The organism is Shewanella sp. 6_MG-2023, from assembly GCF_030547195.1.
In the GTDB taxonomy this organism is placed as follows: domain Bacteria; phylum Pseudomonadota; class Gammaproteobacteria; order Enterobacterales; family Shewanellaceae; genus Shewanella.
This window is the reverse complement of the sequence record NZ_JAUOQU010000034.1, coordinates 1-51,356: the sequence shown is the minus strand read 5'-3', so window position 1 is coordinate 51,356 and position 51,356 is coordinate 1. Positions and strand designations below refer to the sequence as shown.

36 protein-coding genes, 2 tRNA genes and 2 pseudogenes are annotated in these 51,356 nt (G+C 40.9%); 29 read left to right on the top strand and 11 right to left on the bottom strand.

What is annotated here, in order from left to right:
- A tRNA-Asn gene (locus Q4533_RS17015) sits at nt 1–73 on the bottom strand.
- Between the two features lie 1,424 nt (nt 74–1,497).
- On the opposite strand from Q4533_RS17015, the gene uvrB reads away from it, so the two are divergent.
- Entirely contained in the window at nt 1,498–3,537 is a 2,040-nt protein-coding gene (gene uvrB / locus Q4533_RS17010; protein WP_102531716.1) for an excinuclease ABC subunit UvrB, read from the top strand.
- Nucleotides 3,538–3,704: 167 nt separating this feature from the next.
- On the opposite strand, the gene asnS is transcribed toward uvrB, so the two are convergent.
- Nucleotides 3,705–5,105, bottom strand: a complete 1,401-nt coding sequence (gene asnS, locus Q4533_RS17005) for an asparagine--tRNA ligase (RefSeq protein WP_102438161.1) — start codon at nt 5,103–5,105, stop codon at nt 3,705–3,707.
- Between the two features lie 538 nt (nt 5,106–5,643).
- Nucleotides 5,644–6,237 (bottom strand): CoA pyrophosphatase, encoded by a 594-nt coding sequence (locus Q4533_RS17000; protein ID WP_102438159.1) that lies wholly within the window; start codon nt 6,235–6,237, stop codon nt 5,644–5,646.
- Nucleotides 6,238–6,641: 404 nt separating this feature from the next.
- Between Q4533_RS17000 and malQ the strand changes: the two genes are divergently transcribed.
- The 6 genes from malQ (at nt 6,642) to Q4533_RS16970 (ending at nt 18,943) form a co-directional block, all read left to right on the top strand.
- Nucleotides 6,642–8,828, top strand: a complete 2,187-nt coding sequence (gene malQ, locus Q4533_RS16995; protein ID WP_102531717.1) for a 4-alpha-glucanotransferase — start codon at nt 6,642–6,644, stop codon at nt 8,826–8,828.
- Between the two features lie 54 nt (nt 8,829–8,882).
- Nucleotides 8,883–11,120, top strand: coding sequence for a 1,4-alpha-glucan branching protein GlgB (gene glgB / locus Q4533_RS16990; RefSeq protein WP_102476854.1), 2,238 nt, complete (start codon nt 8,883–8,885; stop codon nt 11,118–11,120).
- A 2-nt stretch (nt 11,121–11,122) separates the two neighbouring features.
- Complete coding sequence (gene glgX, locus Q4533_RS16985) at nt 11,123–13,255, top strand: glycogen debranching protein GlgX (protein ID WP_303503464.1); 2,133 nt, start codon at nt 11,123–11,125, stop codon at nt 13,253–13,255.
- Entirely contained in the window at nt 13,242–15,755 is a 2,514-nt protein-coding gene (locus Q4533_RS16980; protein WP_303446199.1) for a glycogen/starch/alpha-glucan phosphorylase, read from the top strand. Before glgX ends, Q4533_RS16980 begins: the two co-directional genes overlap by 14 nt.
- A gap of 55 nt (nt 15,756–15,810) precedes the next feature.
- A complete protein-coding gene (glgC, locus tag Q4533_RS16975) occupies nt 15,811–17,073 on the top strand; it encodes a glucose-1-phosphate adenylyltransferase (RefSeq protein ID WP_102438149.1) in 1,263 nt (420 codons plus the stop codon).
- A 145-nt stretch (nt 17,074–17,218) separates the two neighbouring features.
- Entirely contained in the window at nt 17,219–18,943 is a 1,725-nt protein-coding gene (locus Q4533_RS16970; RefSeq protein ID WP_303503462.1) for a glycogen synthase, read from the top strand.
- 164 nt (nt 18,944–19,107) lie between these two features.
- Here Q4533_RS16970 and pabB read toward each other — a convergent pair whose 3' ends face one another.
- Entirely contained in the window at nt 19,108–20,523 is a 1,416-nt protein-coding gene (pabB, locus tag Q4533_RS16965; RefSeq protein ID WP_303503459.1) for an aminodeoxychorismate synthase component I, read from the bottom strand.
- A 157-nt stretch (nt 20,524–20,680) separates the two neighbouring features.
- Here pabB and Q4533_RS16960 point away from each other — a divergent pair, with 157 nt between their 5' ends.
- The 10 genes from Q4533_RS16960 to Q4533_RS16915 all read left to right on the top strand — a co-directional run bounded on the left by Q4533_RS16960 (nt 20,681) and on the right by Q4533_RS16915 (nt 31,024).
- Nucleotides 20,681–22,222, top strand: coding sequence for a fumarate hydratase (locus tag Q4533_RS16960; RefSeq protein ID WP_102438146.1), 1,542 nt, complete (start codon nt 20,681–20,683; stop codon nt 22,220–22,222).
- A gap of 285 nt (nt 22,223–22,507) precedes the next feature.
- Nucleotides 22,508–24,568 carry a S9 family peptidase gene (locus tag Q4533_RS16955; RefSeq protein WP_303503454.1) on the top strand — a complete coding sequence of 687 codons (2,061 nt, stop codon included), beginning with the start codon at nt 22,508–22,510 and terminating at the stop codon, nt 24,566–24,568.
- 612 nt (nt 24,569–25,180) lie between these two features.
- Nucleotides 25,181–25,813, top strand: coding sequence for a YchE family NAAT transporter (locus Q4533_RS16950; protein ID WP_102438165.1), 633 nt, complete (start codon nt 25,181–25,183; stop codon nt 25,811–25,813).
- Nucleotides 25,814–26,049: 236 nt separating this feature from the next.
- Nucleotides 26,050–26,137, top strand: a tRNA-Ser gene (locus Q4533_RS16945).
- A 419-nt stretch (nt 26,138–26,556) separates the two neighbouring features.
- Nucleotides 26,557–26,730 (top strand): hypothetical protein, encoded by a 174-nt coding sequence (locus Q4533_RS16940; protein WP_303446195.1) that lies wholly within the window; start codon nt 26,557–26,559, stop codon nt 26,728–26,730.
- 47 nt (nt 26,731–26,777) lie between these two features.
- Nucleotides 26,778–27,179, top strand: coding sequence for a DUF3465 domain-containing protein (locus Q4533_RS16935; RefSeq protein WP_303503470.1), 402 nt, complete (start codon nt 26,778–26,780; stop codon nt 27,177–27,179).
- Between the two features lie 95 nt (nt 27,180–27,274).
- Nucleotides 27,275–27,844, top strand: coding sequence for a hypothetical protein (locus tag Q4533_RS16930; RefSeq protein WP_303503452.1), 570 nt, complete (start codon nt 27,275–27,277; stop codon nt 27,842–27,844).
- Between the two features lie 94 nt (nt 27,845–27,938).
- Nucleotides 27,939–28,160, top strand: a complete 222-nt coding sequence (locus Q4533_RS16925; RefSeq protein ID WP_102530920.1) for a hypothetical protein — start codon at nt 27,939–27,941, stop codon at nt 28,158–28,160.
- Between the two features lie 50 nt (nt 28,161–28,210).
- On the top strand, nt 28,211–29,062 hold the full coding sequence (locus Q4533_RS16920) for a CPBP family intramembrane glutamic endopeptidase (protein WP_303503448.1): 852 nt from the start codon (nt 28,211–28,213) through the stop codon (nt 29,060–29,062).
- 375 nt (nt 29,063–29,437) lie between these two features.
- Entirely contained in the window at nt 29,438–31,024 is a 1,587-nt protein-coding gene (locus Q4533_RS16915) for a BCCT family transporter (protein ID WP_102436208.1), read from the top strand.
- Between the two features lie 70 nt (nt 31,025–31,094).
- Here the strand turns inward: Q4533_RS16915 and Q4533_RS16910 are convergent, their stop codons facing one another.
- Nucleotides 31,095–31,811 (bottom strand): 3'-5' exonuclease, encoded by a 717-nt coding sequence (locus Q4533_RS16910; protein WP_102436210.1) that lies wholly within the window; start codon nt 31,809–31,811, stop codon nt 31,095–31,097.
- Nucleotides 31,812–31,814: 3 nt separating this feature from the next.
- A complete protein-coding gene (locus tag Q4533_RS16905) occupies nt 31,815–33,698 on the bottom strand; it encodes a DUF294 nucleotidyltransferase-like domain-containing protein (protein ID WP_303503443.1) in 1,884 nt (627 codons plus the stop codon).
- Between the two features lie 267 nt (nt 33,699–33,965).
- On the opposite strand from Q4533_RS16905, the pseudogene Q4533_RS16900 reads away from it, so the two are divergent.
- From Q4533_RS16900 to Q4533_RS16870, 7 genes and pseudogenes are all read left to right on the top strand, one after another.
- Nucleotides 33,966–34,963 (top strand): annotated as a pseudogene (locus Q4533_RS16900) (transposase).
- A 427-nt stretch (nt 34,964–35,390) separates the two neighbouring features.
- Nucleotides 35,391–35,738 (top strand): hypothetical protein, encoded by a 348-nt coding sequence (locus tag Q4533_RS16895; RefSeq protein WP_102436214.1) that lies wholly within the window; start codon nt 35,391–35,393, stop codon nt 35,736–35,738.
- Nucleotides 35,739–35,791: 53 nt separating this feature from the next.
- A pseudogene (locus tag Q4533_RS16890) lies at nt 35,792–36,121 on the top strand (DUF885 family protein); the annotation flags it as partial.
- Between the two features lie 205 nt (nt 36,122–36,326).
- Nucleotides 36,327–37,091, top strand: a complete 765-nt coding sequence (locus tag Q4533_RS16885) for a response regulator transcription factor (protein WP_102519906.1) — start codon at nt 36,327–36,329, stop codon at nt 37,089–37,091.
- Between the two features lie 209 nt (nt 37,092–37,300).
- Nucleotides 37,301–38,431 carry a M14-type cytosolic carboxypeptidase gene (locus Q4533_RS16880; RefSeq protein ID WP_102436220.1) on the top strand — a complete coding sequence of 377 codons (1,131 nt, stop codon included), beginning with the start codon at nt 37,301–37,303 and terminating at the stop codon, nt 38,429–38,431.
- 8 nt (nt 38,432–38,439) lie between these two features.
- A complete protein-coding gene (locus Q4533_RS16875) occupies nt 38,440–38,757 on the top strand; it encodes a zinc ribbon domain-containing protein (protein ID WP_076536453.1) in 318 nt (105 codons plus the stop codon).
- A complete protein-coding gene (locus tag Q4533_RS16870) occupies nt 38,754–39,035 on the top strand; it encodes a YeaC family protein (protein WP_102436222.1) in 282 nt (93 codons plus the stop codon). The genes Q4533_RS16875 and Q4533_RS16870 overlap by 4 nt, the downstream gene beginning before the upstream one ends.
- Nucleotides 39,036–39,141: 106 nt before the next feature.
- Here the strand turns inward: Q4533_RS16870 and ansA are convergent, their stop codons facing one another.
- Nucleotides 39,142–40,152 carry an asparaginase gene (ansA, locus tag Q4533_RS16865; RefSeq protein WP_102435808.1) on the bottom strand — a complete coding sequence of 337 codons (1,011 nt, stop codon included), beginning with the start codon at nt 40,150–40,152 and terminating at the stop codon, nt 39,142–39,144.
- 162 nt (nt 40,153–40,314) lie between these two features.
- Nucleotides 40,315–42,156, bottom strand: a complete 1,842-nt coding sequence (gene sppA / locus Q4533_RS16860; RefSeq protein WP_102476845.1) for a signal peptide peptidase SppA — start codon at nt 42,154–42,156, stop codon at nt 40,315–40,317.
- A 163-nt stretch (nt 42,157–42,319) separates the two neighbouring features.
- On the opposite strand from sppA, the gene Q4533_RS16855 reads away from it, so the two are divergent.
- Entirely contained in the window at nt 42,320–44,335 is a 2,016-nt protein-coding gene (locus tag Q4533_RS16855) for an FAD-dependent oxidoreductase (RefSeq protein ID WP_303503438.1), read from the top strand.
- 148 nt (nt 44,336–44,483) lie between these two features.
- Nucleotides 44,484–45,149, top strand: a complete 666-nt coding sequence (locus Q4533_RS16850; protein ID WP_102439803.1) for an SDR family oxidoreductase — start codon at nt 44,484–44,486, stop codon at nt 45,147–45,149.
- 117 nt (nt 45,150–45,266) lie between these two features.
- Here Q4533_RS16850 and Q4533_RS16845 read toward each other — a convergent pair whose 3' ends face one another.
- Both Q4533_RS16845 and Q4533_RS16840 read right to left on the bottom strand, forming a co-directional pair.
- Nucleotides 45,267–47,126 carry an SLC13 family permease gene (locus Q4533_RS16845; RefSeq protein ID WP_303412682.1) on the bottom strand — a complete coding sequence of 620 codons (1,860 nt, stop codon included), beginning with the start codon at nt 47,124–47,126 and terminating at the stop codon, nt 45,267–45,269.
- A gap of 61 nt (nt 47,127–47,187) precedes the next feature.
- On the bottom strand, nt 47,188–47,370 hold the full coding sequence (locus tag Q4533_RS16840) for a hypothetical protein (RefSeq protein WP_102439805.1): 183 nt from the start codon (nt 47,368–47,370) through the stop codon (nt 47,188–47,190).
- 522 nt (nt 47,371–47,892) lie between these two features.
- On the opposite strand from Q4533_RS16840, the gene Q4533_RS16835 reads away from it, so the two are divergent.
- From Q4533_RS16835 to Q4533_RS16825, 3 genes are all read left to right on the top strand, one after another.
- Complete coding sequence (locus Q4533_RS16835) at nt 47,893–48,732, top strand: hypothetical protein (protein WP_303503436.1); 840 nt, start codon at nt 47,893–47,895, stop codon at nt 48,730–48,732.
- 2 nt (nt 48,733–48,734) lie between these two features.
- On the top strand, nt 48,735–49,742 hold the full coding sequence (locus tag Q4533_RS16830; protein ID WP_303412687.1) for a kelch-like protein: 1,008 nt from the start codon (nt 48,735–48,737) through the stop codon (nt 49,740–49,742).
- Between the two features lie 210 nt (nt 49,743–49,952).
- A complete protein-coding gene (locus Q4533_RS16825; protein WP_303503432.1) occupies nt 49,953–50,240 on the top strand; it encodes a hypothetical protein in 288 nt (95 codons plus the stop codon).
- A gap of 247 nt (nt 50,241–50,487) precedes the next feature.
- On the opposite strand, the gene Q4533_RS16820 is transcribed toward Q4533_RS16825, so the two are convergent.
- Nucleotides 50,488–51,356: transposase (locus Q4533_RS16820; protein ID WP_303503430.1), on the bottom strand; the 869-nt coding region annotated here is incomplete at its 5' end.

Genomic DNA, 51,356 nt, shown 5'->3' with positions numbered 1-51,356 from the left:
CTCCCCGGACTGGACTCGAACCAGTGACATACGGATTAACAGTCCGCCGTTCTACCAACTGAACTACAGGGGAATCGTCTTTAGCAATGTATTGCTGAGAACGGAGCGCATAGTAAAACGCCCTGATCAATCCGTCAACTCGAGATATAAAAAAAAGTGAAAAATTGATGTTAACTGCTCACCTAATACACATTGAGGCTTATAAATGGCCGTTATGGGTGTTTTTTAGTTAACTTATTTTTTGATTAAAACAGCTTTTAGAAATAAATGCTTGGTATTTCTAAAGCTTATATTTTCATATCGGCGCTAAAACAAGCTGATTTAAATGTTCAATACGCCTAATGTCACTTTTAGATTACTTTTTAGTGCTCAAGTGAATCTGCAAATAAGCCTGCCTGGTCAATTTAAGCTTTATGGTCATTACCACTTGTCGCAACTAAAGGACAGTTAAACGCTTCTATATAAGCTAAGTTCAAGCAAGCTGAGTAAAATAAAGACGTATCCCACTGCTTGGTCAAGCGGCTAATATAAGATGCTCGCTGTACATTTATAGGGCGACTTGAGTTATAGCGTTTGCTGGCTTGATATCTCTAGTCATAACTGCCATCAAATTGATCCATCAGCTAGCGCTATTCGTAACGCTATTAATTGGATTTAAAATTGATTGAAGCTTTGCTTATGTCACAACGCAGGTATCAGCGCTTATTCACCATTCTTAACAACACCGAATAGGGAATACCAATAAAGGTTGCGCAGCAGTTTGTTTCACTCTTGGCAGAATAGTTAAAAATGGAGTAAGTATACTAGTAGTAATGGGTGATATGCAGCTTGAGTGTACTGAGCTAACGTCTTGATTAAAGTAAGTCAGGATATAGACTCAAGCAGGTATTTTAAGCTAAATGCTTGATGTTAATCACATGCTATTTAATTTGCTAAAACCTAATAATCTAAACAGTGCAATTGTTATGTAAATTTTTTCTAGTTCGTAAGTCTAACTTTCAAATGTAATTTTATTTCATGATAGTTTTTTTACGATTTTATTAAACCGCACCTATTGCAATAGCCCATCAGTATTGGGTTAGAGTGACTTATCCACTAAATCTGTGGATAAGCCTGTGTGTTACTCTTGAAATATGCCCTCAAGCCCTTATAAACATTGGTAGTGACTTAAAATCTACCAATATTCAGCATAAATAAAATTCTGTTTAATTTCATAGTGATAAGAAATGCAATGCTTTTATTCTAATGAATGTTGTTTAGCGAGCCTTAATGTAAACAAGCTTAAGTTAATGTTGTGTATTAAATGGTGCATTCATGAAGGGATTTAGGCACTTTGTTCACCTAATGCAGCCTAAAACTCCGTTTGTAGCAATATTTCATATTTCTAAGCTTGAAATGTAATAAATTACTGCTAAGTGTTGTTTTCTATAAATCTCATTCGCAAAGATGGATGGCTTCAGTATAAAATGCACCTTCAACAAAGAAGGATATATCCTAGTGTCAGAATCGGTTTTTAATCTTGTATCAGACTATACACCTGCTGGTGATCAGCCCACGGCAATCAAGCAATTAGTTGATGGCTTAGATGCAGGCGTGGCTAAGCAGACCTTATTAGGGGTTACGGGCTCTGGTAAAACCTTTACGGTAGCCAATATTATTCAAACCTTAGGACGCCCAACGATTATCATGGCGCCAAACAAAACCCTTGCAGCGCAGTTATACGGCGAAATGAAAGAGTTTTTTCCTAATAATGCCGTAGAGTATTTTGTTTCTTATTATGATTATTATCAGCCAGAAGCCTATGTTCCGGCGTCAAATACCTTTATTGAAAAAGATGCCTCGGTCAATGCGCATATTGAACAAATGCGGCTCTCTGCAACCAAAGCCTTATTAGAACGCAAAGACGTGGTGCTGATAGCCTCAGTGTCGGCAATTTATGGTTTAGGTGACCCCGAACTTTATATGAAAATGCTATTGCATCTTCGTCAGGGTGATCTGATGGGACAAAGAGACATCATTACCCGCTTAGGTGAATTGCAATACACTCGCAATGATATTGATTTACAGCGTGGTACTTTCAGGGTTCGCGGTGAAGTGATTGATGTCTTTCCTGCTGAATCAGAGCGTGATGCAATACGAATTGAATTATTTGATGATGAAATTGAGCAGCTCAGTGAATTTGATCCATTAACAGGGCAGGTTACTAAGCGCTTAGCAAGAACCACAGTCTATCCTAAAAGTCACTATGTCACTCCTCGTGAAACGATTATCGAAGCAACGGAACATATTAAGGAAGAGTTAAGAGAACGCCGTCAGGAGCTTTTGGATAACAATAAGCTAATAGAAGCGCAGCGGATCTCCGAACGGGTGCAATACGATATTGAAATGATGGTCGAACTGGGTTATTGCTCTGGTATTGAAAACTATTCACGCTATCTATCAGGTCGTACAGAAGGCGATGGGCCGCCTACCTTATTAGATTATCTACCAGCAAATGGCCTGCTGATTATCGATGAATCACACGTTACTGTGCCACAAATTGGCGCTATGTATAAAGGTGATAGAAGTCGTAAAACAACCCTAGTTGAATATGGCTTTAGACTACCGTCAGCGTTAGATAACCGGCCGCTTAAGTTTGAAGAGTTTGAGCAATTAATGCCTCAAACCATTTTTGTCTCTGCCACGCCCAGTGATTATGAGTTTGAACAAAGTGATGGCGAAATTGCAGAGCAGGTGGTTAGGCCGACAGGTTTATTAGACCCTGAATTAGAAGTGCGCCCAGTGGCGATACAAGTAGATGATTTGTTATCTGAAATTCCAAAGCGTGTCGCGGCCAATGAAAGGGTTTTAGTCACAACCTTAACCAAACGGATGTCAGAAGATCTTACAGAATACCTCGATGAACATGGGGTGAAAGTACGCTATTTACATTCAGACATCGATACCGTTGAGCGAGTCGAAGTTATTCGTGACTTAAGGCTTGGCGTTTTCGATGTATTGGTGGGGATTAACTTACTTCGTGAAGGACTCGATATGCCTGAGGTGTCTTTAGTGTGTATTCTTGATGCTGATAAAGAAGGCTTTTTGCGCTCTGAGCGCTCTTTAATCCAAACCATTGGCCGCGCTGCACGTAATGTTAACGGTAAAGTGATCTTATATGCTGACAAAATTACCAACTCTATGGCAAAAGCCATGGAAGAAACCGAACGTCGCCGCACCAAACAACATGAGCATAACCTGAAATTAGGCCAAGTACCTAAAGGGGTAGTTAAGAAAATCACCGATGTGATGGACTTAGGCGATCCTCACCGTGGTAACAGTAAACATCAATATACCGCCTTCGGTAAAGTTGCAGAGAAATCGCCTGAATATGGCGATAAAGACACTAAGGTGCTAAGTGTTGCAGAGTTAGCCAAGCAGATTGATGTACTTGAAAAGCAGATGCATCAACATGCGCGAGACCTTGAATTTGAACAAGCTGCAGCCTTAAGAGATGAAGTAAAACAATTGCGAGATAAAATCATTATTAACAGTTAACGATTAAAATATCAGTTCTTAAAAAACCTATTAAGTAATGGCTTAAAGTGATAATTACTTTGCTGAGAGCCTTTTTTATTGAATGAAATTCAAAGGTATTTTGCCATATTTAAGCCATAAAAAAACGCGCTAATTAAGCGCGTTTTTATTGAGTGAGCCAGTTAGATTTAGAAGTTGGCTGACTTAGGTGAACGTGGGAATGGGATCACGTCTCGGATATTGCTTACGCCAGTAACATAAGATACTAGACGCTCAAAGCCTAAACCAAAACCTGCGTGTGGCACAGTGCCATAACGACGTAGATCACGGTACCACCAGTAATCTTCTTGGTCTAAGTTCATCTCAGCAAGACGAGCATCAAGAACGTCTAAACGTTCTTCACGTTGTGCGCCGCCAATAATTTCACCAATACCTGGTGCTAATACGTCCATTGCTGCTACAGTTTTACCGTCATCATTAAGACGCATGTAGAACGCTTTGATGTCTTTAGGGTAGTTTTTAACAACAACAGGCGCTTTAAAATGCTCTTCAGCAAGGTAGCGTTCATGCTCTGAATGTAAGTCGATACCCCATTCAACATCAAACTCAAACTTCTTATCACAAGCTTTAAGAATCTCAATGGCATCAGTGTAATCGATTTGGGCGAAGTCACTGGTCACGAATGCTTCTAAACGCTCAATGGCAGTTTTCTCTACTCGTTGAGCAAAGAATTCTAAATCATCACGACGTTCTTCAAGAACGGCTCTGAAACAGAATTTCAGCATGTCTTCAGCAAGTTTGGCCGCATCATCTAAATCAGCAAAAGCCACTTCAGGTTCAACCATCCAAAATTCAGCTAAATGACGGCTAGTATTTGAGTTTTCAGCGCGGAAAGTCGGGCCAAAGGTATACACTTTTGATAATGCACAAGCGTAAGTTTCAGCATTTAACTGACCTGATACGGTTAAGAATGATTCTTTACCGAAAAAGTCTTCGCTGTAATCAACCGTGCCTTGATCGTTACGGGGTAGATTTTCTAAATCTAACGTCGAAACGCGGAACATTTCACCCGCGCCTTCAGTATCAGAAGCAGTGATAAGTGGTGTAGAAACCCAGATATAACCTTGTTCATTGTAAAAGCGATGGATAGCTTGAGATAAACAGTTACGAACACGGGCCACTGCGCCAATAATGTTAGTGCGTGGGCGAAGATGAGCTAATTCGCGTAAATGCTCAATTGAGTGACGCTTAGCAGCCATAGGGTAAGTATCAGGGTCTTCAACTAAACCTGCAACTTCAACCTTGGTTACTTGCATTTCAAATGCTTGGCCTTTACCCGGAGATTCAACAACTTCACCAGTCATGATCACAGAGCAACCAGCAGTAAGCTTTAGCACTTCATTGGTATAATTTTCTAAATTATTCGGTACAACACCTTGAATAGGATCAAAACATGAACCGTCATAAACGGCTAGAAATGAAATACCAGCTTTAGAATCGCGGCGTGAGCGAACCCAACCACGTACCGTAACTTGCGAACCGATCGCAAAGTCACCTTTAAATACAGAAGCGACAGATGTAATGCTCATTGTTGCTTAGTTCTCCAATGAATCAATGATATAAATAGGGGCTTTATATTACCTTGAAATGGGCTTTTCACAAGGGTAAAAGCCGCTTGCAGGCAGATATTTTCACAAGTTTTAACAAACCCAGCAGAATCTGCTTAAAAATATTGCGGCAATATTACTTTTTTATCTGAAAATTCAGTTATAAGCGTATGACAAAGTGATGTATTTAAAACCTGCGAAACTTAACTAGCGGTGATATGTAGATGACCAAGGCTAATACAAGTCTTACTTAGGCTGCTATCAGTGGCTGGCGCTTAGCCGTTTTCCAGTTTGGGGATTTTAGTGAGACTTATGCTAATAGAAGCCGCTGTTATAGCGATTTAAATTATAGCTAGTTCCAATATAGCGAGCTCAAAAGGATTGAGAACCGATTATTCTGAGAGCCTGCTTTAACTGTAACACTTGAATATGTCACAGGTAGCGGGTTTGTAATTCGCTAGCTTATTTGAATGGTTGGTATCATCTCGTTTGTAGGGAAACTAAACTTAAGTTTCTTTTATTAACCATTAAAAACGTTAGCTGAATTGTTTAAATGACAACAGAGTAAATTAATGATTGCCGCTGTTACTCCCCAAATGAATTTACCTTGATAGGGCATATAATGGACATCATAAAAGCTGCCATGACGTTGATACTGAATACTGTGTCGATTTTTAGGGTTTAAAAAGTGTTTAAGTGGCACCCAAAAAGCCTCGGCGACTTCTCCTGGATCTAGCGCTATCTCAAAAGGTTGTTTAACAATGCCGATAACTGGGGTTATTTCAAATCCGGTAAAGGTTGTATGGGGCGGAAATGTACCGATCACATCAACATTTTCAGGTAATAAGGCAATCTCTTCTTCAGCCTCTCTAAGGGCAGTAAAAATCATACTGCTATCTTGTTTATCTACTTTACCGCCAGGGAAACTAAATTGACCTGGGTGGGCGCGTAAATGTAATGCTCTTTTGGTTAGCAACAGTTGAAGCTCGCCATCTACTTCGAGTAAAGGCACTAATACCGCGGCTTTTCTAGAGCGAAGCTCTTTTGGTGGGGAAACAATATGGTTTGTTAATGTTTGCAATGAAAAGTGAATATTGAACTGCGTAGTATTCATCAAACGTCCCAGATAATCATATTGGTTTTATAAAAATAAAATGGCGCAAGTCTTCCCTTTAAATTAGCACAATAACCGTAAGTTTGACGGTTTTAAGCTGTTTATAAGCAAAGTTTTATGGCTGTTATTTTACTTTATAGGCCTTGCAGTAAAATTGGGTTTGGTTTTTTTGCACGTTTGCTGTGCGTTAATGCACCAAAGTGATTGTTTTTAATTACGCTTTTAATTTCGTTTTAAACAAGTTTGTAAATTTAATTTACAATCAGTTGGTTTTAAGATCTTGAAATTTAATCTTTTTATTCTGTAACCTGATTGAAATTAAACTGTCGTTAAACTGTGATGTTGTGCTGGCATGGTAACTGCTGGGTTATTAATCAGTTAAGACATTCGCGAGGGCGACAAATATGGGACTAGGGAAGTTACTGTATTTGCAAGGCGTAGGCGCTGAGTTTATAGATTGCTTTGGCAACAATGTACAGATCCAGCCTCTAGATAGAAATGGAATTTTACAATCCATGTGTGTTAATGATGCATCAACTAAAGGTGCATCAACGAGTGACACGCTAAATAATATTGCTGCTAATCGTTCTTTTGTTAGCTCGACTTTAAGCGATGAATTTATTCAGCAACGGATTTTTGAATTAGATGCCGCGCCATGGTTACAGCCTCTGCATGGGTTTCAATGGAGCTATGTGGATGACCCTATTGTTGAGTTTCATTTACCTGAGCATTTTACTGGCAGCATAAAAGTTGAGATTGAAATTGAACATGGTGATAAATTTCATTTTCCAATCAGCCTCGGCCAAATGCGGGTTGTGGGTGATTATGGCATTGATGGTATCAGTTATCTTAAATATCAGTATCAATTAAATGATGACATTAATGCCCCGCTAGGCCTTGGTTACCACGGTATCAGTGCCACTGTTGAATCTGCAAGCTCCAGTGAAACATATACCGGTCAATTAATGATTGCGCCGCGCAGCGCCTATGTTCATGCTGACAGTAAAACAGCCAAATGGGGGCTTAGCACCCAACTTTATAGCCTTACTAGCCAAAGCCAGTGGGGGATTGGTGACTTTAATGATTTACAAAAGCTCATCGAGTTAGCTGCTGCAAAAGGCGCAGATTTTATTTTACTAAACCCATTACACGCTCTGGATTTACCAGAAAGTGCCAGCCCTTATAGCCCATCAGATAGACGTCGACTTAATCCGTTATACATTCACATCGAGTCAGTGGCTGAATACGCTGCCATTGAAGGGGTTATAACTTCTAAGCTTTGGCGAAATAAACAATATCAATTAGCTCAGTCTAGATTGCTTGATTACTGCGAGATACATGAAACTAAATTTTCTATTTATCAAATGCTGTTTAACGCGTTTATTAAAGAGCATAAAAACAACCACAGTAAACGCTATCTAGACTTTGCCTGTTTTAAGCAACAGCAGGGTGAAGGTTTAAGCCAATATGTCACCCACCAGCAACAGCGAAATTCGTGTTTTACAGATGCAGAATTTCTGTGTTATTTACAATTTATCGCTTATGAGCAATTACTTCAGTGTCAGGCAAAAGCCAAAACTGCAGGCATGTCCTTAGGGCTAATTCGTGATATGGCAGTCGGTGCCTCGCCTACGGGGGCTGAAGTCTGTGCAAATATCGATAATTTTTGTACCAATGCCAATATTGGTGCACCGCCAGATCCTTTTGCCCCTCAAGGGCAAAACTGGGGTTTAACGCCTTTTGACCCTATCAAATTAGCCCAGCATAAATTTGAGCATTTCATTGATTTGATCCGCTCGAATATGGTGTCTTGTGGCGGTTTACGAATCGATCATGTCATGGGCTTATTACGCTTATGGTGGTGGCCTAAGCAGGAAGGTTTAGGCAATGGGGCATATGTGTATTACCCATTGGATACTTTATTAGCCATTTTGTGCCTAGAAAGTCAGCGAGCCCAATGTGTGTTAATTGGCGAAGACCTTGGCATAGTGCCGCCAGAAATTGTCGCCAACCTAGCTAAAGCAAAAATATTTTCAAACGAACTATTTTACTTTGCTAAACATCATGACGGCTTTATGAACCCCGCCTTTTATAAGTCTCACAGTTTGATGATGCTAGCAAACCATGATGTGCCGACATTAACGGCGTGGTGGACTGCGGCAGATATTGAATTACGGCATCAGTTAAATCTGTATGACAACGAGCAACAACTTGATGAGGCGAAATCGCTAAGGCTGATAGAGAAACAACAACTACTGGATTTACTTAGTCAGCATCATCTTATCAAAGCCAATATTGTGATGGGTGAAGTTGATTTTGAGCAATTAATGCTTGCTTGGCTCCAGTTATCGGCATCGGGTAATTCAGCCCTATATAGCATTCAAATTGACGATCTGATCGATGAAGTCAAACCGATAAACATTCCCGGTACTTGGAAACAATACCCCAATTGGTGTCGACGCTTAAGTCGCACTTTAGAACAAATTTCAGCAGATTCAACAGTCAATAACAGGCTCGATGCCATCAATAAAACCAGACGTAGCAAATATATAGATGACAGCGGCAAGCCTGAATGGGCTGTTTACGGCTAATGCGAATAACGAACAGCGTAATCATTAATTCAAACATTTATGGAGCAATGCAAAATGACTAATAATGCCCCTTATTTTAATCATGGAACCGATACCGCATTACTGAGTGGTAATTTTACTGATGTATTTTCATTACTGGGTATGCATAAAGCCGACAATGGCAAATCTTTGATCGTTAGATGCTTCGTCAAAGGTGCAATAGAAGTTGAAGTGATCAGTCTAAAAGATGGTAAAAAAGTCGCTTCATTAACCCAAGTTGATGAGCAGGGTTTATTTGCTGGCACTATGGGACGACGGGTTAAGCCATTTTTATATAGCTTAAAAGTGACTTATCCAATGAGTATTGAAACCATAATCGATCCCTACCAGTTTGGCAGCTTGCTGGATGATGATGACATCTACTTATTTGCTGAAGGAAAGCAGCAAAAAAGCTACCAATTTCTAGGTGCGAACTGGAAGACTATCGCAGGTGTAGAAGGTGTTCATTTTTGTGTCTGGGCGCCGAATGCTCAAAAAGTTGCCGTAGTAGGTGATTTTAATCATTGGGATGGCAGAGCCCATATCATGCGCTTTCATCCTAGTAATGGCATTTGGGAAATATTTATTCCCAATGCTGATGCAGGCCAATTTTATAAATTTAGTGTCACTACACAAGATGGCGCTTTAACTGAAAAAGCCGACCCTTATGCGATTCAAATGCAAGCAGCGCCGGGTAATTCATCGGTTGTTCCACACAAAACTGATTATAAATGGCAAGACAAAAAATGGCTTAAGCAGCGCGCAAAACAGCAACTACATCAATTGCCTATGTCTGTTTATGAAGTTCATCTCGCTTCATGGAAGCGTAAAGGTGAGTGGGGCGATAGTTACCTCAGTTATCAAGACTTAGCTGATGAATTGATTCCATATCTTAAAGAAATGGGCTTTACCCACCTGCAACTGATGCCAATCAGTGAATACCCATTTGATGGCTCTTGGGGTTATCAACCTGTTGGTTTATATGCAGCAACTTACCGCTTTGGTGATCCCGTTGGCTTAAAAGCCTTTATAGATGAATGTCATCAACATGATATTGGGGTTTTATTAGACTGGGTGCCGGCTCATTTCCCTAAAGACCCTCATGGACTGGCTAAGTTTGACGGCAGTTGTTTGTATGAACATCAAGATCCACGTCAAGGGGAGCATCCTGACTGGGACACTTTAATATTTAATTACGGCCGCGGCGAAGTACAAAGCTTTTTACTCAGTAATGCCTGTTATTGGCTTGAAGAGTTTCACTTCGATGGGCTAAGGCTCGATGCCGTGTCTTCCATGCTATATCTCGATTACAGCCGAGAATCTGGTCAATGGCTGCCTAATGAGTATGGCGGACGCGAAAACATTCAAGCCATTGAATTTTTGAAATTGCTCAATGAGCGAATCTATGCCGCCTACCCAGGTGTCACTATGGTGGCAGAAGAATCAACCGCTTGGGGCGGAGTGACAGACACCACTGAAAATGGTGGCTTAGGCTTTGGTTTTAAGTGGAATATGGGCTGGATGAATGACTGCTTGAGTTACCTTAGTCGCGATCCCATTTACCGTAAACATCACCACCATGAAATGACCTTTAGCTTAGTGTATGCCTATACCGAGCAATTTATTTTGTCCTTAAGTCACGATGAAGTGGTGCACGGTAAAGGCTCGTTACTGCATAAAATTCCCGGTGATGATTGGCAAAAGTTTGCCACCTTAAGAAGCTTTTTAGGCTTTATGTGGGGCCATCCAGGTAAAAAACTGCTGTTTATGGGCACAGAGTTTGCCCAACGTGATGAGTGGAATCATAACCAAAGCCTAGATTGGCATTTACTGCAATACGCGCCGCACCAAGGCATGCAAGATTGGGTTAGAGATCTCAATAGCTTATACAGTGAAAGCCCAGCCTTATATGAACTGGACCATCAGCCATCAGGTTTTCAATGGCTGGATTGTGATAATGGTGATGCCAGTATCTTTAGTTTTATTCGCTATGCCAAAGACAGTGGGCAGCATTTAATATTTGTGGTCAATATGACCCCGCAAGTGCATTACGACTTTAGGGTCGGTTTACCTTCTGAAAATGATTATATCGAAGTGCTCAATAGTGATAGCCCGTGTTATGGCGGTAGCGCGGTAAGCAATGACACCATTATTAATACCGATGTTGACTGGCAAGGCATGGCACGCAGTGGTCTGGTGACTGTACCGCCATTGGCGACGATTGTGCTCAGTGTTAAGGCCGCCCGCACCAGTTTAGAATCTGAAGAGGATTAACTATGGAATCGGTTAACCCTTTGCTTACAGGAAAGCCTTACCCCTTGGGCGCCAGCGTTGATGATAATGGCGTGAACTTTGCGCTATTTTCAGCTAACGCCACCCAAGTGGTGCTATGTCTTTTTGACGAGTTTGGGCTTAACGAACAACAATTTCCGTTAACCCAAAAAACCAGACAAATTTGGCATGGTTACTTGCCACAAGCGAAAGCGGGTACCTTATATGGTTATCGGGTTTATGGACCCTATCAACCCTTACTTGGGCACCGCTTTAATCATCATAAACTATTGCTAGACCCTTACGCCAAGCAGCTGTTTGGTGAACTTGAAGCTAACGATGCAACTTATGGCTATCAAATTGATAGCCCTGATTCTGATTTATCTTTTTGCAGCAAAGATAACGCCAAATACATGCCTAAATGCTGTGTAGTAGATGACAGAGCGCTACGAAACAGACCGGTTAAAAGGCTTAATATTCCTTTAGAACAAACCATCATTTATGAAACCCATGTAAAAGGTTTTAGTGTGTTAAATCCTGAAGTAAATGATGATATTAAAGGCACTTATGCTGGCCTTGCTGCCCCCAGCAGTATCCAATATTTAACCCAGTTAGGGGTTAACTGTGTTGAACTACTGCCAGTGCAAAGCTTTTTCAATGAGCCATTTTTAATCGAAAAGAACCTCAGTAATTACTGGGGCTACAACAGCATTGGATTTTTTGCACCCAACGCAGCTTATATGAGTGGCGAGAGTATTACTGAGTTTCGCGACATGGTTGATAGCCTGCACGATGCGGGTATCGAAGTGATCTTAGATGTGGTTTATAACCATACTGCAGAAGGCAGTCGTTTGGGACCCACCTTAAGCTTTCGCGGCATCGACAACGCCAACTATTATCGATTGGTGTCTAACGAACAGCGTTTGTATATCAATGATACTGGTTGCGGTAACACCTTTAATTCAAACCACCCGCAAGTGTTGCAATTGATTATGGACTCATTGCGATATTGGGTTGAAGTCATGGGAGTTGATGGTTTTAGATTTGATTTAGCCAGTTGCTTAGGCCGTGAAACCTATGGTTTTGATCCAGGATGCGGTTTTTTTGATGCCTTATCGCAAGATCCCGTGTTGTGTCAGGTGAAACTGATTGCCGAGCCTTGGGATATTGGTCCCGGTGGTTATCAACTGGGTAATTATCCTATCGCATTTAGTGAATGGAACGATCGCTACCGAGATACCATGCGCCGTTTTTGGCGCGGCGATCATGGGATGCTCCCTGAATTTGCCAGACGCTTTCATGGCTCAGACGATTTTTTTGAACACCATGGCCGCAGTCCATCGGCAAGTATCAATTTTATTACCAGTCATGATGGTTACACCTTAAAAGACTTAGTCAGCTTTAACCAACGGCATAACTTGGCTAATGGTGAAGGTAACCGCGACGGCCATCATGAAAACCTCAGTGCCAATTACGGCGAAGAAGGCGAAACCAGCAAGGTAGTTATCAATCAAACTCGTCAACGCCAGCAGCGAAACTTTCTTGCCACACTTTTGCTGTCCCAAGGGGTACCCATGATGCTGAGTGGCGACGAAATGGGTCACAGTCAGCACGGTAATAACAACGCCTATTGTCAAGATAACAAGATCAGTTGGATAGACTGGCAAGCCATTGATTGGTCATTAGTCGAATTTACCTCGCAATTAATTAACTTACGTCAGCGTTTCCCGATTTTATGCCATCGAGACTTTATTCATGTGCCTGATAATAAACGCGATAGCGGCTTTGTTTGGTATGGCCGTGATGGTGAACCTATGTCAAAACGTCAATGGAGTGAACAAAGTTGTCGTAGTTTGGCCGTGGCGATAACTTCCGGTGAATCAGCGCTACAACAACCCCACGCACTATTACTGATACTCAATGCTGATGTTGAAAGTCAGACATTTACCTTACCGAGCTTAAATTGTTATGACCCTTGGCAATGTTTGCTGTCAACCCAAAACCTTAATAACGACAATTTAGCGCAAAGTGAATTGATTAAAGAAAGTAAGGCAGTACTTCAAAGTCGAAGCCTGATGTTATTTCATGCCAATTTTCAACTAGTTCAAGATAAGGAATTAATCGATGACAGTCACTAAAAGGAAAACCCGCGAGAAAAAAACGGCCACAAAAGCGGCTAAATCGACACTCAAAAATGAGCCAATAAGTAATGACCATCTAGATTGCGATCCTTGTGACAGTTTAGATGCCACCTTTAAGCGACAACTTCAAGGGGTGTTAAGCCGTGATGAAAATGCCACCAATGATATGTATGGCGCGTTAGCGTCAGCGGTTAAAGCAAATTTACTGCAACAATGGCGAGAAACACGCTTAAAAGATAACCAATATCAGCAAAAACAAGTGGCTTATTTATCGCTGGAGTTTTTGATGGGCCGTACCTTGGGTAATGCTTTACTCAGTTTAGATTTAACAACAGAGACTCGTGAGGCGCTAAATAGCTACGCAGTAGATTTAGAAACCTTACAAGAAGCCGAGCTTGATGCCGGTTTAGGTAACGGCGGTTTAGGCCGCTTAGCCGCATGCTTTTTAGATAGTTGCGCCAGTTTAGACCTAGCGGTTGTTGGTTATGGTATTCGCTATGAATACGGCATGTTTAAGCAAAAAGTGGTTGATGGATATCAAATAGAGCAACCGGATCGCTGGTTAAGAGAAGGCAATCCATGGGAAGTGAGATTAGCCAATCACACCATTAGTGTGCCATTTTTTGGCCATACTGAATCCTATGTCGATCTACAAGGTCATCGTCATTATGTGTGGATTGATACTCAAGATGTCAACGCAGTGCCACACGATATGCCAGTACCCGGCTATAAAAACGGTCGGATTAATACGTTAAGGCTGTGGAAAGCTGAAGCCACTGATGATTTTGATTTAGCAGAATTTAATGATGGTGATTATACCGAGGCCGTGGCCCGTAAAAATATGGCCGAGCAAATTACCATGGTGCTGTACCCCAATGACGCCAGTGAAAATGGTAAAGAGCTGCGTTTAAGGCAGCAGTATTTTTTATCTTCGGCCAGTTTACAGGACATTTTACTGCGCTATGTGGCGGTTCATGGCAGCGATTTTAGTCGCTTTAGTGAGCTTAATGCCATGCAACTTAATGATACTCACCCCAGTATTTCAGTACCTGAATTAATGCGTTTGCTCATGGATACCTATGGCTTGGATTGGGATCAAGCATGGGATATTACCTCAAGCAGCGTGGCATACACTAATCACACCTTGCTACCAGAAGCGCTAGAGCGCTGGCCTGTGCGCATGCTAAAGCACATGTTGCCACGCATTTTGGACATTATTTATGAAATTAATGCCCGTTACCTCGAAGCCGTTGCTCACCATTGGCCAGGTGATAATGACAAATTAGCGGCGATGTCGATTATCGAAGAAGGCCACGAACCCCATGTGAGAATGGCATACCTTGCAATTGTGGCTAGCTTTTCGGTTAATGGCGTCGCAGGTCTGCATACCCAATTATTAAAGTCTGGTTTGTTTAATGATTTTTATCAGCTATGGCCACACAAATTCAATAATAAAACCAACGGTGTGACGCCAAGGCGCTGGCTGGCCCATTGTAATCCGCGCTTGGCACAGCTAATTACTCGCCGTTTAGGTGATAGTTGGGTGACCGATTTAACCCAGCTAACAGCCCTTAATGCCTTTACCGATGACCAAGCCTTTTTGAAGCAGTGGCAGACCGTCAAATTTGATAACAAGGTAGATTTAGCCAAATTAGTGGCAGCTGAGTGTGAGGTTGAGTTTGACCCTAAGATGATGTTTGACGTACAGGTTAAGCGCATTCATGAATACAAACGCCAGTTACTGAATATATTGCATGTTATTCATTTATATCAACGCATTGTGGCGGGTGATACCCAAGGGATGCAGCCCCGTTGTGTGCTGATTGGCGGCAAAGCGGCGCCTGGTTATGCCATGGCCAAGCAAATCATCAAACTCGCCAATAATGTGGCCCATATGGTGAACTCAGATCCTGTGGTAACGCCATATTTACGTTTTGCTTTTTTGCCAAACTATAATGTCAGCGCCATGGAAAAAATTTGCCCGGCCACAGATTTATCTGAGCAAATCTCCACTGCTGGTAAAGAAGCATCGGGCACCGGCAATATGAAATTTATGATGAATGGCGCTCTCACCATAGGCACCCTCGATGGTGCAAACGTTGAAATGCTTGAAGAAGTGGGTGATGACAACTTCTTCTTATTTGGTCTTAATGCTGACGAGGTTAGTCAGCTTAAATCTCACTACAACCCCCATCAATATATTCAACAGTCACCCGCACTCAAACATGTGTTAGAGATGCTTAAAAGTGGCCATTTCAATTTAGTGGAACCGGGTATTTTTGACAGCATTATTGCTGCCATTGAAGACCCATATGATCAATGGATGATCGCCGCCGATTTTGATGCATATCGCGTAGCACAAGAAAACGTCGCTGCTGCCTATGCCAATCAAGAACACTGGACTCAAATGAGTATTAGAAATACTGCATCCAGCGGACGTTTTTCTAGTGACAACACTATTAGTGCGTATCGTGACGACATTTGGTTTGCCAAATAATCACGCCATTATATTTTCAGCAAGTTGCTGAGTTTAAAGTTAGGAGTCTTAATATATGTCAAATGCTCGTTATATTAGTAATCTTACCCGTGATACCTATGCATTAATTCTAGCTGGTGGTCGAGGCTCTCGCTTACATGAGTTAACCGATTGGCGTGCTAAACCGGCGTTATATTTCGGAGGTAAGTTCCGCATTATTGATTTTCCATTATCAAACTGCATTAACTCAGGGATCCGCCGTGTTGGGGTAGTCACCCAATACAAATCTCACTCGTTAATTCGCCATGTTAGCCGTGGTTGGGGCCACTTTAAGAAAGAGCTGGGCGAGTCAGTGGAAATCTTGCCAGCATCACAGCAAACCTCAGGCAACTGGTATGAAGGCACTGCTGATGCGGTATTTCAAAATATCGATATTATTCGTCATGAGTTACCTAAATACGTGATGGTGTTATCTGGGGACCACGTTTATCGAATGGATTATGCCGGTTTACTGGCCGCTCATGCGGAATCTGGCGCTGATATGACAGTGTGCTGTTTAGAAACGCCCATTCCTGAAGCTGCTAATGCGTTTGGGGTAATGGAAGTGGATGAAGATATGCGGGTGGTCGGCTTTGAAGAAAAACCTGCCGTGCCTAAATCTATCCCAGGTAATGAAGAGTTTTGTTTAGCATCGATGGGCAATTATGTGTTTAACACTAAGTTTTTATTCGATCAGTTAAAGAAAGATGCCAATAACGAAAACTCAGACCGAGATTTTGGTAAAGATATTATTCCGTCCATTATCGAGCACGCCAATATATTTGCTTTCCCGTTCACCAGTGCAGTACCTGATGAGCCAGCATACTGGCGTGATGTGGGCACCTTGGATTCATTTTTTCAAGCCAATATGGAGTTATTGTCACCCACACCAGCACTGAATTTATATGATGCTAAATGGCCAATTTGGACTTATCAGGAGCAACTTCCACCCGCTAAATTTGTTTTCGATGATGATGATCGCCGTGGTATGGCGGTAGATTCAATCGTTTCTGGTGGTTGTATTATTTCAGGTGCTAAGGTCAAGCGTAGTGTGCTGTTTGATGAAGTGCGGGTGTGTTCATACTCATTAGTGAAAGACTCGGTGTTGTTACCTGATGTAGTGGTACTTAAAAATTGCCGTATTCAAAATGCCATTATTGATCGCGGTTGTATCATTCCTGAAGGTATGGAAATTGGCTTTAATCGTGCCCAAGATATTGCCCGTGGATTTAGGGTGTCAGAAAAAGGCATAACCCTAGTTACTAGAAAAATGCTCGGTTTACCTACGGGTTATGAGTAATTGATTTAGTCGACTTATTCAATTTAGTCGGCTTTTCAATTTAGTTGAGCTGCAGGTTTACCCTTTGGTTAAACTTGGCGGCTCAACATTTTACATCATGTAACACCGAATAAAAAACCTAATAGCATTTAAAAGGTATTCACTAGTGAAAAAAGTATTAATGATCGCAGCTGAGAACGACGCGATATCTGGCGCGAAAGTCGGTGGTATGGCTGATGTTATTCGCGACTTGCCTCCAGCATTAGCAAGCGAAGATATTATTGTGGATGTGGCTATGCCTAATTATGGCTATATTGCACAAACTTATAATGCTAATAACATCGGCACTGTAGCGGTAAAATTTGGTGCTAATATTGAAATCGTCAGCGTGGCGCTGATGCCAAGACCCAGAACCAGTGTTGACGGCAATACATACCTTAACAGCCAAGTATACTTATTTGAGCATCATTTATTTAATAGCGAGGGTAATCAAGTTTATTGTGCAGGCAGTAATGATAGGCCCTTTGCTGATGACGCCACTAAGTTTGCCTTATTTAATTTAGCGGTAGCCCAAGCTTATATTGATGGTTTAATCCCCGAAGTTGATGTGATGCATATGCATGACTGGCACGCCGGAATGCTGGTGATGTTACGGGCATTTGACCCACAATATGCCATGTTAAAGCAATGCCAATGTGTATTCTCAATTCATAATTTAGCCCTGCAGGGCATAAGACCAATACGTGATGATGTCTCATCATTTGCTGCATGGTTTCCTGAGCTAACGCACCTTTTAACAGATGAGCAAAAAGCTCATTTAAGCGATCCACGATATCCTAACTGTGTAAACCCAATGAAAATGGGTATTGAGCTCAGTGACAAGGTACATTTAGTGTCGCCGACCTATGCTCATGAGGTGTTAATGGCATCCGATCATCAAAATGGTTTTTTTGGTGGTGAAGGCTTAGAAGCGTCCATGTTAGATAAACATAATCGTGGTGACATTGTAGGAATACTCAATGGCTGCGTTTATGAGAATGATAACAGTGGTGTTAATGATAGTGGTGTTAATGATAGTGGTGTTAATGATAGTGATGTTAATAGTGCTGAAAGTGAATTGACCACTGCAAAACCTGATAAGAAAACCGCTAACAAATCGATTAATCAGCTATTAGTGAAATCACAAGATACAGTCATTAAATGGTTAGGTAAAACAGACTCTGCTCGCAGTGTCGATCAAATAACTTTAGCGCGTTTACAACAATGGCAAATGCAACAAATCAACCAAGCGAGCTCGATTGATTTCTTAATGACATCAGTAGGGCGGTTAACAGATCAAAAGGTGTTGCTGTTACGTCAACCCTATCCCGTTGAGGCAAACAGTACTGGCCAAAGCCTATTAGACGCTATGCTGATTGAGTTAAAACGATTAAAACCCCAAGGGGTGTTTATGCTACTGGGGAGTGGCTATCATGTCATAGCCAAAGAGTTTCAACAGGTCGCGTCAAGGCACAGTAACTTTGTGTTTATTAATGGCTATGATCAGCAATTATCCGATGAACTTTATCAGTTAGGTGATTTGTTTGTCATGCCAAGTAGCTTTGAGCCTTGTGGTATCAGCCAATTATTAGCCATGAAGCAAGGTCAGGTGTGTATTGCCCATGGGGTAGGTGGTTTACGCGATACCATTAAAGATCAGCAAACCGGTTGGTTATTTGAAGGTCATAATTTAGCTCACCAAGCGGAGCAATTTATTCAGGTGTTAATTAACGCCTTAAGCTTGAGTAATGAGCAACCTGAGCAATATCGTCAAATGGAGATTGCTGCCAGTCAAGAACGCTTTAGCTGGCAACAGGTGGCTAAGCAATATCGCCAGCAGTTATACAGTTGAATACCTTTTTACTACTAAGTTAAAGGTTAAGTAAAGCGGCAGTGTGATGATTGTGAGATTTAACTCAACCCTTAGCTTAGTTAAGTTTTAGCTGAGTTAACTTTCGTAAGCTTCAGCTTAACCCTTAACAGAGCTATTACTATGGTTGAATTAATATGCTTGTTTTAGAGCTTTTCTAATATAGGCAGAATCTTACTGACCTTATCAAAGCATTCTTGATACTCAGCATCGGCATTAGAATCTGCCACTACACCGCCACCGGCCCAGCAATAAATCTTATCTTCTTCAGTCAGCAAGGTTCTAATGGTAATGCTGGTATCCATAGTGCCATCTTGACTGATATAACCAATACTGCCGCAATAAATACTGCGTCTTGATGGCTCTAATTCTTCGATAATTTGCATGGCTCTAATTTTGGGCGCGCCAGTGATAGAACCACCCGGAAAGGCTGCCTTGATAATATCGATGGCAGACAAATTAGCCGCGAGGGTAGCTTCAATGGTGCTGACTAAATGATGCACCGCAGGGAAGCTCTCAATATCAAATAACTTGGGCACATTAACTGTGCTCGCAGTGGCGACTTTACTGATGTCATTACGCAGCAAATCCACAATCATCACGTTTTCAGCGCGATCTTTTACTGAGTGCTGTAACTGCTGGGCTTTTTGTTTATCAATTTCTGCATCTGCTGAGCGAGGCAAGGTGCCCTTAATAGGCTTAGTAGAAATCTTATCACCAGAAAGTTGAATAAATCGCTCTGGCGAAATTGACATTATGCAGTGATTTTCCAATCTCAAGAAGGCTGAAAAAGGGGCTTTATTGGCTGCAGATAACGCGCAATAAGCTTGCCACTCATTGCCATGATAGTTAGCTGAAAACCGCTGAGTTAAATTTATTTGATAGCAATCGCCAGAATGCAAATATTGTTGCACCCTATTAAATTTTTCTTGGTATTGCAGGCTTGTAGTTTGATTCTCCCAAGGGGAGGTTAGTTTGAATTTTGGCTGCGTGGATTTGTTTTTGGTTATTTTTTTAGTTGCGACCTCAATTTTATTCAATGCAGTATCAAGGGCAATTTGGCCTTGATAATGTAAACCAAACCAGCATTGCTGTTGATAGCAATAGATTAAGCAAAAGTCATAAAAACCCACGCTCATTTCAGGCAAGTGAATATCTTGCATAGCGCTGTCTGGCAGTTTTTCTATCACTCTACCCAAGTCATAACTAAAGCTACCTAATGCGCCGCCGCTAAAAGGAAACTTGCATGGCTGTTTTGTCGGGTAAAGTGTTTGCTGCAGCTGAGCTAGATTATCAAAAACAGCTTGCTGACTATCAAAGCTCGCTAGTAACGGGCTTAACGCTTCATCGACAATAGTGAGTTTACTGAGGTTATTTTGATATGTTAAACAAGCAATTGGACTAATAGCAATAATGTCATATTTAGCATCAGTATGGGCTGCGTTGGCCGAATCTAACAGCATAGCCCAAGGCTTGTGGCAGAAATGTTCAAACAAGGTGTGCGTACTAATATTCCAATCCAATTGCTGAATTGCCAGCGATTGCTTGCCCCGAGAATGCATGTTGTAACCTATTTAAAATGTGATGTAGCCCAAAAACGTTGGAAAGAGTATCATATTGTCCCTGAAAGGATTAATAGCTAATTGAAGGCAATTTTAAAATTGCATTCATATAAAAATAAAACAAGTTATGCCGCAATGGCTGCTGGAGCGCCCCTATATGTCTACAAACTCATCTGCTAATGTCGTGATCAAGCAAGCTGACTTTATTGAAAGCATTGCTGATTCTCTGCAGTATATTTCGTACTACCATCCTAAAGATTTCGTTGATGCAATGGCTAAGGCCTACGATCGTGAAGAAAGCGAGGCTGCAAAAGATGCCATCGCACAGATTTTGATTAACTCACGTATGTCAGCAGAAGGTAAACGTCCTTTATGCCAAGACACAGGTATTGTGACCAGTTTTGTCAAAATTGGTATGGCAGTACAGTGGGACAAAACCGATATGACGGTTCAGGAAATGGTAGATGAAGGTGTACGCCAAGCTTACCTGAATCCCGATAACCCTTTACGTGCATCAATCGTTGCCGATCCTGCAGGTACCCGCAAAAACACTCGCGATAACACGCCATCTGTAGTTCATATTGATATGGTGCCAGGTAATCATATTGAAGTCATGATCGCAGCAAAAGGCGGCGGATCAGAAAACAAATCAAAAATGGTGATGTTAAACCCGTCAGATGATATTGCTGCGTGGGTTGAAAAAACCTTACCGACTATGGGCGCAGGTTGGTGTCCGCCAGGTATGTTAGGCATAGGTATTGGTGGCACAGCTGAAAAAGCCGCGGTACTTGCCAAAGAGTCGTTAATGGACCCGGTTGATATCCATGAGCTAATGGAGCGCGGCGCTGAAACCACTGAAGAGAAGCTTCGTTTAGATATCTTTGAACGTGCCAACAATACGGGTATTGGCGCGCAAGGCTTAGGCGGCTTGACCACGGTACTTGATATTAAAATTAAATCAGTGCCGACTCACGCAGCGTCAAAACCTGTGGTAATGATCCCTAACTGCGCAGCAACACGTCACGTGCATTTCCATTTAGATGGCACTGGCCCTGCTGACTTAGTGCCGCCATCATTAGCTGATTGGCCTGAAATTACCCGTGAAGCAGGTGAGAATACTCATCGTGTTAATTTAGACACAGTCACTCAAGCTGAAATCGAAACCTGGAAAAGCGGCGATACCTTATTACTTAACGGTAAAATGCTAACAGGTCGTGATGCGGCTCATAAGCGCATTCAAACCTTGATTGAATCAGGTGAAGGTTTACCTGATGGCGTCGACTTTACTGGTAAATTTATTTACTACGTAGGGCCTGTTGATCCAGTAGGCGATGAAGTTGTGGGCCCTGCAGGCCCAACAACCGCAACCCGTATGGATAAGTTCACTGATCTTATGTTAGATAAAACGGGCTTAATGGGCATGATTGGTAAGTCTGAACGTGGGCCACAAACCGTTGAATCAATCAAAAAACACAAAGCCGTTTATTTAATGGCTGTCGGCGGCGCTGCTTACTTAGTATCTAAAGCGATTAAGAAATCTCGTGTGGTGGCTTTTGAAGACTTAGGTATGGAAGCTATCTATGAATTTGATGTTCAAGATATGCCGGTTACCGTGGCTGTGGATACTCAAGGCGTTAATGCCCATGAAACAGGTCCGGCAATTTGGAAAGTTAATATTGCTAATGCCAAAACCAAATAAGCGTTAATTTTAATTTCACGTTATGGTTTTTGTGGTTAATTTCGTCAAATAGCGCAAATAATCTCGCTCAGGTTTGGATTGTGTCAAAATCCTATTGCCTGAGCGTTTTTGTTTGGGTAGTGTGCTATCAGTACTTATTATTGGTATTTTTGAAACAGTGTACTTTCAGTCTGTAAACTGTTTGATAACAGCATTTCATCGATTAATCATTTTGCTGTGATGTAGCACTAAAAAATAACACAGACATTGGTAACACAACAAAAATTAAAAAGAGAACTTCATCAAATGAAAAAATCGTCAATTTTACTCGCTATTGCAACTGCAGGCTTTGCCTTGTCAGTACAAGCAGCAGAGCCTGCTAAAACCCCCTTTAATGTTCAACAACTTGTAAAGTTGAATAAGCTTCATTCTGCCGCTGTATCAAATGATGGCAGCAAGTTAGTGTATGCCGTTAAGTTAATTGACGAGCAGGGCGACAGCAGCTCTGATTTATACTTACTGGATCTGAGTGATAAAAATGCTAAGCCAGTTCAAATTACCTCACATAAAGGCACTGAACATGACGTAACTTTTAGTGTTGATGGTAAATCAATTTACTTCTTAGCAGCTCGTAACGGTTCTAGTCAGTTATTTAACTTAGCCTTAACTGGTGGCGAAGCGATGCAAGTGACTGACTTACCATTGGATATCAATGGCTATAAGTTATCAAATGACGGCAAACAAGTTGTCATGAACATGCGCGTATTTCCTGACTGTAAAGACTTAGCTTGTACGGTTGATCGTATTGAGGCTGAAGAAAACAAAAAGACCACGGGTCGTGAATACAAACAACTCATGGTTCGCCATTGGGATACATGGGAAGATCACGCTCGTAACCATTTGTTTGTCGGTCAGCTAAATGGCAAGCCAGTAACAGATGTTGTTGATGTTACCCAAGGTTTAGATACTGAAACCCCGCCAAAGCCTTTTTCAGGCATGGAAGAGGTGACCTTTACCGCAGATGGTAAACACATTGTTTATAGCGCCAAAGCCCCAAGCAAAGATCAAGCATGGACGACCAACTATGATCTATGGAAAGTGTCTGTTGCTGGTGGCACGGCTGAAAACCTAACGCCAGATAATAAAGCATGGGATGCACAACCGACTTATTCTAAAGATGGTCGTCAACTGGCTTATCTTGCGATGAGTAAGCCTGGATTTGAAGCTGACCGTTACCGCATTATGTTGCGTGACACAGTTACTGGCGCAGAAAAAGAAGTGGCACCGTTATGGGATCGCAGCACAAGCTCACTGACCTTCAGTGATGATGGCCGCACGCTTTATGTCACGGCGCAAGATGTAGGTCAAGTGACCATCTTTGAAGTTAACACTCAGTTTGGTGATGTCCGTCCGATATACAATGATGGCAGTAACAACCTTGTCGCAGTGACAGAGTCAGGGCTTATTTTCAGCAACAAATCATTAGTTGAGCCGGGCGACTTATATAAAATTAGCCTTGAAGGTGAAAACCTCACCCGTTTAACCAATGTTAATGAAGACAAATTAGCTGAAATTCAATTTGGTGAGTTCCAGCAATTTAACTTCAAAGGTTGGAATAACGAGACAGTACACGGTTACTGGATTAAACCTGCTAATTATGAAGCCGGTAAGAAATACCCAATCGCATACTTAGTTCACGGTGGCCCGCAAGGTTCATTTGGTAACTCATTCAGTGGTCGCTGGAATGCACAACTTTGGGCTGGCGCAGGTTATGGTGTGGTTATGGTCGACTTCCATGGCTCAACCGGTTATGGACAAGCCTTTACTGATTCAATCACCCAAGATTGGGGTGGTAAACCGCTTGAAGACTTGCAAAAAGGCCTAGCAGCGGTTGGTCAGCAACAAAAATGGCTAGATACCGATAATGCCTGTGCATTAGGTGGCTCATATGGCGGCTACATGATGAACTGGATCCAAGGTAACTGGAGCGATGGCTTTAAGTGTCTTGTAAACCACGCTGGTTTATTTGATATGCGTAGCATGTACCACGTAACAGAAGAGCTTTGGTTTCCTGAGTATGAATTTGGTGGTACATACACTGAAAATAAAGAACTATATGAGAAGTTCAATCCAGTAAACTATGTTGAAAACTGGAACACACCAATGTTAGTGATCCACGGTGAGAAAGACTACCGCGTGCCTTATGGGCAAGGACTAGCGGCATTTACATACATGCAGCGCAATAACATTCCATCAGAGCTATTAATGTTCCCTGATGAGAACCATTGGATCTTAAATCAAGATAACCTACAGCAGTGGTACAAAAACGTACTAGGTTGGATGGATCGCTGGACTGAAAACAAATAGTTTTACGGTTAGGCGAACAAAAAAGAGATGCTATTTAGCATCTCTTTTTTTATGGGCTGAAAAATTAATTACTCTGAAATGGGTAATTTTTCAGCTAGATAGTTTCGAGGCTTGTTTTATCGACTATATTGAGTTCTGTAGATGGGCACTTTTGAGCCGTTTTAGTAATACATACAAGGTAAGTTAATCTTCTGCGTGAACCCGTCATTTTTCGATGACCATTTTTATGACAGATCCTAGTACGTTTACTCATAGTGTTTACCCATAGTGATTTCAATCTACTTACTGTCGTTAATAACGCCGATTAAGTAACTAACATTCAATAATGAGGTTTATTGTAACAGTACAAAGCTTGATGATGAATTTTTATAGCGCTTTTTTACTCGATTATGTCATTAAATTTCATTTATGTCGTAAGTGGTGTTTGTAGACATTGAATTTTGTTAATTGGCTCCGAAAAGCTATTGTCGTAAAAGTAAATTAAGGTCAGATTAGGTTTATTATTAACTAGCTCATATTTGTAAGAAAATACATTTGTAAAATGCATAAAAAGCAGTAGAGTTGCGCGATTATTTTTTTGACCACAAAACCATTGATATAGAGGGTAAGCTCGTGGATTTAATGCTTTACGTTAAGTTTTTCTTAGGATTGATAGCAATTATCAACCCTGTGGGCTTATTGCCTGTGTTTGTGACCTTAACCAGTCACCAAACTGAGGTAGAACGTAACCATACAGGTAAAGTGGCAAACTTTGCCGTGGTGATTATTTTGTTAACCACGATTTTTATTGGAGAGCATATTTTAAATATGTTCAGTATCTCTTTATCAGCCTTTAGAATTGCCGGTGGCAGTTTGATTGCCATCATCGCGATGTCTATGCTGCAGGGTAAATTGAGCCAAGTGAAACGTAACCAAGAAGAAGACCGTGAAGCATCAGGCATGGAGTCGGTTGCTGTGGTACCACTGGCATTGCCATTAATGGCTGGTCCTGGCGCCATTAGTTCAGTTATTGTATTTTCTTCTACTAATAACTCTTTGGTGGACATGATAGGTATGTCCATTACGGTGATTATTTTTGGTTTAATGAGTTTTGGTTTGTTCAGAATGGCACCGATTATTTTTAAGTTGCTGGGTACAACAGGCATTAACGTCATCACGCGTTTAATGGGGCTGCTAATGCTTTCAATTGGTATTGAAGTGATAGCTGCCGGTATTAAAGGTTTATTCCCAACGCTAATGAGTTAATAACGTGCTTTATTTAATCAATCGAGCAACGGAATTGCTCGATTTGAACAGCAAACGTCCAAGAGTTTGTAAAACATCGATTTCTGCTTGACCTCAAATACGCATTTGCGTAAAGTACCGCTCGTTCTACAACATAAGGTTTTTCATAATTACCTTATATTCAATAGTGTTAGCTTATAGCAGTATAGATAAATAGAACCGTGCCACTCACACGTTAAAATGATTGCAACAAATTAGGTGACGTGTCCGAGTGGCTGAAGGAGCACGCCTGGAAAGTGTGTAAAGGGCAACCTTTCGAGAGTTCGAATCTCTCCGTCACCGCCAAATTCCTCCAAGCTATTTTTATTTAAATCCCCAAGTTATTATTTAAACTTCTAAGTTATTTATTAAACCCTCAAGTAATTCTTTAATTTCAAAAATTGATTTGTTTTAGCAAACTCAGTATCAAAACCTAGGATTTTTATTAATGCTTAGTATTTTTATACTGACATCAGCAATTAATCGTCACTTTAAAATTATTCCTCATCATGACTTTGTCAGTCTTAACACTGTTTTATCATCTACATTTAGTGTCGTCGATATGAATTTGATAAGTCACAGCGTGGCTTATTCGAGTATTATGCCTTTCAAATCTGCTACTTATTTATTGTATTAGTTCAATGGTTTAGTTAAAATAATTTAGCGCTTCATACGAGATTTAACAGCGCTTAATGGATTTAGCCATTTTATTAAAGGGATAATATATGTTCGCACAATTTTTTATCGTTATTGTAGGCTTAGCCAGTTTGGTTGGAGGAATACAAGGTGGTGATTACTTATGGGCTTTTTGTGGGCTGATTATGTTTACAACTTCGGCTGTAACACTCTATTGCCTTAAAACGGGTAAGGTATTTGGCGACGATAAAAACACCCAATAAATGATTCACTTGAACGATTAAAGCAAATACTTTTAAGGATAATAATGATGAAATGGCTATTTATTTGTCTATTTACTTGCCTATTGGCGCTGACAAGTGTGTTACCCGTCGGGGCAAATGATACTGTCATTCAGCGCGCTTATGAGTCTAAAAGCGGCGATGTTCAAGTTAACGGCAGTGGTCGTGTGGTTCATATTCTTGCTGATGATAATCAAGGCTCAAGGCATCAAAAATTCATTCTAAAACTCAATAGTGGCTTAACCTTGCTGGTAGCCCACAATATTGATTTAGCCCCGAGAGTTTCAAATTTGCGTGTTGGTGACCTTGTTGAGTTTTATGGTGAATATGAATGGAGCAAAAAAGGCGGGGTGATCCATTGGACCCATGCAGATCCTGCAGGGCGACACGCCGAAGGCTGGTTAAAGCATGATGGTACACTTTATAAGTGATTTTTCTATTTAAAACTCGATAAACCAGATGGTTAGCTACTTTTTACTATCAAATTTATTGGCATTTTAATATGATTAGATAGTTAGGCATTATTATGCCTTTTTTACGTTATAAATTATCAAAAGGACTGATAATGCTTAAATATATTTTTATAATAATTGTTGGATTTGCTTGCTATAAAACATTTTTTTCTACAGATACTAAATCCGAACCTTCGTGGAGTGAGGTTTATTCTGATGAGCATAAGTTTCAAGTTCAGTTTCCGCATCAGCCTAAAGAAGAATTTAAACAGGTAAATTTACCTGGATTAGGGAAAATAGAGCTAACTAGTTACATTATAAGAAGTCCTGAATTAACTTGTACAGTTATCATCTCTGATTATAAAGGACAAGCAGAAGTATTAGGAAGTGTCTATGACGTCATTGATGTCGCTAGAAGGGACTTGCTTAAAGGCTTTGGTGGCAGCATCACAAAAGAAGACTACATCTACAATCAAAATGTCAGCGGTTACGAGTTTTATATGCTAACAAATAACAATAAACTACTTCAGTCTAGAGTTTATAAGTACGAAAACAAAGCCTATAACCTTACATGCCAATATAAAGAGAATGAGGTTAATAGAAATAAAGTAAACCAATTAATGCAATCATTTACTTTTATTTAAATTATTCTTTAGTTTTTCATTAGTTGTAATATGGACTAACTATCTCTCAGATTCACATTACCACTGAAAAAGGGATTAAGTTCAAGGAAGAAGTATGAATGATACAATAGTATTGCCAGCCATATTAAAGCATATCTTAATCAAAGGTGTTTTGCTTTGGGGGATCTCAACTGCGATTTTATTCCAGTTGATTATGCACTTAACAGGAGAAGAACACTTTTTTGATGGCATAGTGCTATCTTTAATTACTTTTCCTATTGGTGGTATTTTTTATGGTTATTTAACTTGGCGATTGCAGCATAAATCAAAAAAATAGCTTTATATATTATAACGGCCATATAGGTCGTTCATTTAGTGGAGTAAAGCTTGAACATTACTAGAGATAGCGTACTAACGCTGGCGACATTTTTCTCACTGGTTATCGTATTTTATGTTGTAGGCTACTGGTTAATTTTTAGGATGGGTCAAGCAACACCGCTAATGCTCTCTGTTGGCGCTGCCACTATCTTAACGTGTATTATTCGTAAGCGGAGCCTTTCAGGTCTTGGTTGGTACTGGGGGCAGTGGAAATACCAATGGCTAAGTTATCTTGTTCCTTTTGCCATCGCGTTAATGGCATACCTGTTGGTTTGGTTATTAGGTGTCGCAGACTTTTATGATGCTGATTTCTTGTTTACACAAAAACAAAAGTACAATTTAGTTCATTGGAACGACGCCAGTATATTTTTATTTCATTTTATATTAGTTGCGACAATCAGTTTTTTTGTGTCTTTACCTTCGATATTAGGCGAGGAGATTGGCTGGCGTGGTCTACTTGTGCCTGAGCTGTCTAAGTTTATGTCTTTCACTGGTGTTGCCCTCGTGAGTGGATTGGTTTGGTCCGTATGGCATTGGCCACTGATCATCAAAGGCTTATATGGAAATGATGTCACTCCTTTATATTATCAGCTCATCATTTTCAGTGTTTTTATCATTTCAACTGGGATGATAATGACTTATCTGCGGTTGAAAACAGGTAGTTTGTGGACTGGGGTGATATACCACATGAGTTCAAATATTTTTATTCAAAAAGTATTTACACCGATTACGCTGCAAAAAGCCGATTCGAGTTGGTATATGGATGAATTTGGTGTCATTACTGCGCTGGTAGCAGCTTGTGCTGCGTTTTATTTTTGGCGCAAAGGCAGGGTTGAATTCAATGACTTGAAAACGCTTTAAATTAAAAATGACAAATGCTATCTACGCATTTTAAACATTTATCTCTAGTCGATATTTAAGCGCTTACTCATAGTCAATTTTTGAATCGCTGATATGGCTTAACAATAAGCCATATCACTGGTTGATAAAACAGCCCAATCACTTCAAAAAAGCAGAATTTCAAATGCTTGGCCATTTATGCGCTAAAGTTAACTAGACTTTAAACTTAGTTGCTAATCCGACTAAACCTTAGCAGACATTTTAGCCAGAACGTTTAACTCATAGTGTGTCAGGTCACATCAAGGGCAGCTTTTGCCAGAATAGACAGCAAGTTGCCGCTAAATAAAGTAAAATAACCTTTCATGTACTAATGAAGTTTGTTCTAAATGAGGATTAATGAATAGCAATAACGATAAATATAGTATAGACAATACCGATTACACAGTCGGACAAGATAACATTCAAAAGTGGGGCTTTGACGTCCACAACCCTGTTTTTGGGATCAGCGCCTCCTTAATTGGACTCTTCTTAATCGCCATTCTCTTGGTTGAACCAGAAACATCAAAATCTGTATTAGATGGCATAAAATGGAAAATTATAGGTACTTTTGATGGCCTATTTATGTGGTCTGCCAATCTGTTTGTGTTGTTTTGTTTGGCAATGATCATTTCGCCATTTGGTAAAATTCGCTTAGGTGGTGATGAAGCCAAGGCCGATTACTCAATGTTGTCATGGATAGCCATGCTATTTGCCGCGGGAATGGGCATTGGTTTAATGTTTTGGGGGGTAGCAGAGCCTGTAGCTTATTTCACTGGCTGGTATGAAACACCACTTAATGTCGAGCCAAACACACCTGAAGCTGCGAAGTTAGCACTGGGTGCCACCATGTTCCATTGGGGCTTACATCCATGGGCCATTTACGGTGTAGTATCACTATCACTTGCTTTTTTCGCTTATAATAAAGGCTTACCGCTTTCAATGCGTTCAGTTTTTTACCCAATATTGGGCGATAGAACTTGGGGTTGGCCAGGCCACGTTGTTGACATTTTAGCGGTACTTGCCACTTTATTTGGTCTGGCGACATCCCTCGGCCTTGGGGCTCAACAGGCTGCCAGTGGTTTTCACCATGTATTTGGTATGGATAATGGCTTAATGCTGCAAGTCGGCATTATCGTGATAGTGACGTTAATTGCTGTGGTTTCTGTGGTTCGCGGTATTGACGGTGGTGTAAAAGTTATCAGTAATGTCAATATGTTGTTGGCGCTGGCATTAATGTTATTTGTTATATTAGTGAGTTTTGCGGTTTCTATGGGTACCATTCCCATGACCGTAATGGGCTACATTGAAAATATCATTCCTTTAAGTAACCCAATGGGTCGTGATGACGAAGCTTGGATGCATGGTTGGACCGTGTTTTATTGGTCTTGGTGGATATCATGGTCTCCTTTTGTAGGTATGTTTATAGCGCGTATTTCCCGTGGCCGTACCATCCGTGAATTTATGATGGCTGTATTGATTGTACCTACAGTGGTGACAACCTTGTGGATGTCAGTATTCGGTGGCGTTGCGATTGATCAAGTGGTCAACAAGATTGGTACCTTAGGTGAGAAAGGCTTAACAGAAGTGCCTTTAGCGATGTTTGAGATGTTTGATGCATTGCCAATGGGCAATATATTATCGTTATTGGCCGTTGTATTGGTACTCGTATTCTTTGTAACCTCATCAGATTCTGGTTCACTGGTGATTGATAGCATCACATCAGGTGGTAAAGTCGATGCACCCGTTCCTCAGCGTGTATTCTGGGCCTTTATTGAAGGTGCGATTGCTGCGGGTCTACTTTGGGTTGGTGGCACCCAAGCCATTGAAGCCCTGCAGGCTGGTGCGATTTCAACGGCTTTACCATTTACCATTATTTTATTGGTGATGTGTGTCAGTTTGATTATGGGTCTGCGAACTGAAAAAAGGCCTGGGTTAAGGAGCTAACCTAAACCTAAATCAAAACCAAAGCCCAGTTTCACTTGTCATTATTCAAGTGAAACTGGGCTTATTCGATCTATACCCATAGCTTTTTTATCGGTGTGTCTGGGCTAAAGTGGTACTGAATTTGAGCTTGCAGTAATTCAGCGGTTGCGATGGCATCGGTTAATGCATCGTGTGGTGGATAGGTGGGTAGATTGTATCGGCTACGACTATTAGCAAGTCGAATTGATGCTGGGCGAGTGTTTCTCAGCCAATCTAAAAAGCTTCGGGGTTTTGCCTGTTGAATATTAGCTTCGAGCTGCATGGTATCAACTACAGGGAATACAATCCCTTCGTTTATTAAACTGCGAAGTGCGGCGTCAAAAAAATCTCGTTCTATTCTGCGATAATGCACTACCACAATTTTGCCTGCCAACTCATCTAATAGTTGTTCTAAAATTCGGAGTAAATCAGGTGCGCCTTTTAAGTCTGAATGGGTAATACCATGGATGATGATGGAGTCTTCTTTGAGTTTATCTTCTGGTGAGATAAACCAATGTTTCGCCTTTCGACAGGCGATGCGATCTAAGGTAAACGGCACCAAACCTATACTAATGATGCTGTTTTGGTTGGCATCTAAGCCAGTTGTTTCGAAATCTACAGCGACAAATTCAATATCTTTCAGTTTGATTTCTTCGTGGTAAGTGCTGGCATTATAGAATTTTTTTAATCTGCTATCTTTACTTTCTTTGGCTTTGATTTGCAAAAAAGCTTTCCAGTTTAAAATTTCTTGGTTTGTAAAAAGTCGCATTAATTATCCTTGCATGCTGCTAGCACTGTAGCGGAACTTTAAAAAGTTTTGCGCACTGCTTAGTACCAAAAAAGCATCTTTTAAATTACGTCTTTCAAAATCAGACATGTTTTCAGGTTCAATATTATTATCAGGTTCTTGATCCGATTGAATATCTAATGCTTGATGGCGAATGCGAACTAAAGAGATAAACTCCATTGCATGCTGTAAATCTTTACCTTTTGACGGCGGTAAAATTCCGGCTTCGATAATGTCTTCTAAGCGATCAAATGAATTTTGCGATTGTGAGCCAATGGCGAGGGCGTGGACACGGATAAGATCAGCTAATGGCGCGGTGCCACGGCGCTTTAAATTAATTGAGTTGTTATGGCGACCGTCTTTTTCCATGACAAAGTCTTTAAAAAAGCCCAGTGGTGGGGTGCGATTAATGGCGTTTCTTGCAAGGCAGGCTAAAAAGCGATTATTCTTTTTTGCTTTTCTGAGTATAAAGGCGTTGAGCTGTTCAGCCCATTTGGGTCTACCGTATACCCCATAAAGATCAAAAAAGATTGAGCAGTTTAATAGTGCTTGAGGCTTTGGATTATCAATCCAGTCGGCAAAACACTCTTCCCATTGGGATTGGGTTTTTCGATACTCTGGATTTGTTGCCATTATGTCACCGGTGCAATAAGTGTAGCCACAGGCAGCTAAACCATCACATACATAGGTGGCTAATTGCTTAAAGTATTCACCATGAAGTGATTCTTGATATTGATTATCTAAAATAATCGCATTATCTTGATCCGTTACAATAAGTTGCTCATCACGAGCCATAGAGCCTAATGCTAAAAAACAATAGGGCACGGGTGGCGGTCCTAATCTTTCTTCAGCCAACTCCAGTAAACGCTGCTTAAAACTTCTACCAATTTCAGACATGGCGCGACCCACCATGTGTGAGTTTGCATCTTCGTTGACCATACGCACAAAACAATCTTTAAGCTGATGTGACAAGATAATTAAGTCATCAATACTGTTTTGCTGAAAAATACTGCTAACAATCAATAAGCTGTTTTGGGATTCATAGCGAATAATGTCACTGACTTCAATTAAACCAATAGGTTGTTTGTTTTTTAATATCGGTAAGTGATGAACGTTATACCTGAGCATCAGCAGCATGGCTTCAAAAATATAGGCGTTATGATCTAAAGAGATAAGCTCGGTGGACATGACCTCTGCAACTTGGGTTTCTACATCTAACCCTTGGGCGAGCACCTTTGCACATAGATCTCGCTCAGTGATGATTCCCACAAAGCTATTACCACCTTCATCGGCAAGATTGGGGTCGTTAATAATGGCCGCTGATACATGCTCTTCAGACATGGTTTTAGCCACGTTTTGAATGGTGGTAGTAATGGGTAGCATCACAGGTTCGCGACTCAGTAGCGTTTTAACCTTCGAAGTAGTGAGTGAGTTAGCATCGTCGCTATTGTCCTCAACCGCTTGCTGTAAACGAATGCTACCTTCGACCTCAACAAAGTCAGCAAAGGTGTCATAGCGCTCGCAAAAGTCTTCAAAAATACTTTCAGGAATACAGTAGAGTAGGGAGTCTTTGAGGGATTTTGCAGGTAAGCGTACTTTATTATTGGTCAGTAGCCCCATTTGGCCGAATAAGCCTCCTTGATCAAGGCGGTTATACAGTTCCCCTGAACGTCGGTAAACCTCCACGACACCACTGCGGATCATATAAAGTTCGTGTATTTTATCATTAAAATCAATGATCATACTGTTAGCACGACTATAGGATATCTCGACACTTTGTGATACTTCAATTAATGCCTCTTCTGGCAATTGATCAAAAGGTGGGTACTGGCGGATGAAGTTACGAATTTCAAGTAGCTCGACTTCCATTATTCGCTCGATATTAGGGGGATTTGAATAGATGTTAACTAGTATATGGCATATATAGGTGATCTGCAGCTTGGTGGGTCGCAGACTGGTATTAATATCTAAATATTTTCATCGTTTTAAAATAATAGCAGCGAAATATCGTTAATCTTTAACCATTCAATCAAGTCTGTTGTAAAAGCTTAGTCATGGTCATACAGTCGATTTTATGTCTTTGCTCATTAGCGGCTAAAAACCACCTCTAGGTCTTTTTAATGGTGGATAAAATAGATGCCGCGCCCTCGTAGAAGCCAAATTAGCCTAGAACTATTACCAACGAGATAACCCTTATTGCCATTGTTGCAGCCGTGTGGTTGGCCGTGCATTCTTTTAGAGTAAAGAGTATGTGGTGATGATAAATACACAGGTAACAACTATGACCACAGACGTGGCTGGGTTGAATCACTCATTCTTTAACTGACAGATGTGTTTGCCATTGATGTGGCGGCTTATGCGGTGATGTCTAATCATCTGCATGTGGTGTTACACATTGATATTGAAACAGTAAATAACTGGAGTGACCGCGATGTGGTGATGTAATGGCATAAGTTGTTTAAAGGCGATGGGTTAACCCAAAAATTTGCTAAAGGTCAGCTCATTGAACCTCACGAGGTAGTAAGGTAAAAGCACAGCATCGCTATTTACCGTAGCCGCTTATGTGACATCTCTTGGTTTATGCGCTGCTTGAATGAACCGATAGCCAGACAAGCCAATCAAGAGGATAACTGCTCGGGTCGATTTTGGGAGGGCAGGTTTAAATCTCAAGCGCTTTTAGATGAAGCGGCAGTTTTAGCCAGTATGGCCTATGTGGACTTAAACCCTATACGCGCAAATATGGCCGCCACACCAGAGCAATCAGACTACACCAGTATCCAACAACGAGTAAAAGCGGCAATAAAAGGTGAGCAGCGTAAAACCTTGTTGCCATTTATTGGTAATGAACGTGCTAACCAGCCCAAAGGCATTGCATTTTCATTAAAGGATTACCTTGAACTAGTGGATGATACAGGGCGCATTATTCGTGATGATAAACGCGGTGCAATCAGTCAAAGCAGTGCGAAGTTACTCACCAGGCTAATATTCCACAACAAAACTGGCTTAAAATCACCACCGAATTTGGTCAGCTATTTCATGGCCCAGTGGGCTCACTGCAAGAGCTAACACAATACTGTGAGCATTTACAAAAACGGCGACGGCACTTTGCTACAAGCTGCCAGCATTTTCAGTAAGCAGGTACGTTAAATAGGTTCAATATAACTAATATCACCAAAGTTAAACACTCAAAACCATCATCCTTGCATGGTTGCAAAGTGACGGCTTAAAAACGGTAAATTAAGCCGAAAACACTCAAATATCATCATTATCAACCTTCAAAGCCCACAACCAAACGCCGCGGGCTACTTAATCAAGCATGTTCACTTGTACATAGTTGAAAAGGTCGTTATGTTATTGATTGATAATGGCTGTCTAGTTTGTTTCGTTTTATTTTTTTTAGTAAAGATGGCTGGCGCATAAAGTTATTCTGTCAGCTACTAACAAGCTGCTAAATCCAGGTTCACCAAGGTTGTCACGCCATTGCTGAGCAAATAGCCCGCCAGCATATGGTCCACTTATTAGCAGGGCGTTATGCGTTTGTAGAAATGATAGGTAATTATTATGGATGATTTAGTAAACTCATTACAAGATATCGGTTTTAAAGCCAAAGTCAGAAAAGGAAAAGTTTTGGTTACACTTGACGGGCTGTCCAATCCAGTTTCAATAGTGAAAGATATTGCCGCCGATGAATACAAGGTGAAAACGAATGACTCGATTCAAGCGATAATGGCTTTTATTTTACTATTTTTTGGCCTATTCGGTGTTTTAGCGGACAATGATTTAAAATTTACAAACGCTGCACTTATTTCAATAGCAATGTTCTCTTTCATCACCGTGTTACTTACAGAGTTCAAAGTAAATAATCTGCGCTCTGCGATAGCGGAAATCAATCGTGGAAGATGCGCATAGCAAAGCGTTTAAGAGGGATTCTTGCCGCGTGGCATTTTTTGTATGCGGTGATTTTTGTGGTGAAATTGGTCTGCGGAAAGTTGGTTTAGGCGGCACTCACCCCTTAACGCAGCGTTAACGGCATGACAGAAGAACAAGCCATTGAGTTAATGACTAACGAGGCGTTCCAGCAGCAAGCTGAAGCAGAAGGAAAGTGGCGCAGGGCAACATTAAGCCAAGTGCAACTAACCAGTTACTACTCTGGCTATCGTGAAATTTATGATTTACGTGAAGAACTAAAACAAACACAGGGTGAAGACTTCGATTTAAAGAGCTTCCATGAACAATTTTTAAGTTATGGCAGTGCACCAGTAAAATATATTAAGCAATTAATGGTTAACTAATTATGGCAATAAGCCATCAATGTAAGTTACTTCATTAAGCAAATCTGCATTAGTAATACCTAAAAAAGGCCTGAATAATCAGGTCTTTTTCATTTTTGTGAGCTAGGTTCAACAACCGTGCAGAAGCTTTACACTCCACATATAGTATTTTGATCATGACAGTGCTAATCTAAATGGTAATAGTTACCATTTAGATTAAGTCGTCATGAAAAAGATCCTCCTCATTGACCAGCAGCTAAAAAAAAGCTTGCCCTTATGTCAGCAATTACAACTTTTAGGCTATGTTATTACCATTGTTGATAACGGCTTTAATGCCTTAGTTGCAATGGAAAGTAATCAGTTTGAAGTGATTTTACTGGACTCTTCAGTAACACAAATGGATGCTTTTTGGTTACTCATGGGTAAGCATTGTCAAACACCCGTGATTGTTATTACCAACAATGCCAGTGTCGATGAACGTATTGCTGCATTTGAACTGGGCGCTGATGATTATTTACCTGAGCCTATTAATGTGAAAGAGCTTTTACTGCGTGTGAATGTGCTTAATCGACGCACAACAAAGCAAACTCACGATTCAATGACTCATATTGCCAATATTGATTTTGCTGTTATCGAATCACAGTTAACCAGTGGGCAAATAGAGCAAACTACCGAAAAACAACATATTGAACAAAGCGCCAATGTGGAGTTCGATGATGATATTAACGCGGTAACATTTAATGGTCAGCAATTAAATCTTACTCAAACAGAGTATCGTTTGTTCAAATATTTGTTTCAGCGTAAAGGAGAAATCGTCACTAAATCAGAATTGCAAATGCGCGTGTTGCATAAAGAGTTAGGCGAGTTTGACCGTAACCTTGATATGCACATCAGTAATACCCGTAGAAAAATGGCCAAAGAAAGTCTACCAAGAGAACTCATCAATACGGTTAGAGGTAAGGGCTATTGCTTTAGTCCATTATTTAGCTAATCTCATTTAACGTATCCGTTAACACCTAGCTAATGTGATCTTACAGGGGCTTTTTATTGTATTGGTATTAATAACCCTCATCAGCAGAAAATTAAGTCACCATATTGAATAGATGTAGAGCAGATGCTGTGGATTTGATTTTATTGCGTAACGGCTTTTGATAAGATGCAGGGATAACGTCGATTATAACCTTACATAAAGGAAGTCCTATGCGTATTAGCGCGAATTTTGATGGCGGCAACATTGAGACCATTAGTTTAGACAAGCACGATGACATTCAACTCGCCATTAGACCTGATGAAGGTGGAGAGTTTTACCAATGGTTTAACTTCCGTATGGAAGGTCAAATTGGTCAAACTTACACATTGAATATCGTTAACGCAGGCAGTGCCTCTTACCCGAAAGGTTGGGAAAATTATCAAGCCGTTGCTAGTTACGATCGCCAGCATTGGTTCCGCTTACCGACAACATATCAAGATGGTAAATTATCAATCCAAGTTGATTTAGATTGCGATGCCATTCAAATTGCTTACTTTGCGCCTTACAGTTACGAACGTCACTTAGATCTGATTAGCTCAGTACAACTTCACCCATCAGTTAAACTAGAAAATTTAGGTTTAACCCTTGATGGTCGTGATATGAGCCTGCTAACTATTGGTGATAACGATCCTTCAAAGAAAAATATTTGGATTACCGCAAGGCAGCACCCTGGTGAAACCATGGCTGAATGGTTAATTGAAGGCCTGCTAAACCAATTATTAGACAGTGATTGTCCAACCTCGAAACTGCTATTGGATAAAGCTAATTTCTATATCGTGCCAAACATGAATCCTGACGGAAGCGTCAGAGGCCATTTACGTACGAATGCTGTTGGAACTAACTTAAATCGTGAGTGGGAGTCGCCTAGTTTAGAGCGAAGCCCTGAGGTTTATTATGTTACCAATAAGATGAAAGAGACTGGTGTAGATTTATTCTATGATGTTCATGGTGATGAAGGCTTACCTTACGTGTTTGTTGCTGGCTGTGAAGGCGCACCAAATTACACTCCACATATGGCCAAGTTACAAGAACAGTTCCTTGCAGCGTTAAGTATGGCAAGTGCTGATTTCCAAACTAAATATGGTTATGACAAAGATGAGCCAGGAAAAGCGAACTTAACCGTTGGTTCTAACTGGGTCGGCAACACATTCAAATGTCTAGCGAATACCTTAGAAATGCCATTTAAAGACAATGACAACTTAGCCGATCCTGTGGTTGGGTGGTCACCGGCGCGCTGTGAATATTTAGGTGAAGCATCACTAGTTGCGATGTTGGCTGTGGTTGATAATTTAACAGAATAGGCAGTTTTATGGCGTTAATCGAATGTCCTGTGTGTCAAAAGCGAATTTCGAGCAAAGCAAAACAGTGCCAATACTGTAAGGCTTCTGCTGATGGCGATAGTGATTCAAAAAGAACAATTTCACACATTCAGAAGTCTAATAAATTAATGAATCAAATGATGTTGTTTCTAACGCTATTTATCGCAGGTGCAGTATATGGTTTTTGGGGCGGCGAAGTTGCCACTGGAACGGATGCATATATTGCAGGTAGTTGTTTTGCTTTTGGCTTTGTTGGCTACATTATTACTCGAGTCAGAAGTCTAATCCATAAGCGGAAAAGTGTATGAATGATATTAATAAAGTCATAGATGAAATGCCTGATGAGGTTTATCAACGTTTACGCGCAGCGGCAGAAACGGGTAAATGGGAAGATGGCACAGTGCTATCTAGCGAGCAAAAAGAGTCAACGTTACAGGTAGTGATGTTGTATCAAGCGCGTAAGTTAACTCAAACTGATCACTTTACAATTGCTGCTGGTGGCGAGATAAACGAGCTGTCTAAATCACAGTTAAAAAAACAATTTCGCGGTGAAGCTATCGCAGAATTTAAAGAGCCAGAACTATAAACTGATTTTTAGTTATCTCTAGTGAATTTATTTCAGCAAAAAAAAGCCGCATCAAAGATGCGGCTTTTTTTTGTCTAAAGTACATTACCTATTTATTTTCAGAAATTTATTCAGTTAGCTCACCCAGTAAGTTTTGCTGCATTGCGATTTTTACTTCATTTGAAGTTAAATTTTTTGATAGTAAATAATGTAATTTAGCCAATGCTGCTTCAATGGTCATATCTGAGCCGCTAATCACTCCAGCTTTGGCTAATGCATTACCCGTCGCATAACCCCCCATGTTCACCTTTCCTTGAAAACACTGGGTTAGATTAACAATTACAATGCCACGTTCATCAGCTTGTTTAAGGGTATCTAATAAGGCTTTATCTTGAGGCGCATTCCCAACACCAAAGGTCAGTAAGATAAGTGCTTTTACTGGCTGCATTAAGATGTTGTTAAAAATCTCAGTTGAAATACCTGGGTATAAGGTGATCACGCCTACAGGTTGCGGGCTGATGTTAATCACCTCTAAGGGCTTAGTGGTGGGCTCGGTGATCTTACCTGCACGTAAATTAATTTTGATCCCAGCTTCTAACAATATAGGAAAGTTAGGTGACGCGAAAGCATCAAAACCATCAGCATGGGCTTTGGTTGAGCGGTTGCCCCTAAACAACTTATTATTAAAGAATAAACACACTTCAGCGACGGGATAATTCGCCGCAATATACAGTGAATTAAGCAGGTTAGTTTGCCCATCTGAGCGCAGCTGAGCTAATGGGATTTGCGAACCGGTTACGATAACAGGCTTGGATAGCCCTTGTAACATGAATGACAAGGCAGAAGCCGTGTATGCCATGGTGTCAGTGCCATGCAAGATCACAAAGCCGTCGTAGTTATGGTAATTGGCTTTGATGTCATTGGCGATGCGCTGCCAATCAGGTGGTGCCATGTTTGAAGAATCAATCAATGGTGAATATTCATTAATGACAAAGGTTGGCATTTCTTCATGGTAAAACTCTGGCATGGACTTTACACAATCAGTTAAAAATCCTGCCACAGGTGCAAAGCCATCATCGGTTTTGCGCATACCAATCGTACCGCCAGTATAGGCAACGTATATGGAGCGTTTTGTCATTGTAATGAATTCTCAACCACTTAAATTATATAATCTGCAAATTATACGGCTTGAGCTGAATAAAACCCAATAAAAAAGCCCGAATAACGGGCTTTTTTGAAGATAATTAAATTTGATCTTATTCTGACTTCATGCCTAACAAGATTAAACAATCACAATAGCTTAGTAATCGCAGAGTTCGCAATACATGTATAGGCCATTGGGATCATCAAACTGAGTCATTTGTTCAACAACAGTGCGCCATTGACCCATAAATTGTTCAACCATAGGTGACTGTGTGGTTGCTACAGGTAAATATGTTGCAGCAGATGCGAGCATTTTTTGCATGAAGATTTGCTCGGTTGTGAGCTCTTGCTCGATGACTTTAGTATCAAACTTTACCATTTCAGCCATTTCAGCCGCTTTAGCAATGGCGCTATCCATATCGCCAAGTTCGTCAACCAACCCCAGTTCAACGGCGCGGGTGCCAGACCAAACACGGCCTTGGGCAATGCGGTCTACTTGTTCTAACGACATGTTTCGTTCAGTGGCAACTAACGAGATAAATTCATGATAGCCGTGTTCAATATGGCGTTGTATGACAGCAGAAATATTTGGGTCTAACTCACGGGTCGCCGAAATACCAGCCCATTGCGAGGTCGACACACCATCTGAGTTAATGCCCCAATTGGACAAGACTTTTTCAAAGGTGGCAAACATGCCAAAGATCCCGATAGAACCAGTGAGGGTAGTTGGAGTGGCATAAATGTAATCAGCACTTGCTGAAATCCAATAACCGCCAGATGCCGCTAGGCTACCCATACTGACCACTACGGGTTTACCAGCCTGTTTAAGGGCAATGACTTCTTGTCTAATTTTTTCAGAAGCAAATGCACTCCCACCTGGGGTGTCGACACGTAGCACGACTGCTTTAACTTTGTTATCAAAGCGAGCTTTCTTTAATAGTGCTGAAGTGCTCTCGCCACCAATTTGTCCCGCTTGTTGTTTGCCATTGAGGATATTACCTTTGGCGACCACAATGCCGACAGATTCTTGTTCTATCAGTGAAGGAATTGGCTGTACTAAATTAAAATATTTAGAAAAAGAGATTTGCTTGTATGAGTCGCCATTGGCTTCTTGACCTACGGTTTTAAGCATGGCGAGTCTAAATGACTCATCTGAGACTAATTCATCAACCCAATTCATTTTTATCGCTAATTGAGCTGAGTCACCGTTAACACTATCAAGTTCCGCTAGGTAGGTTTGTGGGTTTAATACGATATTCTCGGTCGCAATTTGACGGTTAGTGGCAATGGTTGTTTCAAAGTTTTGCCATAAGTCAGTAAGCAGGGCGTTGCTGGCTTCTTTTGCCGGCGCTGACATATCATCACGGATAAAGGGTTCGACCGCTGATTTGAAAGTGCCGACTCTAAATACATGGGTGCTGATGTTCATTTTCTCAAGTGCGGTTTTAAAGAACATACGGTAGCTGCTAAGGCCTTCAAGTGACACGCCACCTTTATGGTTGAGATAAATGGTATTCGCATAACTTGCCAGGAAGTATTGATTTTGCTCGTATGAATTGCCAACAGCAACCACGGTTTTACCCGCTTCTTTAAACTTGTTTAAGGCATCACCAATGGCGGTCATTTTACTGATCCCACCACTACGTAAATTGCCCATTTTCAATACGATGCTATTAATACGTTTGTCATGAGTGGCATTTTCAATGACGTAAAGAATGTCGGCTAAAAGTATTTCTGCTTCCGGATCATCAGTGTTACTTTGTTTAAATATCGCTTCAATCGGGTCAACATGACGTTTTTGATCCACAATGCTGCCAGATAGGTTTAAGACTAAGGCAGATTGATCTTCAATGGTGATTTCTTCTTCAGATGTCATAGCCATAATGATCATGGCAATGATGCCGAAGAAAATGATATTGAGGATTAATTTACGAATACCGTTGATGGTTTTCCAAATAAATCCAAAGAATCTCTTAATTAATGAGGGTTTAGCGGACATTAGCCACTCCTGTAACATTCTAATAGTGTAATGCTAACTGATCTTGAGTGATTTTGGGAAATTGAATTGTAACGGTTTTTAACAATAGCTACGCTAAATGATTGAGCTTATGATTATGTCGTTGTATGCTAGTTTAAATCACTTGTTTAAAAAGGATGTTTGAATGTCGTTTCCACATTTATTAGACCCCTTAGATCTAGGCTTCACCAAGTTAAAAAACCGTGTATTGATGGGTTCAATGCATACGGGTCTAGAAGAAGAAAAGGGCGGATTTGAGAAACTAGCTGCATTTTATAAAGAACGTGCAGCAGGTGGCTGTGGCTTAATTGTCACCGGTGGCATAGCGCCAAATTTCAGAGGTCGGCTAGCGCCTCATGCATGCCAATTAAGTTTTCCTTGGCAAGTAAGCAAACATAAAATTGTTACCGATGCAGTCCATGAAGCGGATGGCAAAATCTGTATGCAAATTCTACATGCAGGCCGTTATAGCTACCATCCATTTTCATTAGCGCCAAGCAAAATAAAATCACCTATTACCCCTTTTACGCCGTCAGCAATGTCATCAAGACAAGTGCGTAATACCATTAAAGATTATGCATCTAGCGCTGCGCTTGCAAAAAAAGCGGGCTATGACGGTGTTGAAGTAATGGGCTCAGAAGGCTATTTAATTAATCAGTTTATCAGTTCGCGTACCAATAAACGTACCGACGAGTGGGGCGGTGACTTTACTCAGCGTGCTAAATTCCCCGTTGAAATTGTTAATGCTATTCGTGCCAAAGTCGGTAGCGATTTTATCATAATATTCAGGCTTTCTATGCTTGATTTAGTCGACAATGGCTCAAGCTGGGATGAAGTAGTGCAACTGGCTAAATGGCTAGAAAGTGCTGGTGTGAGCATCATCAATACCGGCATCGGTTGGCATGAAGCACGTGTACCTACCATTGCCACCAGTGTGCCGCGCGGCGCTTTTGCATGGGTGACTGAAAAACTCAAATCAGAAGTTAATGTGCCATTAATTGCGACTAACCGTATTAATACCCCTGAAATTGGTGAATCAATTATCGCATCGGGTCAGGCTGACATGGTATCAATGGCGCGGCCTTTCTTAGCCGATGCTGATTTTGTTAATAAAGCGGCAGCTGATCAAAGTGAATTAATCAATACCTGTATTGGTTGTAACCAAGCGTGTTTAGATCATACCTTCTCAATGAAACGTGCTACCTGTTTAGTTAATCCACGTGCATGTTATGAAACTGAGATTAATTTTACCCCAACCACAGGTAAAAAACGTCTTGCGGTTATGGGCGCAGGCCCTGCTGGAATGGCGTTTTCTGTATATGCCGCTTCACGTGGCCATGAAGTAGTATTGTTTGAAGCTAAAGACGAAGTGGGCGGCCAATTTAACTTAGCGCGTAAAATTCCAGGTAAAGAAGAGTTTCACGAAACCATTCGTTATTTCAAAAATCAAATGAAGCTGCATAATGTCGAATTACGATTAAACACCCGTTTAGATGCAGCAGTATTAGCCACTGAAAAGTTTGATGAAGTGATTATTGCCTCTGGGGTTGTCCCACGGGCGTTATCCTTACCGGGATTTGATGATCCTAAAGTGGTTGATTATCAGCAAGTGCTAAAAGGTGAAGTAGAGATTGGTGATAAAGTTGCGTTAATCGGTGCTGGCGGTATTGGTTTTGATATGGCGCATTTCCTGTGCGAGAAGGAATCATCAACATTACAGCCTGAAAAGTGGTTAAAGCAATGGGGTATTGATAAAAGCTATCAACATGCTGGCGGTTTAACTGACGAATCAGAGCATAACCCAAGTCGCGATGTGTATTTACTGCAACGTAAAACCACTAAAATGGGTAAAGGTTTAGGTAAAACAACCGGCTGGATCCATCGTAGTGTTTTAAAGCAGCATCAAGTGAATATGAAAACCGGTGTTAGCTATGAAAAGTTTGACCAACAAGGGTTACATATTAAAGTCGGTGAGCAGTCAGAAATTCTTGCGGTTGATAATGTAGTCTTATGTGCAGGGCAAGAGTCTAACCGCACATTAGTCGATGAGATGAAAGCGTCAGGGTTACCAGTTCACCTTATTGGTGGTGTTGATGTTGCCGCTGAATTAGATGCTAAACGCGCTATTAGACAAGGCGCTGAGCTGGCCATGGCGATTTAAGCTTAAGGTGAGTATTAATTAAAAAACCTAGCAATTTGCTAGGTTTTTTTGTTTACTGATAATATTCACTATTTGTATTAAATATAATTACTAAGTTTACTTATTGAGGTTTGTTTCAATGCAGAGCTCAGTGTTTAAGGATTATCCTATGTCAAAAAACGTTGTTATTACGGGTGCAAACCGCGGTATTGGTTTAGCACTAGCAAAACTATTCAAGCAGCAAGGTTATAAAGTGTTTGGATTATGCCGTCATACTTCTGATGAGCTCGACGATTTGGGTATTAACGTGATAACTCAAATTGATGTGGCTACCGATGAGGGGATTCATAATATGAAAACCTCACTTGCTGGTGTGTTAATTGACGTACTGGTGTGCAATGCGGGTATTTTACGTGATGAGCAGTTAGCTCATCTGAACATAGATACGATTCGCCAGCAGTTTGAAGTAAACGCACTGGCTCCGTTGCGTATTGTTGCTGCGCTACAATCACAACTAAATGTTGGTGGTAAAGTTGCGATGATAACCTCAAGAATGGGCTCTATCGAAGATAATACCTCAGGTGGTCGTTATGGTTACCGTATGTCAAAGGCTGCTTTAAATGCTGCATCAATGTCGTTAAGTCATGACTTAGCATCAAAAGAGGTTGCGGTCGGTATATATCACCCAGGTTATGTACAAACAGATATGGTAAATCATGGCGGTGATATATCAGCAACTGAATCAGCTGCGCGTATTGTAGGTTTAATAACGCAACTTGATATGAGTCAAACTGGCGTATTTAAACATTCAAACGGTCAAGTGTTGCCTTGGTAAGATTAAAGGCAAAACGTCAAAACTGATTATTATAAAGCCCATTGCTGATCACAAGCGATATAAAATATAGCTTGTGAATGCATTATGTGGAAGCTATTAGAAATTCAGCAATGTTGATTAAAATGGCCACACCCATAGCAGCATAGGTATGCTCACTGACACCACAATAAGTTCAAGTAATAAACCCAGTCGCCAATAATCCCCAAAGCGAAACCCACCAGGACCGAGGATCAGGGTATTGTTTTGATGACCTATTGGCGTTAAAAACGCGCATGATGCCCCAATCGCTATGGCCATTAAGAATGTATCAGGGTTAACCCCTAGTTGGGCTGCAGTACTGATCCCGATCGGGCACATGACTGCTGCAGTGGCGACATTATTCATCAAATCAGATAAAAACATGGTCACAATTAACACCAATAATAATGCGCCAATGGCATGGCTCTGGGCAATATTATCCAGTAAAAACTGGGCAATTAAATCTGCGGTGCCAGTTGTGTACATAGCATTAGCAACAGGCAGTAAAGCCGCAAGTAAAACAATCACAGGCCAGTCGATTGAAGTATAAATAGAGCGGATTGGTACTAAGCCAAATAAAGTAAAGGCAAGGGCGCCTGCTACAAATGCTACCGCTGCTGGCAGTATTCCGAACGCTACAGTAATGAGGGTAATTATCATGATCAGTGACGCAGTTAGTGCATGTCCTTTTTTGGGGACGCGAATATCACGCGCCGCCAAAGGTAAGCAGCCGTACTGAGATGCAAAACCTGATACAGATTCAGGATCACCTTGAAGTAATAATACGTCACCGGCTTTTATCGGGGTAGATCGTAAACGTTTTACTGAGCGGTGGCCTTGGCGAGAAATGGCGAGTAAATTGATACCATAGCGGTTACGTAATTCAATATCGGATACTGAGCGATTAACTATTGTGGTGCCTGGCATTACGACTAGCTCCTGCATGATAATTTCTGCAGGCTTACTTGTGTCATTATCATCATCTTTAGCAGATTCTGGTGTTGATTCGTCGCCTTTTTTTTGCAGTTTAGTTTCAACCACTGCTACAGTTTGCGCTTCTTCTGTAATAGCGCTTTCTGGTTCAAGTTCTAGCCCTAGGCTAGAAAGTGCTTTAGGGATAGATTCCGGTTCGACTTCTATGATCAGGATATCACCAGTTTGTAGCACTCTATTTGGATTTGGGGCCGTGAGGTGTACCTCGCGACGGATCATGCTGATAATTTGAGCATCGGCCTCATCAAGCAATTTATCTACTTCTCGCAGATTCATTTTTTCAGCAATACTGCCAGCCACAATATTAACTTCACAGAAGTAATTACCCGTATCAAAACTGCCAGATGAAGATTGTTTGCGACTGGGTACGATATGCCAGCCAAATAAACCGACAAACACGATTCCAGCCAGAGCAATACAAACACCTACTGGCGAAAAGTCAAACATGGTAAAACTACCTAATCCGCTGGATTCACGAAATCCAGAAACGACGATATTTGTTGGCGTACCAATTAAAGTTGTCATCCCGCCTAAAATTGAACCAAATGCCAGTGGCATTAATACTTTCCCTGCAGGTAAGTCATATTTAGCAGCCATTTGAATCGCAATAGGCATTAGTAATGCAAGGGCGCCTACATTATTCATAAACCCTGATAGCAAGGCCGCCAAACTGATCAGCGCCAGTATACTCAAGGTTGGTCCCGCTTGAGCTGGTAATAAGTACTTTGCCAATATATCGACAGCACCGGAGCGTTGCAGGCCATAGCCTAATACCAGCACACCGGCCACAGTGATGACTGCTGGGTGACTGAAACTTGTAAAAGCTTCACTGCTTGGGACTAGACCTGTGAATACACAAACAAGCAAGGCAGACATAGCGACTAAGTCATGACGCCAGCGCCCCCATAAAAAAAGCGCCATAGTAACGAATAAGATTATGACAATGATAATTTGATTTGGTGACATGGTATTTGGTCTTTAGAGGATGGTTGTTGAAATGATTATTTAGACCTATCGGCTATTGAAGTCACACCACCTCGTCAATAGATTTAAATTGCGGTAAACGTGGGTCTCGCTGTTTTCTGCGGTCATAACGAACGATAGCCGATTTGTTTTTGCGGCGCTCAACATAAGATCGTTGCTCAACTATGTAATGACCATCAACTAAAACAGTATCGGCAACCTTGGGGATGCTTTTTCTCACAGTCATGTACAACCTACAGATTTATATTCAGATTATCTAAAGCATAGGTGACACATTGTAGTTCTGCTAAGTAAGTCGCTAATTATTTAATGTTTAAAGGAGGGGTACCAATGTATAGATTGCTAATCTTGCTGAGGTTTGCCAATATTTTTTGACCACTAGAGCTTTGAAAATTCACATCTAATTAGGTGACCGCATTAAGCATAACACTCCAGTCTAAATACATTAGTTTAAGGCAATAAAGAGTAGATTTTTCAATGGTTAAATCTTGGGTGATAAAGTTGTTAATAAAAAGTTGTTGAACATCGTATCGTTAAGACGTTATGGTAATGGTCAGTATAACCATAACTGTTGATGGGTTGATATTTTGACAGTCAATTTGTTCACTAAAAAAACAGCTAGCATAACTTTATTCTTTCTAGCTGTACCTGCTGTTTAAGTTCGCTAACAGTCGAAAAATCAATGCTTTTGATAGAAAAAAATAACTTAATGTTTGTCTAAACATAATAAATAACCATGAGGCTCTACATGAAATACATAACTCAATCTCTCTTGTTCATCATGGCGCTATTTTTATCATTTAATGGCGCTGCCACGGAACAAAAGTTCGACATAGACAAAGACTTACTACTTTTAAACTTTGATCTTAAAACGGATGTTGATGATGTTCATACCATTGCAGCATTCGATTTATTACTGCAATCAAAGGAATATGAAAACTTGAATTACTACGCTATTAGCGGCACTTACGGCATACAAGCAGGCGCCTATGTACCGGCAAATAACCTATTCGATATGGTGTTCAAGCAAAACTGGACAGATGCACATAACGACAGACAAAACTCTATCTATAGAAGCATCAAAAAGATAAACAAAACATTATCTTTAGGTGGCAATGTTTGGATGGTAGAGGCAGGGCAAAGTGATTTTACTCAAGAAATATTAGTAGCACTTAGTGAATTCAATATCTCATTTTCCAAAGATCAAATAATCGTAGTGCAACACGCCGATTGGAATGAACAAGAAACTAGCGTGGATGCATTAAATTACGTTAAGCAAAACACCACTTACATAAGAATTGCTGACGGTAACAAAGAAGGAAACGGTACCCCAGGATTTAACAATCAATCCTACTCAAGTAAAAATCTTGAAGATACCAAGCTTTTGTCAGCAAAAGTTTGGAAACAGGCCAATGAAATATGTACAAAATATAATGGTATTAATGGGCGCTACGATAACAAGGCGATTTCAGCTGGCGGTACTGACTTTTCTGATTTAGTTGAAGTCACTTATATATTAGATATTCAAGACACACCAACGGTAGCGGCGTTTTTTACTAAGTATAACAAAACGCTTTCAGAGAAATAGCCATGAAAATTACCCATTCCCCCCTTTCTTTGGTGGCCTTGTTTGTTTCACTATTTGTTGTACTTAACGCAACAGCCACAACCACTTGGCAGCAAATAGCAACGTCGAACTCTTTCTCTGCACGCCACGAAGCGGGCTTTATCAAATTTGAAGATAAGGGTTATTTAATTGGTGGCAGAGGAATAAAAGCCGTTGATGAGTTTGACCCTAATTTGTTAATGTGGCGCCCTTTACAAGAATCCCCCATAGAGCTACATCACTTTCAACCAAGTGTATGGAAAAACAAAATTGTTATTGCAGGGGCGTTAACTGGAGCTTATCCCGCTGAGACGCCAGTTGAAAATATTTATTATTTTTACCCCAATGAAAACAAATGGGAAAAAGGTCCTGCTATTCCACCAGCAAGGTTAAGAGGTAGTGCCGTTGCTGTTGTTAAAAACGATTCCCTTTACCTTATTGGCGGTATTACTAACGGTCACCTAGATGGCAATGTTAACTGGGTTGATCGCTATGACTTTATGACCAATACCTGGACTATTCTAAATGATGCCCCACACGCGCGAGACCATGCTCAAGCTGCGCTAATAAATAATCATATTTATGTTGCAGGGGGACGAAGAACTCTAGGCAAGCACAATCAAGTCTTTGAGTTAGTTGAAGGCAAACTTGATGTATTTAATATCGAGACTAATCAATGGCAAGTAGTGCGAAACGAATTACCAATCCCACGAGCTGGCATTGCAATATTCGCTCATCAAAATAAATTGATAGTAGTCGGGGGAGAAAGTGCCGATCCCAATAAAGCTCATGAAGAAGTTCACTTATTTGATAGCCAATCAAAACAATGGCTTAAAAAGCCTTCTTTAATTCAAGGAAGACACGGGAGTGGTGTTATCGAAGCAAATGGCTACCTATGGATTGCCTCAGGTTCTGGTATGCAGGGTGGATCACCCGAATTAAATTCAGTTGAACGTATTAAGCTCGATGCTATTTTTAATAATGATAAATAGCTTAATAATGACAATGCAATATACCTAAAATTGATAAGTTAATCTGAATCACAGATAAGAATATATGTGTCTCTGGTTATATTAATACCTGAAAATTTAACAAGTTGGTGAAGGGGCTATTGGATCAGATAAATAGGTAGCCGGCTGAGTACTTTTTTATGAAAGTGCTTAAGTTAAAGTTGGCAATTTATTTACGATAAGGAACAAGCTATGAAAAATAATCTGTCAAAAATGGCAAAAGTATCGGGATTTTACTTAATTATTTCGATATCTATAACTTTTCTGACGTCGTGTGCCTTTGTAAAAAATACAGATTCGAATGAAACTAACGCTATAAATAATGAATCAAATAGTCATATTCAATCTAGTATTGTTAACTTTGAAAACACCCATAAGACAGCTTACGAAGGTAGTGATTTCTACACCTATTTTTACGGCGAAACAATAGGCACCAAGGATACAATTGTGGGTTTGGCAATTATAGAACCTAACAGATAAGGATAGGCCGCGCGTAGCCGCGTCCTTATCCCAAGTGTTGAACAAGCCCGAGTGATACCTTTATAGTGTAAATATCGGCGTAAGATCTTACGCTTTTTCGATGTGTGCAGAGCAGTTACATTTTTTACTAGCCGCATAGATCCCTTAGCATCGTCAGCTAATTTCTTTACTTAAAATATCAATGTCTTAGCACCTCCTGATACTTTTCTTGTTCCGCATCTTAAGTGTTAATTTTTAATCCTTCCGCTTAAACAGTGGCGTTAGGTGTGGTTGGTTTTTGCCTAAGAAAGCTTGTCAGTCGTGCATGCTTATTCCTATGCACCCCCATAAATATCATCGGTTGTCGGCAACAAGGGCAAGGTCGTATGGCTTGAGTTTTAGTGGTGTTTTCGAGCGGCGCAAACACGGTGCCAGCAACGGCTAGCATCAAGCGTATTCGTTGCCGCAGCCTGGCTGAACCTCCTCTGAGTAATCCAAAATCTCTGACTCGCCGTAAGCCTTTCGGCAGTACATGTTGCAGTACCAACCATAGAAATTCGACAGTAGGTAATGTACGTATTTCAGTGGTGTTGGTTTGGCTATTTTGATACTCAAAACTAATTTGTCCGTCGATATTACTGACGATATTTTTATCGGGTAACACGCCGCGATAAAGGTATCGCGACAGGTACTTTAACGCTGGCAGTCCTTTACCCACATGTTGGCAGTCTACCACCCACTTTTGGGGTATTGAGCTAGGGAGTTTTAGACTCAGTTTTGCCAGTTGCGCCAGCAGTCTTGCTCGCCACACTTTGGCCAGGTTAAAGGCGTTGAACAGGTATTTACCCTTGTTCTTTTTCCACTGTTTTTTGTGCTTATTAAAGCTGCCTGCCGGAATGATGAAGTGGATATGAGGATGGTAGTCACGCCTTCGGTTATGGGTATGCAGCACGCCCGTAAATCCAATATCACCACCGAGTTGCTTTGAGTTTTTAGCAAAGTCTTTTAGCACGCTGGCGGCCACCGAGAACATGGCTTGATACATCAACTCGGATTGATATTTAGCCGTTACTCGCAACTCATAAGGCAAGGTAAACGTCACCATGTAATACTCCACGGGCAGGAGTTTAGCTTGCT

What these genes read in the sequence shown, in the direction of transcription:
- glgX (WP_303503464.1), top strand. Translation starts at nt 11,123, where the DNA reads ATGGAATCGGTTAACCCTTTGCTTACAGGAAAGCCTTACCCCTTGGGC.
- glgC (WP_102438149.1), top strand. Translation starts at nt 15,811, where the DNA reads ATGTCAAATGCTCGTTATATTAGTAATCTTACCCGTGATACCTATGCA.
- asnS (WP_102438161.1), bottom strand. Translation starts at nt 5,105, where the DNA reads ATGAGCATTACATCTGTCGCTTCTGTATTTAAAGGTGACTTTGCGATC.
- Q4533_RS17000 (WP_102438159.1), bottom strand. Translation starts at nt 6,237, where the DNA reads ATGAATACTACGCAGTTCAATATTCACTTTTCATTGCAAACATTAACA.
- Q4533_RS16885 (WP_102519906.1), top strand. Translation starts at nt 36,327, where the DNA reads ATGAAAAAGATCCTCCTCATTGACCAGCAGCTAAAAAAAAGCTTGCCC.
- Q4533_RS16895 (WP_102436214.1), top strand. Translation starts at nt 35,391, where the DNA reads ATGGATGATTTAGTAAACTCATTACAAGATATCGGTTTTAAAGCCAAA.
- Q4533_RS16855 (WP_303503438.1), top strand. Translation starts at nt 42,320, where the DNA reads ATGTCGTTTCCACATTTATTAGACCCCTTAGATCTAGGCTTCACCAAG.
- Q4533_RS16830 (WP_303412687.1), top strand. Translation starts at nt 48,735, where the DNA reads ATGAAAATTACCCATTCCCCCCTTTCTTTGGTGGCCTTGTTTGTTTCA.
- ansA (WP_102435808.1), bottom strand. Translation starts at nt 40,152, where the DNA reads ATGACAAAACGCTCCATATACGTTGCCTATACTGGCGGTACGATTGGT.
- Q4533_RS16905 (WP_303503443.1), bottom strand. Translation starts at nt 33,698, where the DNA reads ATGGAAGTCGAGCTACTTGAAATTCGTAACTTCATCCGCCAGTACCCA.
- pabB (WP_303503459.1), bottom strand. Translation starts at nt 20,523, where the DNA reads ATGCATTCTCGGGGCAAGCAATCGCTGGCAATTCAGCAATTGGATTGG.
- glgB (WP_102476854.1), top strand. Translation starts at nt 8,883, where the DNA reads ATGACTAATAATGCCCCTTATTTTAATCATGGAACCGATACCGCATTA.
- Q4533_RS16980 (WP_303446199.1), top strand. Translation starts at nt 13,242, where the DNA reads ATGACAGTCACTAAAAGGAAAACCCGCGAGAAAAAAACGGCCACAAAA.
- Q4533_RS16835 (WP_303503436.1), top strand. Translation starts at nt 47,893, where the DNA reads ATGAAATACATAACTCAATCTCTCTTGTTCATCATGGCGCTATTTTTA.
- Q4533_RS16910 (WP_102436210.1), bottom strand. Translation starts at nt 31,811, where the DNA reads ATGCGACTTTTTACAAACCAAGAAATTTTAAACTGGAAAGCTTTTTTG.
- Q4533_RS16935 (WP_303503470.1), top strand. Translation starts at nt 26,778, where the DNA reads ATGAAATGGCTATTTATTTGTCTATTTACTTGCCTATTGGCGCTGACA.
- Q4533_RS16825 (WP_303503432.1), top strand. Translation starts at nt 49,953, where the DNA reads ATGAAAAATAATCTGTCAAAAATGGCAAAAGTATCGGGATTTTACTTA.
- Q4533_RS16845 (WP_303412682.1), bottom strand. Translation starts at nt 47,126, where the DNA reads ATGTCACCAAATCAAATTATCATTGTCATAATCTTATTCGTTACTATG.
- Q4533_RS16880 (WP_102436220.1), top strand. Translation starts at nt 37,301, where the DNA reads ATGCGTATTAGCGCGAATTTTGATGGCGGCAACATTGAGACCATTAGT.
- Q4533_RS16940 (WP_303446195.1), top strand. Translation starts at nt 26,557, where the DNA reads ATGTTCGCACAATTTTTTATCGTTATTGTAGGCTTAGCCAGTTTGGTT.
- Q4533_RS16955 (WP_303503454.1), top strand. Translation starts at nt 22,508, where the DNA reads ATGAAAAAATCGTCAATTTTACTCGCTATTGCAACTGCAGGCTTTGCC.
- Q4533_RS16870 (WP_102436222.1), top strand. Translation starts at nt 38,754, where the DNA reads ATGAATGATATTAATAAAGTCATAGATGAAATGCCTGATGAGGTTTAT.
- Q4533_RS16840 (WP_102439805.1), bottom strand. Translation starts at nt 47,370, where the DNA reads ATGACTGTGAGAAAAAGCATCCCCAAGGTTGCCGATACTGTTTTAGTT.
- malQ (WP_102531717.1), top strand. Translation starts at nt 6,642, where the DNA reads ATGGGACTAGGGAAGTTACTGTATTTGCAAGGCGTAGGCGCTGAGTTT.
- Q4533_RS16850 (WP_102439803.1), top strand. Translation starts at nt 44,484, where the DNA reads ATGTCAAAAAACGTTGTTATTACGGGTGCAAACCGCGGTATTGGTTTA.
- Q4533_RS16930 (WP_303503452.1), top strand. Translation starts at nt 27,275, where the DNA reads ATGCCTTTTTTACGTTATAAATTATCAAAAGGACTGATAATGCTTAAA.
- Q4533_RS16915 (WP_102436208.1), top strand. Translation starts at nt 29,438, where the DNA reads ATGAATAGCAATAACGATAAATATAGTATAGACAATACCGATTACACA.
- Q4533_RS16875 (WP_076536453.1), top strand. Translation starts at nt 38,440, where the DNA reads ATGGCGTTAATCGAATGTCCTGTGTGTCAAAAGCGAATTTCGAGCAAA.
- sppA (WP_102476845.1), bottom strand. Translation starts at nt 42,156, where the DNA reads ATGTCCGCTAAACCCTCATTAATTAAGAGATTCTTTGGATTTATTTGG.
- Q4533_RS16925 (WP_102530920.1), top strand. Translation starts at nt 27,939, where the DNA reads ATGAATGATACAATAGTATTGCCAGCCATATTAAAGCATATCTTAATC.
- Q4533_RS16960 (WP_102438146.1), top strand. Translation starts at nt 20,681, where the DNA reads ATGTCTACAAACTCATCTGCTAATGTCGTGATCAAGCAAGCTGACTTT.